53 protein-coding genes (1 of these 53 only partly in view) are annotated in these 57309 nt (G+C 72.6%); 16 read left to right on the forward strand and 37 right to left on the reverse strand.

Annotated features, from left to right (window positions below; genetic code table 11):
• Positions 1-80: 80 nt before the first annotated feature.
• From AC060K_RS09235 to AC060K_RS09280, 10 genes are all read right to left on the reverse strand, one after another.
• A complete protein-coding gene (locus AC060K_RS09235) occupies positions 81-329 on the reverse strand; it encodes a hypothetical protein (protein WP_483765140.1) in 249 nt (82 codons plus the stop codon).
• A gap of 81 nt (positions 330-410) precedes the next feature.
• Complete coding sequence (locus AC060K_RS09240; protein ID WP_483765141.1) at positions 411-1337, reverse strand: hypothetical protein; 927 nt, start codon at positions 1335-1337, stop codon at positions 411-413.
• A 37-nt stretch (positions 1338-1374) separates the two neighbouring features.
• Positions 1375-2673 (reverse strand): thymidine phosphorylase, encoded by a 1299-nt coding sequence (locus AC060K_RS09245; RefSeq protein ID WP_483765142.1) that lies wholly within the window; start codon positions 2671-2673, stop codon positions 1375-1377.
• Between the two features lie 4 nt (positions 2674-2677).
• Positions 2678-3085: a cytidine deaminase gene (locus AC060K_RS09250; protein ID WP_483765143.1), complete on the reverse strand. Its 408-nt coding sequence runs from the start codon at positions 3083-3085 to the stop codon at positions 2678-2680.
• The gene (locus tag AC060K_RS09255) at positions 3082-4374 is read right to left on the reverse strand and encodes an ABC transporter permease (protein ID WP_483765144.1); all 1293 of its coding nucleotides are present in this window, start codon (positions 4372-4374) and stop codon (positions 3082-3084) included. Before AC060K_RS09255 ends, AC060K_RS09250 begins: the two co-directional genes overlap by 4 nt.
• Complete coding sequence (locus tag AC060K_RS09260) at positions 4371-5630, reverse strand: ABC transporter permease (protein WP_483765145.1); 1260 nt, start codon at positions 5628-5630, stop codon at positions 4371-4373. Before AC060K_RS09260 ends, AC060K_RS09255 begins: the two co-directional genes overlap by 4 nt.
• Positions 5627-7150 carry an ABC transporter ATP-binding protein gene (locus AC060K_RS09265; protein ID WP_483765146.1) on the reverse strand — a complete coding sequence of 508 codons (1524 nt, stop codon included), beginning with the start codon at positions 7148-7150 and terminating at the stop codon, positions 5627-5629. Before AC060K_RS09265 ends, AC060K_RS09260 begins: the two co-directional genes overlap by 4 nt.
• A 129-nt stretch (positions 7151-7279) precedes the next feature.
• Positions 7280-8362 (reverse strand): BMP family lipoprotein, encoded by a 1083-nt coding sequence (locus tag AC060K_RS09270; protein WP_483765147.1) that lies wholly within the window; start codon positions 8360-8362, stop codon positions 7280-7282.
• A 170-nt stretch (positions 8363-8532) separates the two neighbouring features.
• Positions 8533-9726 carry an amidohydrolase gene (locus AC060K_RS09275; protein WP_483765225.1) on the reverse strand — a complete coding sequence of 398 codons (1194 nt, stop codon included), beginning with the start codon at positions 9724-9726 and terminating at the stop codon, positions 8533-8535.
• Between the two features lie 247 nt (positions 9727-9973).
• Positions 9974-11113 (reverse strand): mannose-1-phosphate guanylyltransferase, encoded by a 1140-nt coding sequence (locus AC060K_RS09280; RefSeq protein ID WP_483765148.1) that lies wholly within the window; start codon positions 11111-11113, stop codon positions 9974-9976.
• A gap of 166 nt (positions 11114-11279) precedes the next feature.
• Between AC060K_RS09280 and sdhC the strand changes: the two genes are divergently transcribed.
• The 4 genes from sdhC to AC060K_RS09300 are packed head-to-tail and all read left to right on the forward strand — an operon-like array spanning position 11280 to position 14787.
• A complete protein-coding gene (gene sdhC / locus AC060K_RS09285; protein WP_483765149.1) occupies positions 11280-11663 on the forward strand; it encodes a succinate dehydrogenase, cytochrome b556 subunit in 384 nt (127 codons plus the stop codon).
• Positions 11663-12130 (forward strand): succinate dehydrogenase hydrophobic membrane anchor subunit, encoded by a 468-nt coding sequence (locus AC060K_RS09290; protein ID WP_483765150.1) that lies wholly within the window; start codon positions 11663-11665, stop codon positions 12128-12130. The genes sdhC and AC060K_RS09290 overlap by 1 nt, the downstream gene beginning before the upstream one ends.
• Positions 12131-12178: 48 nt before the next feature.
• Positions 12179-14011 (forward strand): succinate dehydrogenase flavoprotein subunit, encoded by a 1833-nt coding sequence (gene sdhA / locus AC060K_RS09295; RefSeq protein WP_483765151.1) that lies wholly within the window; start codon positions 12179-12181, stop codon positions 14009-14011.
• Positions 14011-14787: a succinate dehydrogenase iron-sulfur subunit gene (locus AC060K_RS09300; protein ID WP_483765152.1), complete on the forward strand. Its 777-nt coding sequence runs from the start codon at positions 14011-14013 to the stop codon at positions 14785-14787. Before sdhA ends, AC060K_RS09300 begins: the two co-directional genes overlap by 1 nt.
• Here AC060K_RS09300 and AC060K_RS09305 read toward each other — a convergent pair.
• The 7 genes from AC060K_RS09305 to sigE all read right to left on the reverse strand — a co-directional run bounded on the left by AC060K_RS09305 (position 14771) and on the right by sigE (position 21081).
• Positions 14771-15685, reverse strand: coding sequence for a YihY/virulence factor BrkB family protein (locus AC060K_RS09305; protein WP_483765153.1), 915 nt, complete (start codon positions 15683-15685; stop codon positions 14771-14773). The two genes, AC060K_RS09300 and AC060K_RS09305, sit on opposite strands and share 17 nt — an antisense overlap.
• Before the next feature lie 15 nt (positions 15686-15700).
• A complete protein-coding gene (locus AC060K_RS09310; RefSeq protein ID WP_483765154.1) occupies positions 15701-16327 on the reverse strand; it encodes a 2'-5' RNA ligase family protein in 627 nt (208 codons plus the stop codon).
• Positions 16324-17406: a tryptophan--tRNA ligase gene (gene trpS / locus AC060K_RS09315; protein WP_483765155.1), complete on the reverse strand. Its 1083-nt coding sequence runs from the start codon at positions 17404-17406 to the stop codon at positions 16324-16326. The genes AC060K_RS09310 and trpS overlap by 4 nt, the downstream gene beginning before the upstream one ends.
• A gap of 64 nt (positions 17407-17470) precedes the next feature.
• Positions 17471-17878, reverse strand: coding sequence for a twin-arginine translocase TatA/TatE family subunit (locus tag AC060K_RS09320; protein ID WP_483765156.1), 408 nt, complete (start codon positions 17876-17878; stop codon positions 17471-17473).
• A gap of 160 nt (positions 17879-18038) precedes the next feature.
• Positions 18039-19532: a S1C family serine protease gene (locus AC060K_RS09325; RefSeq protein WP_483765157.1), complete on the reverse strand. Its 1494-nt coding sequence runs from the start codon at positions 19530-19532 to the stop codon at positions 18039-18041.
• The gene (locus AC060K_RS09330) at positions 19529-20476 is read right to left on the reverse strand and encodes an anti-sigma factor family protein (protein WP_483765158.1); all 948 of its coding nucleotides are present in this window, start codon (positions 20474-20476) and stop codon (positions 19529-19531) included. The genes AC060K_RS09325 and AC060K_RS09330 overlap by 4 nt, the downstream gene beginning before the upstream one ends.
• Entirely contained in the window at positions 20473-21081 is a 609-nt protein-coding gene (gene sigE, locus AC060K_RS09335) for an RNA polymerase sigma factor SigE (RefSeq protein WP_483765159.1), read from the reverse strand. The genes AC060K_RS09330 and sigE overlap by 4 nt, the downstream gene beginning before the upstream one ends.
• Positions 21082-21245: 164 nt before the next feature.
• Here sigE and AC060K_RS09340 point away from each other — a divergent pair, with 164 nt between their 5' ends.
• A complete protein-coding gene (locus AC060K_RS09340) occupies positions 21246-21818 on the forward strand; it encodes an O-methyltransferase (RefSeq protein WP_483765160.1) in 573 nt (190 codons plus the stop codon).
• A gap of 56 nt (positions 21819-21874) precedes the next feature.
• Here AC060K_RS09340 and AC060K_RS09345 read toward each other — a convergent pair whose 3' ends face one another.
• The 4 genes from AC060K_RS09345 to dapE all read right to left on the reverse strand — a co-directional run bounded on the left by AC060K_RS09345 (position 21875) and on the right by dapE (position 25208).
• Positions 21875-22042, reverse strand: a complete 168-nt coding sequence (locus tag AC060K_RS09345; protein WP_125774222.1) for a DUF3117 domain-containing protein — start codon at positions 22040-22042, stop codon at positions 21875-21877.
• Between the two features lie 121 nt (positions 22043-22163).
• Positions 22164-23099, reverse strand: coding sequence for a dihydropteroate synthase (gene folP / locus AC060K_RS09350; protein WP_483765161.1), 936 nt, complete (start codon positions 23097-23099; stop codon positions 22164-22166).
• Positions 23096-23917: an LOG family protein gene (locus tag AC060K_RS09355; protein WP_483765162.1), complete on the reverse strand. Its 822-nt coding sequence runs from the start codon at positions 23915-23917 to the stop codon at positions 23096-23098. Before AC060K_RS09355 ends, folP begins: the two co-directional genes overlap by 4 nt.
• A 154-nt stretch (positions 23918-24071) precedes the next feature.
• Positions 24072-25208, reverse strand: coding sequence for a succinyl-diaminopimelate desuccinylase (dapE, locus tag AC060K_RS09360; protein ID WP_483765163.1), 1137 nt, complete (start codon positions 25206-25208; stop codon positions 24072-24074).
• A gap of 50 nt (positions 25209-25258) precedes the next feature.
• Between dapE and dapD the strand changes: the two genes are divergently transcribed.
• Complete coding sequence (dapD, locus tag AC060K_RS09365) at positions 25259-26206, forward strand: 2,3,4,5-tetrahydropyridine-2,6-dicarboxylate N-succinyltransferase (RefSeq protein WP_483765164.1); 948 nt, start codon at positions 25259-25261, stop codon at positions 26204-26206.
• 126 nt (positions 26207-26332) lie between these two features.
• On the forward strand, positions 26333-27301 hold the full coding sequence (locus AC060K_RS09370; RefSeq protein WP_483765165.1) for a hypothetical protein: 969 nt from the start codon (positions 26333-26335) through the stop codon (positions 27299-27301).
• 44 nt (positions 27302-27345) lie between these two features.
• Here the strand turns inward: AC060K_RS09370 and AC060K_RS09375 are convergent, their stop codons facing one another.
• From AC060K_RS09375 to fdxA, 3 genes are all read right to left on the reverse strand, one after another.
• The gene (locus AC060K_RS09375) at positions 27346-28659 is read right to left on the reverse strand and encodes a citrate synthase (protein ID WP_483765166.1); all 1314 of its coding nucleotides are present in this window, start codon (positions 28657-28659) and stop codon (positions 27346-27348) included.
• 113 nt (positions 28660-28772) lie between these two features.
• Positions 28773-29915, reverse strand: coding sequence for a succinyldiaminopimelate transaminase (dapC, locus tag AC060K_RS09380; protein ID WP_483765167.1), 1143 nt, complete (start codon positions 29913-29915; stop codon positions 28773-28775).
• Between the two features lie 7 nt (positions 29916-29922).
• Entirely contained in the window at positions 29923-30240 is a 318-nt protein-coding gene (fdxA, locus tag AC060K_RS09385) for a ferredoxin (protein WP_483765168.1), read from the reverse strand.
• A gap of 113 nt (positions 30241-30353) precedes the next feature.
• Here fdxA and AC060K_RS09390 point away from each other — a divergent pair, with 113 nt between their 5' ends.
• Positions 30354-30629, forward strand: coding sequence for a DUF6725 family protein (locus tag AC060K_RS09390; protein ID WP_483765169.1), 276 nt, complete (start codon positions 30354-30356; stop codon positions 30627-30629).
• On the opposite strand, the gene AC060K_RS09395 is transcribed toward AC060K_RS09390, so the two are convergent.
• The 4 genes from AC060K_RS09395 to glgP all read right to left on the reverse strand — a co-directional run bounded on the left by AC060K_RS09395 (position 30604) and on the right by glgP (position 35679).
• Entirely contained in the window at positions 30604-30801 is a 198-nt protein-coding gene (locus AC060K_RS09395) for a ferredoxin (RefSeq protein ID WP_483765170.1), read from the reverse strand. The two genes, AC060K_RS09390 and AC060K_RS09395, sit on opposite strands and share 26 nt — an antisense overlap.
• A 2-nt stretch (positions 30802-30803) precedes the next feature.
• On the reverse strand, positions 30804-31988 hold the full coding sequence (locus AC060K_RS09400) for a cytochrome P450 (RefSeq protein ID WP_483765171.1): 1185 nt from the start codon (positions 31986-31988) through the stop codon (positions 30804-30806).
• Positions 31989-32123: 135 nt separating this feature from the next.
• Entirely contained in the window at positions 32124-32942 is an 819-nt protein-coding gene (locus tag AC060K_RS09405) for an MHYT domain-containing protein (RefSeq protein WP_483765172.1), read from the reverse strand.
• A gap of 151 nt (positions 32943-33093) precedes the next feature.
• Positions 33094-35679: an alpha-glucan family phosphorylase gene (gene glgP, locus AC060K_RS09410; RefSeq protein ID WP_483765173.1), complete on the reverse strand. Its 2586-nt coding sequence runs from the start codon at positions 35677-35679 to the stop codon at positions 33094-33096.
• Between the two features lie 101 nt (positions 35680-35780).
• Between glgP and AC060K_RS09415 the strand changes: the two genes are divergently transcribed.
• From AC060K_RS09415 to glgB, 4 genes are all read left to right on the forward strand, one after another.
• The gene (locus tag AC060K_RS09415; RefSeq protein WP_483765174.1) at positions 35781-37892 is read left to right on the forward strand and encodes an alpha-1,4-glucan--maltose-1-phosphate maltosyltransferase; all 2112 of its coding nucleotides are present in this window, start codon (positions 35781-35783) and stop codon (positions 37890-37892) included.
• On the forward strand, positions 37889-39817 hold the full coding sequence (gene treS / locus AC060K_RS09420; protein ID WP_483765175.1) for a maltose alpha-D-glucosyltransferase: 1929 nt from the start codon (positions 37889-37891) through the stop codon (positions 39815-39817). The genes AC060K_RS09415 and treS overlap by 4 nt, the downstream gene beginning before the upstream one ends.
• A complete protein-coding gene (locus AC060K_RS09425) occupies positions 39814-41196 on the forward strand; it encodes a maltokinase N-terminal cap-like domain-containing protein (RefSeq protein ID WP_483765176.1) in 1383 nt (460 codons plus the stop codon). Before treS ends, AC060K_RS09425 begins: the two co-directional genes overlap by 4 nt.
• Before the next feature lie 145 nt (positions 41197-41341).
• Positions 41342-43534: a 1,4-alpha-glucan branching protein GlgB gene (gene glgB, locus AC060K_RS09430; protein ID WP_483765177.1), complete on the forward strand. Its 2193-nt coding sequence runs from the start codon at positions 41342-41344 to the stop codon at positions 43532-43534.
• A 69-nt stretch (positions 43535-43603) separates the two neighbouring features.
• Here glgB and AC060K_RS09435 read toward each other — a convergent pair whose 3' ends face one another.
• The 3 genes from AC060K_RS09435 to AC060K_RS09445 all read right to left on the reverse strand — a co-directional run bounded on the left by AC060K_RS09435 (position 43604) and on the right by AC060K_RS09445 (position 47361).
• Positions 43604-44548 carry a co-chaperone YbbN gene (locus AC060K_RS09435; protein WP_483765178.1) on the reverse strand — a complete coding sequence of 315 codons (945 nt, stop codon included), beginning with the start codon at positions 44546-44548 and terminating at the stop codon, positions 43604-43606.
• Between the two features lie 84 nt (positions 44549-44632).
• Positions 44633-45646: a DUF8094 domain-containing protein gene (locus tag AC060K_RS09440; RefSeq protein ID WP_483765179.1), complete on the reverse strand. Its 1014-nt coding sequence runs from the start codon at positions 45644-45646 to the stop codon at positions 44633-44635.
• The gene (locus AC060K_RS09445; RefSeq protein ID WP_483765180.1) at positions 45643-47361 is read right to left on the reverse strand and encodes a hypothetical protein; all 1719 of its coding nucleotides are present in this window, start codon (positions 47359-47361) and stop codon (positions 45643-45645) included. Before AC060K_RS09445 ends, AC060K_RS09440 begins: the two co-directional genes overlap by 4 nt.
• A 265-nt stretch (positions 47362-47626) precedes the next feature.
• Here AC060K_RS09445 and AC060K_RS09450 point away from each other — a divergent pair, with 265 nt between their 5' ends.
• Complete coding sequence (locus AC060K_RS09450; RefSeq protein ID WP_483765181.1) at positions 47627-49183, forward strand: DivIVA domain-containing protein; 1557 nt, start codon at positions 47627-47629, stop codon at positions 49181-49183.
• Between the two features lie 120 nt (positions 49184-49303).
• Here AC060K_RS09450 and AC060K_RS09455 read toward each other — a convergent pair whose 3' ends face one another.
• The 3 genes from AC060K_RS09455 to AC060K_RS09465 are packed head-to-tail and all read right to left on the reverse strand — an operon-like array spanning position 49304 to position 51192.
• Positions 49304-50098, reverse strand: a complete 795-nt coding sequence (locus tag AC060K_RS09455; RefSeq protein WP_483765182.1) for an alpha/beta fold hydrolase — start codon at positions 50096-50098, stop codon at positions 49304-49306.
• Positions 50099-50135: 37 nt separating this feature from the next.
• A complete protein-coding gene (locus tag AC060K_RS09460; protein WP_483765183.1) occupies positions 50136-50888 on the reverse strand; it encodes an alpha/beta hydrolase in 753 nt (250 codons plus the stop codon).
• Between the two features lie 4 nt (positions 50889-50892).
• On the reverse strand, positions 50893-51192 hold the full coding sequence (locus AC060K_RS09465; RefSeq protein ID WP_483765184.1) for a hypothetical protein: 300 nt from the start codon (positions 51190-51192) through the stop codon (positions 50893-50895).
• Between the two features lie 137 nt (positions 51193-51329).
• Between AC060K_RS09465 and AC060K_RS09470 the strand changes: the two genes are divergently transcribed.
• The 3 genes from AC060K_RS09470 (at position 51330) to AC060K_RS09480 (ending at position 53573) form a co-directional block, all read left to right on the forward strand.
• Positions 51330-52322, forward strand: coding sequence for an FKBP-type peptidyl-prolyl cis-trans isomerase (locus AC060K_RS09470; protein ID WP_483765185.1), 993 nt, complete (start codon positions 51330-51332; stop codon positions 52320-52322).
• A 94-nt stretch (positions 52323-52416) separates the two neighbouring features.
• The gene (locus tag AC060K_RS09475) at positions 52417-52938 is read left to right on the forward strand and encodes a phosphoribosyltransferase (RefSeq protein ID WP_483765186.1); all 522 of its coding nucleotides are present in this window, start codon (positions 52417-52419) and stop codon (positions 52936-52938) included.
• Complete coding sequence (locus AC060K_RS09480) at positions 52875-53573, forward strand: phosphotransferase (RefSeq protein WP_483765187.1); 699 nt, start codon at positions 52875-52877, stop codon at positions 53571-53573. Before AC060K_RS09475 ends, AC060K_RS09480 begins: the two co-directional genes overlap by 64 nt.
• A gap of 29 nt (positions 53574-53602) precedes the next feature.
• On the opposite strand, the gene AC060K_RS09485 is transcribed toward AC060K_RS09480, so the two are convergent.
• The 3 genes from AC060K_RS09485 to AC060K_RS09495 form a co-directional block, all read right to left on the reverse strand.
• Positions 53603-54028, reverse strand: coding sequence for a DUF4259 domain-containing protein (locus AC060K_RS09485; protein WP_483765188.1), 426 nt, complete (start codon positions 54026-54028; stop codon positions 53603-53605).
• A gap of 62 nt (positions 54029-54090) precedes the next feature.
• Complete coding sequence (locus AC060K_RS09490) at positions 54091-55281, reverse strand: McrC family protein (protein WP_483765189.1); 1191 nt, start codon at positions 55279-55281, stop codon at positions 54091-54093.
• Between the two features lie 74 nt (positions 55282-55355).
• Positions 55356-57309, reverse strand: the 3' portion of a protein-coding gene (locus tag AC060K_RS09495; RefSeq protein ID WP_483765190.1) for an AAA family ATPase. The gene runs 1529 nt beyond the window's last position; the window shows 1954 of its 3483 coding nt (coding positions 1530-3483); its start codon lies off the right edge, out of view — the gene reads right to left on this strand; the stop codon is at positions 55356-55358.

A 57309-nucleotide genomic window follows, 5' to 3' on the forward strand; every position in this document is an offset into this window, starting at 1 on the left:
TGGTCATGCGACCAACCTACCCGGCGCCGGTCGCCCGCGCCCCCGGCTCGGGGCTCGGGCGACCGGCGTCACACCGACGGTCAGGCCTGTTCCGGGTCGGAGCGCCCCTCGTCGTCGTCGGGGACCTCCAGCGCCTGCTCGACGACGTCCGCCTCGTCGGCCGCGCCCGTGCGGTCCGGGCGCGGGACGGGCGGCTTGTACTCGTCGGCCTCGTGCTCGTCGGGCTCCTCGACCGTCTCGCCGAGGGTCTCGTCCAGCGCGCCGGGCGTCTCCTCGGGAGCGTCCAGGCCCGCGTCGCGCCAGGCGTCGTGTCCGGGGACCGTGCTCATGGTGCCTCCTCGCAGGTCGGTGGGGTGCGTCCCCATCGTGTCCCGCCCCCCGCGGGTTCGCCACCCGCCGGCCGCCCCGGCTCAGCGCCCCGTCGGCGCAGTCGGCAGCAGCGCCCACGCCACGTGCGGCCAGCCGCCCAGCGCGGCGGTCAGCGCGTCCCGGACCTCGCCCGCCTCGGGCGGGTCGAGCAGCGCCCGGACGGGCACGGTGTGCAGCGCGGCGCTCCCCGGCTCGTAGACCACCGCGTCGCCCTCCTCGCCCGCGCCGTCGGCCCACGTCAGCAGCACCACGTGGCGCGGGATCGCCGTGTCGAGGCCGCGTCCGACGTCGCCGCCGGTGAACAGCGGGACGGGCACGCCCGCCCGGGCCGAGTCCACCGCCGTCGCGAGGACCTCCCGGCTCGACGGCCGACGGCGGCCCCGGCGCGCCGGCTCGTCCCGGACCGGACGCGGTGCAGGCCCCGGCTCCGGCCGCCCGACCACGCGGTGCGTGTACCGGACGTCGCCGAACCGGGCCGTGGCCGCGGCGCCCCAGGGCGGCGTGCCGAACCTCTCGGGCCAGCTGGTCACGAGAAGCCCTCGCCGGTTGGTGGCCCTCCTGGTCGCCCGCTGGAGCGCGGCCCAGCCCTCCTCCACGTCCCCGGCGGCGAGGCGCGCGGCCAGCCGCGGGTCGCCCGCGAGCGCCAGCATCGAGAGCACGGCGGAACCGCACGTGGTCCCGTCGACCTGCCGCGCGGGGACGCTGGTCCCCTCGAACGAGGGCAGGGTCAGGCGGCGCGGCTTCCCGACCACGCCGGCCCCCCGCTCCCGCGCGAGCGGGTCCAGGACGGCCTTGCGCCGCGCGGGCGGCACGCCGTCGTGGAGGGGAGCGACGTCGTCGGGCAGCGCACGGCCGACGACGCCCGCGAGGCCCTCCGCGAGGGCCGCCACGGGCGGGATCGCGGGCAGCGCGCCCGAGAAGGCGCCGAGGGCGCGCAGGACGGACGAAAGGCGCAGGCTGGACTTCACGGCGAGACCATATCCGTCGCCGAGGGAGTGCGCCCGGTCAGGCGATCCGGTCCAGGATCAGCGGCGAGGTCTCGACGGCGGTGCCCTCCGGAACCACCGACCACGCACCGTCGAGCGCCTCGAGGGCGCGGCCGAAGCGCTCGGGGGTGTCGGTGTGCAGGGTCAGCAGCGGCTGCCCGGCCACGACGGCGTCACCCGGGCGGGCGTGCCACTCCACGCCGGCCCCCGCCTGCACCGGGTCCTCCTTGCGGGCGCGGCCCGCGCCGAGACGCCAGGCCGCCACGCCGACCCCGTAGGCGTCGAGGGTGGCGAGCACGCCCGACGACGGCGCCACGACCGTCTCGGTCTCCTTCGCGACGGGGAGCGGAGCGTCGACGTCGCCACCCTGGGCCGCGATCATGGCCCGCCACGCGTCCATGGCGCGCCCGTCGGAGAGGGCGGCGCGGACGTCGTCGGCCCCCGCGGGCCGGCCGGCGGCCGCGAGCATCTCGACGGCGAGGGCGACGGTCAGCTCGACCACGTCGGCCGGGCCTCCCCCGGCGAGCACCTCGACCGACTCGCGCACCTCGAGGGCGTTCCCCGCGGTGAGGCCCAGCGGCACCGACATGTCGGTGAGCAGGGCGACGGTGCGCACGCCGGCGTCCGTGCCGAGGTCGACCATGGTGCGGGCGAGCTCGCGCGCGTCCTCCACGGTCTTCATGAAGGCGCCGGAGCCCACCTTGACGTCGAGCACGAGCGCGCCCGTGCCCTCGGCGATCTTCTTCGACATGATCGACGACGCGATGAGCGGGATCGCCTCGACAGTCCCGGTCACGTCGCGCAGGGCGTACAGCTTGCGGTCGGCGGGGGCGAGGCCCGAGCCCGCGGCGCAGATGACCGCGCCCACGGAGTCGAGCTGCGCCATGAGCTCGTCGTTCGACAGCGCCGCCCGCCAGCCCGGGATGGACTCGAGCTTGTCGAGCGTGCCACCCGTGTGGCCGAGCCCGCGGCCGGAGAGCTGCGGCACCGCCACGTCGAACGCCGCGACGAGCGGCGCGAGCGGCAGCGTGATCTTGTCGCCCACGCCGCCGGTGGAGTGCTTGTCGGCCGTGGGGCGCGAGAGCCCGGCGAACGACATCCGCTCGCCGGTCGCGATCATCGCGGCCGTCCAGCCGGCCACCTCGGCACGCGTCATCCCGTTGAGGAGGATCGCCATCGCGAGGGCGCTCATCTGCTCCTCGGCCACCACGCCCCGGGTGTAGGCGTCCACCACCCAGTCGATCTGCTCCGGGGCGAGGACGCCCCCGTCGCGCTTGGTGCGGATGACGTCGACGGCGTCGAACTGCTCGGTACCCATAGCCTTACTCTCCCTCACGGACCGCGAGGTCCTCCGGTCCGAACGCCTGCGGCAGCACCTCGGACATCGGCAGGACGCCGCGCGGCGTGTCCACGAGCAGCTCGGGGCCGCCGTGCTCCCAGAGCAGCTGGCGGCAGCGGCCGCACGGCATGATCGCCGTGCCGTCGCGGTTCACGCAGGCGAAGGCGACGAGCCGGCCGCCCCCGCCCGTGATCAGGGCGGAGACGAGCGAGCACTCGGCACACAGCGTCACGCCGTAGGCGGCGTTCTCGACGTTGCAGCCCACCAGGAGCCGCCCGTCGTCCGCGTAGGCCGCGGCCCCCACGGGGAAACCGGAGTAGGGGGCGTAGGCACGCAGCATGACGTCCCGGGCGGCCTCCCGCAGAGACTCCCAGTCGATGGTCACGGTCATCCCTTCACGTAGGGGATGCCCTCGGCGGCCGGCGGGCGGGACCGGCCCACGAGCCCCGCGACGGCGAGGATGGTGACGACGTACGGCACCATGAGCATGAACTGGCTCGGCACGGGCGAGCCCACGACGGACAGCACGCTCTGCAGGTTCGACGCGAAGCCGAAGAGCAGGCCGGCCAGGGCGGCACGCACCGGGTGCCACTTGCCGAAGATGACCGCCGCGAGCGCGATGAAGCCCGCGCCCGCCGTCATCTCGCGGTTGAACTGGCTGAGCGACACCACCGTGTAGAAGGAGCCGCCCAGGCCCGCGACGGCACCGGCCCAGAGCAGCGCGTTGTAGCGCGTGCGGACCACGTCGATGCCCACGGTGTCGGCGGCGAGGGGGTGCTCCCCCACGGCACGGACGCGCAGACCCCAGCGTGTGCGGAACAGCGCGAACCACACGAGGCCGACGGCCAGGAACATGAGGTACACGATGATCGTCTGGTCGAACAGCACCGGGCCGATCACGGGGATGCGCTCCAGCAGCGGGATGCCGACCCGCGGGAAGCGCGTGGTCGCATTGAGCGTCTCGGTGGCCGGCTGGAGCACCTGCGAGTACAGGAAGCTCGTGAGGCCGATGACCAGCACGTTGAGCACCACGCCGACGATGACCTGGTTGACGTGGTACGTGATGGTGAACAGGCCGAGCACCAGCGAGACGAGCATTCCGGCCAGCACCGCGGCGAGCGCGCCCGCGTAGGGCGAGTCGGTCAGCGAGCCCACGATCGCGGCGGTGAACGCCCCCGCGAGCAGCTGGCCCTCGATGGCGATGTTGACGATGCCGACGCGCTCGCTCAGCACGCCGCCGAGGGCGCCGTAGACGAGCGGCACGGAGAGGAGCACGGCACCGCTGAGCAGGCCCACGATCGACAGGTCGCGCGGGCTGCCCGCGGCGGCCCAGGCGAGGAAGCCGAGCAGGATCGCGAACGCGGCCGCTCCCGGGAGCCAGGCCGGCGTGCGGCGGCCGCGGGCGGTGAGGAGCGCAGACCCGGCCGACGCGAGCGCGGCCACCACGAAGCACACCCAGGCGGTGGCCGCGGCGGGCACCACGATCACGGGGATGGTGAAGAAGTCGCCCGACGTCGACAGCGCGAACCGAGCGTCCCCCGCGTGCGGCGCGAGGAGCAGCAGCACGGCGAACAGCACCGTCACGACGCCGAGCGTCACGGCGGTCTTCCAGGAGACCTGGGCGACCTGGCGCGCCTCGGTCTCGGGCGCCTGCGGCGCCTCCACGGTCGCGGCGGTCACGCCGTCACCTCCTTCTTCTTCGCTGCCCGACGACGGTCTGCCGCACCCGGGCGCTTCCGCGCGCCCGGGACGGGGAGCCGGAAGATGGCACGGACGAGGGGCGGGGCGGCGATGAACAGCACGATGAGCGACTGGACGACGAGCACGATCTCGTCCGGGACGCCCTCCGAGACCTGCATGGTGGAACCGCCGGCCTTGAACGCGCCGAACAGGATGCCGGCCGCGAGGACACCCCAGGGGCCGGAGCCGCCCAGGAGCGCCACGGTGATGGCGTCGAAGCCGATGCCGGCGTCGATGTCGGAGCTGAAGCCCGTGGTCACCGAGCCGAGCACCTGGCTCGCACCGGCCAGGCCGACGAGCCCGCCCGCGAGCAGCATGGCTGTGGTGGTCGCACGCGGCACGTCGATGCCGGCGACGCGGGCCGCCCGCGGGTTCTCGCCCACCGCCCGGAACTCGAAGCCCATGCTGGACCGGTTGAGCAGCCACCACACGCCCACGACGGCGAGCAGCGCGAGGACGAAGCCCCAGTGCAGGTTGAACCGCTCCCCCAGGAGGCCCGGCAGCTGCGCCGACTCCGCCGTCGGCGGCGTCTTCGGGTTGGCCGAGCCGGGGGCCTGCAGCAGGCCGGGCGTCGACAGCAGGTAGAAGACGAGGTAGAAGCCCACGTAGTTGAGCATGATCGTGACGATCACTTCGTGGGCGCCGGTGCGCGCCTTGAGGAGGCCGGCGATACCGGCCCAGAGGGCGCCCGCGGCGATGCCGGCGACGAGCGCCAGCAGCAGGTGCAGCGGGAACGGCAGGCCCTTCACACCGAAGCCGATCCAGCCCGCGGCTGCCGCGGCCAGCAGCATCTGCCCCTGCCCGCCGATGTTGAACAGGCCGGCCCGGAACGCGACGGCGACGCCGAGGCCCGCGGCGATCAGCGGCGTCGCATAGTTCAGCGTCTCGGTCAGCGGCCGGATCGCCTGGACGAACGACTCCGCGCGCGAGTTGTAGACGGCGCCGCGGAACAGCGCCGAGTAGGCACCGCCGATGGCGTCGCCCAGCGCGGCGAACGTGTCGCTCGGACGGCTGAAGAAGTAGACGGAGGCCTCCTGGACGCCCTCGTCGGTGAACGCGATCATCACGGAGCCCACCAGGACGGCGAGGACGACGGCGCCGACAGCCACCGTCCAGCGCGCCGAGGCGATCTCCTGGAGCGCGGTGGCCCAGCGGTCCTGGGTCGGCTCGTGCTCGGTGTCCGGACCCGCGGTCATGCGGCGCCCCCTTCTGCGTCCTGGGGCACGATGCCCGCCATCATCATGCCGAGGACGTCGCGCGGCGTGGTGCCGGGGACGATCCCCACGACCCGGCCCCGGTACATGACCATGATCCGGTCGGCGAGCGCGACGGCCTCGTCGAGCTCGGTGGACACGACGACCACGGGTACCCCGGCGTCGCGCGTGGCGACGATGCGCTTGTGGATGAACTCGATGGACCCGACGTCGACGCCGCGGGTGGGCTGGGCCGCCACGAACAGGCGCAGGTCGCGGGACAGCTCGCGGGCGAGGACCACCTTCTGCTGGTTGCCGCCCGAGAGGCGGCCTACGGCGGTGTCGATCCCCTGGGTGCGCACGTCGAACTCGGCGACCTTCTCGCGCGCGAACCGGTCGCGCTCCGCGAGCTGCAGGGCTCCGTTGCGCACGAACGGCGGGCCGTCGGCCCGGTCGAGCATGAGGTTCTCGGCGATGGTGAACTCGCCGACGAGCCCGTCGTGGGTGCGGTCCTCGGGGACGAACCCGACGCCGGCGTCGAGGACGGAGCGCACGGAGCGCCCGGCCAGCTCGGCGCCGTCGAGCCGGATGCTGCCGGTGACGTTCTGCTGGAGGCCGATGAGGGCCTCGGTGAGCTCCGTCTGGCCGTTGCCCTGTACACCCGCCACGACGAGGATCTCGCCGCCGCGCACGTCGAAGGAGACGTCGTCCACCAGGACAGCGCCCGTCTCGCTCGTGACCACGAGGTTCTCGACGGTGAGGCCTGTGTCGGCGACCACCGGCGCGTCCTTCTGCACGGTGAGCGACACGGCACGGCCCACCATGAGCGACGCCAGCTCGGCGTCGGTGGCCGTGGGGCTGGCCTCGCCGACGATCTTGCCGAGGCGCACCACGGTGATCTTGTCGGCCACCTCGCGGACCTCGCGGAGCTTGTGGGTGATGAAGACGATGGCCGCGCCGTCGTCGCGCAGCTGGCGCATGATCCCCATGAGCTCGTCCGTCTCCTGGGGGGTGAGCACGGCGGTGGGCTCGTCGAACACGAGCACGTCCGCGTCGCGCGACAGCGCCTTGATGATCTCGACGCGCTGCTGCACGCCCACGGGGAGGTCCTCGACCACGGCGTCGGGGTCCACGTGGAAGCCGAAGCGGGCGGAGATCTCGCGGACCCGGGCCCGCGCGGCCTCGAGGTCGAGCACGCCCGCGCCCTTGGTCTGCTCGTGTCCCAGCATGACGTTCTCCGCCACGGTGAACACGGGGACCAGCATGAAGTGCTGGTGCACCATGCCGATGCCGGCCGCCATCGCGTCGCCGGGCCCGGAGAAGCTCTGGACCTCGTCGTCCAGGAGGATCTGGCCCTCGTCGGCGGTGTACAGGCCGTACAGCACGTTCATCAGCGTCGACTTGCCGGCGCCGTTCTCACCCAGGAGACAGTGGATCTCTCCCGGCTCGACCACCAGGTCGATGTGGTCGTTGGCGACGAGCGCACCGAAGCGCTTGGTGATGCCACGCAGCTCGAGCCGCATTCTCTCGTCCTTCCCTGCTCGTCCTCGTGGGAGAGCCCGGTCAACAAAGCAGGACCCGGGGGGATCCGGCCCAGGACAAGCCTAGGCTGGTCCCCCCGGGACCCGTGGTGCACTAGCGGGCGACGAACGTCACTCGCCGAGGTAGGACTTGACCTCGACCTCGCCGGCGATGATGGCCTCCTTGAGAGCGGCCACCTCGTCGACGAGCGCCGGGTCGACCTTGTCCTCGAAGTTGTGCAGCGGCGCGATGTCCACGCCACCGTTCTCCAGCGTGCCGACGTACGCCTCGGGGTCGAAGTTGCCCTCGCCCGCGGCCACGACAGCCTCCGTCGTGGAGACGTCCATCTTCTTGAGGATCGACGTCAGGACGATGTCCTGGGTGGTCGGGTCCGTCTCGTAGAAGTCGGCGTCGACGCCCACGAGGGCGATCTCGCGACCCGAGTCCTGGATCGCGGCGATCGCGGACTGGTAGATGGGGCCACCGACCGGCAGGATCACGTCGACGCCCTGGTCGATGATGTTCTTGGCGGTGGTCTTGGCCGTCTCGTTGGCCTCGAAGCCGCCGGTGAAGGAGCCGTCGGTGCCGTCCCAGCCGATGACCTCGACCGCGGCGCCCTTCTCGGCGTTGTAGTGGTCGACGCCCTGCTTGAAGCCGTCCATGAAGATGCTCACGGTCGGGAAGTTCTGACCGCCGAAGGTGCCGACCTTGCCGGCCTCCGAGTAGCCCGCGGCGAGGTAGCCGGCGAGGAACGCCGCCTCGGCCGTGTTGTACAGGAGCGGCTTGATGTTCTCCGCGTCCTTGGTGCCGTCGAAGTCGTTGTCCGCGGCGTCGTCGATGAGGATGTACTCGAGCTCCGGGTTCGCGGTCGCCGACTCGACGGTCGCGGCCGACAGCGCGAAGCCGACGGTCACGATCGTGTCGCAGCCCTCGCCCACGAGGGACTCGAGGTTGCCCTTGTAGTCGCTCTCGGAGGCCGACTCGACGTCACGAAGCTCGGTGCCGAGCTGCTCCGCAGCGGCCTCCACGCCCTCGAAGCTGAGCTGGTTGAAGCTCTTGTCGTCGAAACCGCCGGCGTCGGAGACGATGCAGGGCAGGTAGTCGGCAGCAGCCGACGTCTCCCCACCGGTCGACTCCTCGGGGGCGGCGCCGCACGCGGCGAGCGTGAGAGCGGCCGCACCGGCCAGCGCGGTGAGCGCAACAGCCTTCTTCACCTGATGCTCCTGTCGATGAGGTTCAGCAGGGCCACGGACGGGCCCCATACCGCACCGAGCCTAGCCAGCACATCGGGCGTCTCGCGTTTCGGGACGGTAACGGGGACGAGTCGTTACCGAAGCGTCACCACGGAGGTGGGCGAATTCGGGCAGAGGTCAGGGACAGACCCTCAGCGGGCCGCGAGCTGGGCCAGCATCCGCACGCCCACGCCGATCGCCCGCTCGTCCACCACGAGGTCGCCCCGGTGGAGGTCGTGCGTGGCCCCGCCGGGCGTCCGGGTGCCGAGCCGCGCCATCGTCCCGGGGATCTTGGTGAGGTACCAGGCGAAGTCCTCGCCACCCATGGACTGCTCGGTCAGCACGACGGCGGCCGGGTCCACGGCCTCGCGCACGGCGGCCTCGAGGTCGCCCGTCACGTCGGCGTCGTTCTCCACCGGCGGCACGCCGCGCGTGTGGTGAACCGTGACGTCCACCTCGTAGGGCCGCACCACCTGCTCGACGACGTCGCGCAGCAGGCGGCCCGCCTGCTCCCACGCCCGCACGTCCAGGCAGCGGAGGGTGCCCTTGACGGTGCCCGTGGACGGGATCGCGTTGGGCGAGCTGCCCGCCCGGACGGCGCCCCAGGTGAGGTTGACGCCGGAGCGCGGGTCGAGGCGACGACCGAGCACCGCCGGGACCTGGGTGATGACCTGGCCCAGCGCGTAGACGACGTCGCCCGTCAGGTGGGGGCGCGACGTGTGCCCGCCGGTCGACGACACCGTCACGGAGACGGAGTCGGACGCCGACGTGATGGGGCCGATCCGCGTGCCGACCTGGCCCACGTCGAGCTTGGGCTCGCAGTGCACGGCGGCGATGCGGTCGACGCCGTCGAGCTCGCCCGAGGCGAGGACGTCGAGCGCACCCCCGGGGAACACCTCCTCGGCGGGCTGGAAGAACAGCCGGACCCCGCGGGTGAGCAGCCCCTCCTCGTGGAGGCGGGCGAGCACCAGGCCGGCGCCCAGGACCACGGTCGTGTGCACGTCGTGGCCGCAGGCGTGGGTCACGCCCGGGGTGGTCGACGCCCACGCGACCCCCGACGTCTCCTGCAGCGGCAGGGCGTCGAGGTCGGCGCGCAGGCCGAACCTGCCGGGCCCTGCCGGACCGAGGTCGCAGACGAGTCCCGTCCCGTCGAGCAGGCGGGGCTCCAGCCCGGCCGCGCGCAGCCGGTCGGCCAGCACCGCGGTGGTCCGCACCTCGGACCGCGAGACCTCGGGGTGGGCGTGCACGTCCCGGCGGAAGGCGATCAGCTCGTCCTCGAGACCAGGAGCCAGCGCGCGCACGCGATCTGCCAGCGCGCCGCGTGCCTCTCGCGCGATGGCTGCCAAGGTGCTGTCGTCGGCCTGTGCCGACCGGTCGCTCGAAACGATCTGATCCAGTTCCGCGAGGGTCACAGGGTTCACCCGGACGAGGGTACTCCGGGCCGCGGTGACTCGCGTCACAACGTTCCGCATCGTGGGACGCGGCGGTGGACAGGGCGTTGCGGGCAGCGCCGCGCCGCGATCAGGCGATCATGCAGCGGATCCGGCCGGATCTGCTGCACGATCGCCTGATCGCGGGCGATCACGACCAGGTTCAGAGCAGCTCGTCGAGCCCTCGCGCCCGGACGGCGTCCACGACGGACTTGACCTGCTGGGCGCGGGCCCGGGTCGTCACCAGGAGCGCGTCCGGGGTGTCCACGACCACCACGTCGTCCAGCCCGAGCACCGCGACGAGCCGCCCGGCCGCGGGCACCACGACGGAGCCGGCGCTGTCGATCCGGATCACGTCCGAGGGGTCGCCGAGCACCTTCGAGCCGGCGTCGTCGGCCGAGGGCAGCAGGGCCGCGAGGGAGTTGAAGTCGCCCACGTCGTCCCAGCCGAACGTCCCCGGGACCACGGCGACCCCGCCGACCGCGGCGACGGGCTCGGCCACCGCGTGGTCGATGGCGATGCGCTCCAGCCCGGGCCAGACGTCGGCCACCACCTTGGCCCGGTGGTCCGTGTCCCAGGCCGCGGCGATCTCCCGCAGCCCGTCGTGAAGCGCCGGGCGCTGCTCCGCCAGGTGCCCGAGCAGCACCGAGGTGCGGACGATGAACATCCCGGCGTTCCAGCGGTACTCGCCCGACCCGAGGTACTGGCGCGCCGTCTCGGCGTCCGGCTTCTCGGTGAAGCCCCGCGCGTGCATCGCCGTCGGCGCACCCTCCACTCCCAGGAGCGCCCCGCTGCGGACATAGCCGAAGGCCGTGGACGGCCGCGAGGCCGCGATCCCGATCGTGACCACGTAACCCGCCCGCGCGGCAGCGATCCCCTCACGGACCGCCTGCTCGAACGCCGACTGCCCCGACAGCACCTGGTCCGCGGCGAACGAGCCGATCACCACGTCGCCGTGGCGACGTTCCAGCACGGCCGCCGCCAGCCCGATGGCCGCCATGGAGTCACGCGGCGACGGCTCGGCCAGGACCGCGTCGTCCGCCAGGCCAGGGACCTGGGTCCGCGCAGCGGCGACGTGGTGCTCACCGGTCACCAGCACCACGCCGTCCGCGCCTGCGAGCGGGGTGAGCCGGTCCACCGTGGCCTGGAGCAGCGTGCGGCCCGAGCCGGTGAGGTCGTGCAGGAACTTTGGCGACCGGTTCCGCGAGACGGGCCACAGCCGCGTCCCGGCGCCGCCGGCCGGGATCACGGCGTAGAAGCCGTCGATGGGCGCATCGGAGGTCCCGCGGGCGTCGATGGTCATGGCGGCATCATAATGACGAGCGTTTTTGCTCCGACATCTCCCCTGTGGATTAGGTCACAGAAGCGACGCGGTATCGCCCGAGAACGGCCTCCGGCGACCATTGACAGGACCGGATGTCATTACAGTGGGATCGCCCGCTCGAACGAAGCCATTGGAGGCTTTCACAGTGCCTACCGCACCAGCAGGCACGCTCTACCGCGGCCGCGAAGGCATGTGGTCGTGGGTCGCGCACCGCGTGACAGGCGTGCTGATCTTCTTCTTCTTGCTCGTGCACGTGCTCGACACCGCGCTGGTGCGCGTGTCGCCCGAGGCGTACAACGCCGTCATCGGCACGTACCAGACCCCGATCATGGGGCTGGGCGAGGCCGGCCTCGTGGCCGCCATCGTGTTCCACGCCTTCAACGGCCTGCGCGTCATCCTCGTGGACTTCTGGGCCAAGGGGCCCAAGTACCAGCGGGTCATGCTCTGGGTCGTCCTGGGCCTCTTCGTCGTGACGATGGCGGGCTTCCTGCCGCGTCACCTCATGAACGTGTTCGGAGGTGGCCACTGATGGCCTACGGGACCTCTGCGGTGGCCAAGGTCGACTCGCCCCGCTCCCCCTACGTCCGTCGCAGGACGACGCGCGGCAACTACGAGCTGTACTCCTGGGTCTTCATGCGGGCGTCCGGCGTGGTGCTCATCGTGCTGATCTTCGGGCACCTCTTCGTCAACCTCATGGTGGGCGAGGGCGTGCACGCCATCGACTTCGGCTTCGTCGCCGGCAAGTGGGCCAACCCGATGTGGCAGGTCTGGGACCTGCTGATGCTGTGGCTCGCCATGATCCACGGCACCAACGGCGTCCGCACCATCATCAACGACTACGCGCAGAAGGACCTCACGCGCGGCGTCCTCAAGAGCCTGCTCTACCTCGCGTTCGTCATCGTGGTGGTGCTCGGCACGCTCGTCATCTTCACGTTCGACCCGTGCCCGCCGAACGCCCCGGAACACCTCATCGCCTCGTTCTGCCCTGCGCGCTGAGCACCACTCCCCAGCCCCACTCTTCACTAGCAGGAGGCATCGAGCCCGATGCAGACCCATCAGTACGACGTCGTGATCGTCGGCGCAGGCGGCGCCGGGATGCGCGCCGCCCTCGAGGCGTCCAAGGACGCCCGCACCGCTGTGATCTCCAAGCTCTACCCCACCCGGTCCCACACCGGTGCCGCCCAGGGCGGCATGGCTGCGGCCCTCGCGAACGTCGAGGAGGACAACTGGGAGTGGCACACCTTCGACACCGTCAAGGGCGGTGACTACCTCGTCGACCAGGACGCGGCCGAGATCCTCGCCAAGGAGGCCATCGAGTCCGTCCTCGACCTGGAGAAGATGGGCCTGCCGTTCAACCGCACGCCCGAGGGCAAGATCGACCAGCGCCGGTTCGGCGGCCACACGCGCGACCACGGCCAGTCCGCCGTGCGCCGCGCCTGCTACGCCGCGGACCGCACCGGCCACATGATCCTGCAGACGCTGTACCAGAACTGCGTCAAGCAGGAGGTGGAGTTCTTCAACGAGTTCTACGTGCTGGACCTCATCACGGACCACGACCTGGCGGCAGAGGACGTGCCCGAGGGCGTGGAGGTGAACGCGACCGGCGTGGTCGCCTACGACCTCGCCACGGGCGAGATCCACGTGTTCCAGGCCAAGGCGATCATCTTCGCCACCGGCGGCGCGGGCAAGATCTTCAAGACCACCTCGAACGCCCACACCCTCACCGGTGACGGCATGGCCCTGGCCTACCGTCGCGGCCTGCCGCTCGAGGACATGGAGTTCTTCCAGTTCCACCCGACGGGCCTCGCCGGCCTCGGCATCCTCCTCTCGGAGGCGGCGCGCGGCGAGGGCGGCATCCTCCGCAACGCGGACGGCGAGCGCTTCATGGAGCGCTACGCCCCCACCATCAAGGACCTGGCGCCGCGCGACATCGTCGCCCGCTCCATGGCCAACGAGGTGCGCGAGGGCCGCGGCGCCGGACCGAACAAGGACTACGTCCTGCTCGACCTCACGCACCTCGAGCCGGCGCACATCGACGCCAAGCTCCCGGACATCACCGAGTTCGCACGGACGTACCTGGGCATCGAGCCGTACACGGAGCCCGTGCCGGTCTACCCCACCGCCCACTACGCCATGGGCGGCGTCCCGACCAACGTCCAGGGCGAGGTCCTGCGCAACGGCAAGGACGTCGTCAAGGGCCTGTACGCGGCCGGCGAGGTCGCATGCGTGTCGGTGCACGGTTCCAACCGGCTGGGCACCAACTCGCTGCTCGACATCAACGTCTTCGGCAAGCGCGCCGGCCGGTCGGCCGCCGCGTACGCGAAGACGGCGTCGTTCCGCGAGCTGCCCGAGGACCCCACCGTGTCCGTCGTGGCGCAGCTCGACGAGATGCGCAACCGTCCCGACGGGGACCGCGTGGCGGACGTCCGCAAGGCGCTCCAGGAGACCATGGACGCCAACGCGCAGGTGTTCCGCACCGGCGAGTCGCTCAACCAGGCGCTGGCCGACATCCGCGACCTGCGCAAGCGCTATCAGAACGTGTCGGTCCAGGACAAGGGCCGCCTGTTCAACACGGACCTCCTCGAGGCGATCGAGCTGGGCTTCCTGCTCGACATCGCCGAGGTGACGGTCGTCGCGGCGATCAACCGCAAGGAGTCCCGCGGCGGCCACTACCGCGAGGACTTCCCGGACCGTGACGACACGAACTACATGCTGCACACGATGGCCTACCGTCGCCCCACGGCGGCGGCGGACCAGGCCGAAGGGCACGTCAAGGGCTACTTCGACCACGTCGAGGAGTTCGACGGCTACAAGGTCGTCCTGGGCTCCAAGCCAGTGACCCAGACCCGGTACGAGCCGATGGAGCGTAAGTACTGATGACTGCCACCCTGGAGAGCACGGCGGCGGCCCCGGAGACCGCAAAGGCCGGAGCCATCCCCTCCTTCGAGGTCACGCTCCGCGTGCGCCGCTACAACCCCGAGTCGGAGCACGGTGAGGAGTCCTTCTGGGACGAGTACACCGTCACGGCGCACGGGACGGACCGCGTCCTGGACGCGCTCCACAAGATCAAGTGGGAGCACGACGGCTCGCTGACGTTCCGCCGCTCGTGCGCGCACGGCGTGTGCGGCTCGGACGCGATGCGCATCAACGGCCGCAACCGCCTGGCGTGCAAGACGCTCCTCAAGGACGTCAACCCCGACAAGCCGATCACCGTCGAGCCGATCAAGGGCCTGCCGGTCGTCAAGGACCTCGTGGTCGACATGGAGCCGTTCTTCGCCTCCTACCGCGAGATCATGCCGTTCCTCATCACCAACGGGAACGAGCCCACGAAGGAGCGCATCCAGTCCCCCGAGGACCGCGCGCGCTTCGACGACACGACCAAGTGCATCCTGTGCGCGGCGTGCACGTCGTCCTGCCCGGTGTTCTGGACCGACGGACAGTACTTCGGCCCCGCGGCGATCGTGAACGCCCACCGGTTCATCTTCGACAGCCGTGACGAGGGCGGCCAGCAGCGGCTGGAGATCCTCAACGACAAGGAGGGCGTGTGGCGCTGCCGCACCACCTTCAACTGCACCGAGGCGTGCCCCCGCGGCATCGAGGTCACCAAGGCGATCCAGGAGGTCAAGCGCGCGATGATCACCCGCGCGTTCTGATCGTCCTGGCCGAGGCCCGGCCGGACTCCTCCGGCCGGGCCTCTGCCATCCAGGCACACGCCAGCAGCAGCACGCGCCCCAGGAAGTTGACCAGCACCAGGACGGTCACCACGACGGCGAAGGACCCGAGCAGAGCGTTGCGCGACGCCCCGCCGACGATCACGGCCGTCCCGAGGTAGCGCAGCCCTCCGGCCACCACGGCGACCGCCAGCGAGCCCAGGAGCAGGTCCTGCGCCGGAGGCCGGACCCCGGCCACGAGGTGGAGCACACCCACCACCACGAGCGCGTCGAGCGCCAGCCCCACGAGCAGGCCCAGCACGCGCACCGTCGCCGTGGACACGGAGCCCGTGACCCCTACGGCCTCCAGCAACTGCGGGGTCAGGCTCGAGATCGCGACGCTGAGGCCCGCGGCGGTGAGCACCGCCACCCCGAGCAGCACGAAGCCTCCGAGCTGGACGAGGCGCGTGATCACGGGGTTGGGCTGGTCGTCGCCGAGGTCGAACATGGCCCGGACCGCGGTCCGCAGCGCCCCCATGAAGCCGGTGGCCGAGAAGAGCAGCACCAGGACGGCCACGACGGACGTGACGCTCAGAGCCGTCGACACCATCAGGTCCTGCGGCTCGAGGGCTCCGCCGCCGCCCCTGTCGACGAGGCCCGGGACCCACAGGTCCACCTCGTCCAGCACGGCGTCGCGGACGGTCGGGTTGCCGCCCAGGACGCGCATGAGGATCGTGTAGCCGATGGCGAGCGCCGCGAAGAGCGAGAAGAGCGCCGCGTAGGCCATGCCGCCGCACAGCAGGGACCCGTTGCGGTCGTCGTACCGCGTGATCGCCCGGCCCGGCCGCGACGCCTGCCAGCGTTCCCACAGGTCCTTGCCACGATCGACGAGTCGGTTCACCCTCCCGACCCTAGGTCAGCCGCGGCGACGGCTCCAGGCGTCGAGGGCACGCCCGACGAGGCCGGCACCCTGCCGCCCGGGGTGCGCGACGGCGTCGTCGGGCAGGCCGCGCAGGTCGAAGCGGCGCTGCGGACGCCACACGCCGTCGTCGCCGTGCTCGTACTGCCAGAACGCCGTGACGTCGAAGTCGGCCTCGTAGCCGGCCATGGCGTCGAAGGCGTCGTCGAGCTGGTCGTCGGGCACCTCGTGCGCGATGGTCACGTGCGGGTGGTAGTTGAACCGCAGCTCCTGGGCGAGGACGCCGGAGCGCACCGCCGTCTCGAGCCGCTCGCACTCCGCGATGCCCTGAGCCACCGCCACGAACACCACCGGCGACACCGGGCGGAACGTCGCCGTCCCCCGCAGGCGCATCCGGAACGGGGCCGCCTGCGCGGCGACCTCTTCCAGGTGTGCCCACGCCGCGGGCAGGTCCGCCTCGTCGAGGACCGTGGGCGGCAGCAGGGTGATGTGCGGGGGGACCGTCGCCGCGAGCGGGTCGCCGCAGGCGAAGCGCGCCGCGGAGAGCTGGGACGAGTACGGCTCGGGGATCTCGACGGCGATCCCGATCCGGACCTGGCCCGCCCCACGGTCCGGGATGTTCACCGCCGGCCCCTGGCGACACCTGCCGGCAGCAGCCCGAACCGTTCATAGACCCGGTCGATCACCGGCCGCGCGATCTCTCGCGCGCGCTCCGCGCCGTCCGCGAGGACGGCGTCGAGCTGGGCCGGGTCGGCGAGGTACGTGTCGGCACGCTTCTGGAACGGCTCGAGGAAGGAGACGACGGCGTCCGCGAGGTCCACCTTGAGGTAGCCGTAACCCCGCCCGTCGTACTCGGCGGCGATCGAGTCCACGTCGCGGCCCGTGACCGCGGAGAAGATCGTGAGGAGGTTCGAGATGCCGGGCTTGGCCGCCGGGTCGTACCGCACGCCGTAGGTCTCGTCCGCGTCGGTCACCGCGGACTTGATGGCCTTGGCAGCCTTCTTGGGGTCGTCCAGCAGCCAGACGACGCCCTTGCCGCCGCTGTTGGACTTGCTCATCTTGGCGGTGGGCTCCTGCAGGTCGTAGATCTTGGCCACGGCCTTCACGATGTGCGGCTCCGGCACCACCGCGGTCCCCTCGCCGAACCGCACGTTGAGACGCTCGGCGAGGTTGCGGGTCAGCTCCAGGTGCTGGCGCTGGTCCTCGCCCACGGGGACCAGCGCGGCGTCGTACAGGAGGATGTCGGCAGCCATGAGGACCGGATACGTGAAAAGGCCCACAGTGGTGCCCTCGGCGCCCTGCTTGGCCGACTTGTCCTTGAACTGCGTCATGCGCCCGGCCTCGCCGAAGCCGGTCTGGCACGACAGCAGCCAGGCCAGCTCCGCATGCTCCGCCACGTGGGACTGCACGAACAGGATGGACCGCTCCGGGTCGATCCCGCCGGCCAGGTACTGGGCGGCGGTGCGCCGCGTGCGCTCGCGCAGCTGCGACGGGTCCGGGTTCACGGTCAGCGCGTGCAGGTCGACCACGCAGTACAGCGCGTCATAGGCGTCCTGCAGAGCCACCCACTGCGAGAGCGCCCCGATGTAGTTGCCGAGGTGCAAGGAGCCGTCGGTGGGCTGCATGCCCGAGAAGATGCGCTGCTTCACGGGGTGCTCTGCGACCGCCGTCGGTGCAGGAGCGGTCGAGGGTTCAGACGACATGCCCCTCATTCTGGCAGGTCGTCCCTGCAGCACCGAATCCGCAGGGCGCCGGTGCCGGTCGTCGTCAGGTCGCCTCGTCGTCGAAGGGCGTGCGCACGCCGGCAGCCCCTGCGGCGGTGCCCGTGCCCGACGACGCCGCTGCCGCGGACCCGGCGGCCGCAGCCGTGCGGGACACCGTTCCGGAGCTCCAGGCGGGTGCGCCGGCCGAACCCAGCGGCGTGTCCTCGAGCAGGGCGTCGCGGACGATGCGCCGCGGGTCGTACTGCCTCGGGTCGAGCTTGGACCAGTCCACGTCGTGGAACTCGGGACCCAGCTCCTCGTCCACCCGCGACTTCGCGTCCTGCATCAGGACCTTGGCCCGGCGCACCCCGCGGGCGAGCTGCTCCGCGTAGGCGGGGAGCCGCTCGGGACCCACGACGAGGACCGCGACCACGAGGATCACGACGAATTCCCAGCCGTTGATGCCGAACACGGGCTACTCCTTCTCGACTCTGCACCCGGCCACGATCTGCTTGGACCCTGCGGGAGGCGCCACTAGAGCCTACCCGGCGTGCGCAGGGCCTCCGGTGCACGCGAGATGTCCTGAAGGTGTCGTCCCGGCGACACCTCGGCGACACGCCAGGCGGGCGGCGTCAGCCGCTCGTCCGCTCGTCGAGCACCACGCGCACGTCGCGCTCGTCGTCCCCGGACCGGACCCGGAGCGTCACCGGGTCGCCCGGCGCCTTGGCGCGGATGGCGACGATGAGCTCGTCGGACACCGAGACGGGCCGGCCGTCGATCGACAGGATGATGTCGCCCGCCCGGACGCCCGCCTGGTCGGCGGGGCCACCCGGCGAGACCGGTGGCTGCCCCTGGACCGTCTCCGTGCTGACCTGCACGCCCTCACCCTGGTACGTGGGATCGAGGAGCACGCCGATCACGGGGAAGGTCGCCTTGCCGGTCTCGATGAGCTGCTCCGCGGTGTGCCGCGCCTGGTTGGACGGGATCGCGAAGCCGAGGCCGATGTTGCCCGTGGCCGCGGACGTGCCCGGCGGCTGCGCGATCGCCGAGTTGATACCGATCACCTCGCCCGCCGCGTTCACGAGGGGGCCGCCGGAGTTGCCGGGGTTGATCGCGGCGTCGGTCTGGATCGCGTCGATGAACGCCGCCTCCGCGTCCTCGCCCGCCTTGACCGGGCGGTGCAGCGCGCTGACGATCCCCGTCGTGACGGTGGCGTCGAGGCCCAGCGGGGAGCCGACAGCCAGCACCGAGTCGCCCACGACCACCTGGTCGGAGTCGCCCAGGACCAGCGGGACGAGCCCCGACTCGTCGACCTTGATGACCGCCAGGTCGTAGTCGGCGGTGGCGCCCACCAGCGTGGCGGGCAGCTCGTGCCCGTCGGAGAAGCCGACGACGATCTGCGCGCCGCTCGCCGCCTCCGCGACCACGTGGTTGTTCGTGAGGATGTAACCGTCCTCCTTGAGCACCATGCCCGAGCCTGTCGCGACGCCCTGCGCCGCCTGCACCTGGATCGACACCACGCTCGGCAGCACCTGCTCGGCGATCGCGGCGACGGTGCCCGCCGGCCGGTCCACCACCGTGCCTCCGCCCACGGCGACCGGGAGGTCGGCGTCGGCGGGGCGTGAACCGTCACGCCAGTCGAGGAACGAGTACGCGCCCGTCCCGCCGAGGGCACCGGCCAGGAGGCCGAGCACCACCACGGCGGCCGCGCCCCGGGCACCCAGGCCGGGGCGGGGCGGGTCTGCGGGCCGTCCGGGCGCCCCAGGCGCCGCGAGCGGCGCAACGGGGGCTGTGGCGTACGACGAGGCGTCGCCGGCCCCGGCCGGGGCCTCGGCGGCGAGGACCGGCGGAGCGGGCGAGGACGGCGCCGGCACGGTCCACAGGCCGCTGCCGCGCGAGCCGCCCGGCACTCCGCCGTCGGGCACGTCGCTACCGCGAGCGTCGTCGCCCGGAGCATCAGTGCCCCGGGCCTCCGTGCGCTCGGCGTCCGTGCGCTCGGCGTCCGAGGTAGGGACCGCGGGCCCCGGCACCCCCGTCGGCGGCGCCTCCGCCTCGAGAGGGTCCGCGGCGTGCGGAGCCTGGGGTCGTGGGGGCGTGGGGGGCGCGAACGGGGTGTGCTCGGTCATGGACTCGCGATGGCTCCTGTCACGGTGGTCCACCCGCGGGCGATGCGAGGCAGGACCCCGGCATCGTAGCCGTGACCGGGAAACGCTGCCACGAGATCCTCGAGGACGTGGTCCGGGACCTGCGCCACCACGTCGACCACGAGGTCCTCCGACTGCCACGCGACGTGCGGCGGCTCGGTCGCCAGCAGGACGGCGTCCCGCCCGGCGACGTCGTACTCCTCCGCGCTCTCGGCGAGGCGCCCCACCTGCTCCCGCACGACGGCCTCGCCCTGCGGCCCGGCGAGGTCGATCTCCAGCACCTGGGCCTCTGCGCCGACCAGCCGCAGCGCGGTGATCTCGAACCCGTGCGGCAGGGACTCCGGGGCTGCCCAGCCGTTCTGCTCGATCCAGCCGAGCGCGCCGCTCGTCGGGTCGTCGGACGCGGAGGAGCTGAGTCGCGCGAGCACGTCCTCGCCGGCCGCGTTCTCGTGCGGGCCCACCCGGCCGAGGAGCGTCATCGACGCCTGCACCGACATGTCGGGGTCGACCACAGGAGCGTCGCCGAGCGTGAAGAGCGCCATGCCGAGCACCCCGATGCCACCCGCCCCGAGCGCCGTGATGCGCGCCGTACGCCGGCGGCGGTCCGAGCGGGGCAGGTTGCCGGAGAAGTCACCCTCGCCCGGATACGCGGGCGTCCACACCGCCGCGTACCGCTCGGGGCTGCGCAGCGGGTCGGCGTCGGCCGGAGGAATGCTGGCCTGCAGGGCCATGAGCCGCGCCATGAGGGCCGGGTCGGGCACCACGTCCCTGACCGACAGCAAGGCCCGCCGGGCGGAGCGTTCCGCGTCCAGCTCCCGGGCGCAGGCCCGGCAGACCGCCACGTGGGCGAGCGCCCGCTCGGTCTCGGCCGGGCTGAGCTGGCCGTCGGCCAGCGCGCTGAGCCAGGCCCCCAGGTGGCCGTTCATGACCGCCGCCCCACGTCGTGGGACTCCGCGCCGGGCGCGCGGTGCTCCAGGGACGCCCGCAGCTGCGCGCGGGCCCGGTGGATGCGCGACCGCACGGTGCCGAGCTTGACGCCGAGGGTGACGGCGATCTCCTCGTAGCTGAGACCCTCGATGTCGCACAGCACGACCGCGGCGCGGTACTCGGGCCGGAGCGCGTCGAGGGCCCTCTGCACGTCGTGGTCGAGGTTGGCATGCTCGAACCCGCGCTCCGGGCGGCCGAGGTCACCGGTGTCGGCGACCGCGCCGTCGTCGTCCCCCATGGCCTCCATGCGGATGCGGCGCTTACGGCGCGTGGAGTCCAGGAAGAGGTTGGTCGTGATGCGGTGCAGCCAGCCCTCGAACGTACCGGGGGTGTAGCTGGAGAGGGAGCGGAACACCCGGATGAACGTCTCCTGGGTGAGGTCCTCCGCGTCCTGCTTGTTGCCGGTGAGGCGGAAGGCGAGCCGGTACACGCGCGCCGAGTGCTCCCGGACGATCGCCTCCCACGAGGGAGGCTCCCAGGGGACGGGCGCGACGACCGGGCCTGCCTCGGCCAGGGGTCGCTCGGGGATGCTCACGGGGTTCATCGTCTCCCACAACGCGTCACTCGCTCCAGTGGTTCCCGCCCGGCGGTAGCCTGGCGACACACATCGACGCCACCCGGAGGATCCCCATCACCACGGACCTCGAGACCGCCCACGGCAAGGCCGCGGGCTGGGTCTACAGCGAGTCCTTCGTCCCGGAGGACGACGTGCTGCTCCGTGCCCGCGAACGGGCCGCCGAGCTGGGCTGCGCGGCGGTGCTGCCCGGCGCCGGCGCGCTGCTGCGCGTGATGGCGGCGGCGCTCGGAGCGCGGGCGGTCGTCGAGGTGGGCACCGGGGCCGGCGTCGCCGCCCTCTGGCTGCTGCGCGGCATGCCCGAGGACGGTCAGCTCACCACCATCGACCTGGAGGTGGAGCACCAGCGCGCGGCACGCGCGGCGTTCGCGGAGGCCGGCATCCGGCCGGGGCGTACCCGCATCATCCCGGGGCGGGCGAGCGAGGTGCTGCCGCGGCTGACCGACGGCGCGTACGACCTCGTGCTGGTGGCCTCGGACCCGCACGGCTACCCCGAGCACGTGGAGGAGGCGCTGCGCCTGCTGCGCCCCGGCGGGGTGCTGGCCGTGGACGGCGCCCTCCACCACGACCGGGTGGCGGACCCCGCCCGGCGGGACGAGCTCACCACGATCGTGCGGGAGGTCGGCCGCTCGCTGCGCAGCGACGAGCGGGTGCTGCCTGCTCTGGTCCCGAGCGGCGACGGGCTGCTCCTGGCCGTCCGCCGCTGAGCTCTCCGGGACACGGAGCGACGGGGACGGCCAGGGCTGGTTGAACGGCTCGTCCGTCAGGAGACGACGGCCTGGAGAGCCTCGCCGAGCTCGCTGGCCTCGGTCGCGTTGAGCTCGACGACCAGGCGACCCCCGCCCTCGAGCGGGACCCGCATGACGATGCCGCGCCCCTCCTTGGTGACCTCCAGCGGCCCGTCACCCGTTCGCGGCTTCATCGCAGCCATCTGTGGCTCTCCCATTCCGTTGTCCGGTAACTCACGGCGTGCTGTGCCCCCGAATGAGTGACCGGGCGCACCGCCTCATTCTAGTTCACACCACGCACGGTCCCGGGCCGGGGCAGGCGCGTCACGCGAGTCCCCGGAGCGCGACGAGCGGCGGCGCGTCGTCGCGGATCGCCGCGACGAGGTCGAGCACGCGGCGGGAGGCCCGCACGTCGTGCGCCCGGAAGACCCGGGCACCCAGCCACGCCGCGACCGCCGTGGCCGCCAGGGTGCCCTCCAGACGCTCCTCCGGCGGCAGGCCGAGCGTCTCCCCCACGAAGTCCTTGCGGCTCAGCGCCATGAGGAGAGGGAAGCCCAGGCCCGCGAGCGCGTCCGTGCGGCGCAGCAGGTGCAGCGAGTGCCAGGTGTTCTTGCCGAAGTCGTGGGTGGGGTCCACCAGCACCGACTCCCGCGGCACCCCGCACGCGACGGCCCGCTCGGCCGCGGCACGCAGCCTGGACAGCACGTCCAGCACGACGCCGTCCCGCGGGTCCTCGCCCGCGCCGCCGGGCACGGACGGGTACTCGACGCGGTACGGGTCCGTGCGGGGCACCGCCCCGCCCGTGTGCGAGCACACCACGCCCACTCCCGCCGCACCGGCCACCTGCACGAGCGCGGGGTCGTGCCCGGCCCAGGTGTCGTTGACCAGGTCCGCCCCGGCGTCGATCGCCGCGCGCGCCACCCCCGACCGCCACGTGTCCACCGAGACGAGCAGGTCAGGCACCTCGGCACGGACGAGCTCGACCACGGGGATCACGCGCCGCAGCTCCTCCGCCTCGTCGACCTCGGGCCCGGTCCCGGCCCGGACCCCGCCCACGTCGACGATCTCGGCCCCCTCCGCGAAGGCGACCTCGGCCGCCCGGGCCGCGCGCCCGGCGTCGGGCATCCGGGCCGGGGCGTAGAACGAGTCGGTGGTGCGGTTGAGGACCGCCATCACGACGGGACGGAGCGCGCCGTCGGCGCCCCGGCCCACCTCCCGGCCGCGCAGCACGAACCGCGCTCCGGCCGGCGGGAGGGTCACGCCCCGGCCGCCGCGGCCTCGTTCTGGTCCTCGACGAGCTCCTCCACGGCCTCGCGCTCCTTCGCCGCGAGCGCCTCGCCACGACGCAGCACGTAGTCGACAGCCTCGGCGGGGTCGTCGGTGAGGTGCAGGAGCTCCAGGTCGGCCGGGCTGATCATGCCGCGGTCGGCGACCGCGGTGCGGATCCAGTGCAGGAGCCCGCCCCAGTACTCGGTGCCCACCAGGACCAGCGGGAACTCGGTGACCTTGTGGGTCTGCACCAGCGTGATGGCCTCGAACAGCTCGTCGAACGTGCCGAACCCGCCCGGGAGCACCACGAAGCCCTGGGCGTACTTGACGAACATGGTCTTGCGGGCGAAGAAGTACCGGAAGTTGATGCCGAGGTTCACGTACTCGTTCATGCCCTGCTCGAAGGGCAGCTCGATCCCGAGGCCCACGGACGTGCCGTGCGCCTCGGAGGCCCCCTTGTTCGCGGCCTCCATGATGCCGGGGCCGCCACCCGTGATCACCGCGAAGCCGGCCTCCACGAAGAGCCTGCCGACCTCCTGCGCCAGGGCGTAGTCGGGGTGGTCGGGCTTGGTGCGGGCGCTGCCGAAGACGGACACCGCCGGCCCCACCTCGGCCAGCGCGCCGAAGCCCTCCACGAACTCGCTCTGGATACGCATCACCCGCCACGGGTCGGAGTGCACCCAGTCGGCGCCCTCGCCCGGGGCCAGCAGCCGCTGGTCGGTGGTGGTCGCGGGAATCTTGGAGCCGCGCAGCAGCACGGGCCCCTTGCGGTAGCCCCGGCCTGTCTGCGGGATGCCGTCGTCGCTCATGCGCCCAACCTATCGCCGCTCGCGGGCCGCTCGCCGTCCGTGCGGTGACGCCCGGGTGAACCTCTCAGCCGACACCTTCGTCCGGCCGAGCCTGCGGTTCCGCTCCGGGCGCGTGCCTCGTCCCTCGGCCCCCACCCTGCGCTGCACCTCCGGCTCAGCCGAGGAGCCACGCGCGCAGCGCCCGGTGGCACAGCTCGAGCTGCGCCACCGGTACCCGCTCGTCGTCCTTGTGGGCGAGGAGCGGGTCGCCGGGGCCGAAGTTCACGGCGGGGACGCCCAGCTCGGAGAAGCGCGCCACGTCGGTCCAGCCGTACTTGGGCGCGGGGGCGCCACCCGTCGTGGCCAGCACGGACGCCGCGAACTCGGCGGCCAGCGGGTCGTCGAGGCCGGGGCGTGCACCGCCCGCGGCGTCGGTCACGACCACGTCGAAGCCGTGGAAGACCTCGCGCAGGTGCGCCTCGGCGTCGGCCACCGTGCTGGACGGGGCGAACCGGTAGTTGACCGTCACGGTGCACGCGTCCGGGATCACGTTCGTGGCGATCCCGCCGGAGATGCCCACGGCGTTGAGGCTCTCGCGGTAGACGAGCCCGTCGACCTCGACGTCGCGGGTCTCGTAGGCCGCGAGCCGGGACAGCACCTCGGCCGCGGCATGGATCGCGTTGGAGCCCATCCAGGCGCGCGCCGAGTGCGCGGCGACGCCGTGGGTGCGCACCTCGACGCGCAGCGTGCCGTTGCAGCCGCCCTCGATGCCCGCGTTGCTCGGCTCGCCCAGGATGGCGAAGTCGCCCGCGAGAAGGTCCGGGTGGTTGCGCACGAGGCGTCCGAGGCCGTTCAGGGCCGAGTCGACCTCCTCGTGGTCGTAGAAGACCCAGGTGAGGTCCTGCGCCGGCTCGCGACCGGGCGCGCCCAGCTCCACGGCGAGCGCGAGCGCGACGGCGACGCCGCCCAGCATGTCGACTGTCCCGCGACCCCAGAGCACGGCCTCCTCGCCCGACCCGACGAGGCGGGTGGGCAGGTTGTCCGCGATCGGCACCGTGTCGATGTGCCCCGCGACCACGACCCGGCGGGCCCGCCCGAACGAGGTGCGGGCCACGAGCGCGTCGCCGTCGCGCAGCACGTCGAGGTGCGGCTGGGCGCGAAGGACCGCCTCGATCGCGTCGGCGAGCGCCTTCTCGTCGCCGCTCACGGAAGGGATGTCGCAGATGGCGGCGGTCAGCGCCACGAGCTGGTCGGCGGTGGCCCCGGCCGGGTCGAGGAGGGTGGGGTCGAGGAGGGTCGCAGCGGTGTCCACGCTCCGATGCTAGGCGCTGCCCGCCCGCCGTCCTCGATAGGGTGGGACGCATGACGACGAGCGCCTGGGGCTTCGGCCTCGCCACGATCGCCGGCGACGGCACCACCCTCGACACCTGGTACCCGAGCCCCGCCCTCGGCCCGGCCCCGGACGGGGCGACGCCCCCCGCCTCCCTCGAGGCGCTCGCCGAGCGGGACGAGGCCCGCGGGGTCGAGGTGGTCGTGGTCCGCACCGAGATCGAGCTGGACGCGCCCCCGGGGGACGCCGCCGACGCCTACCTGCGCCTCCACCTGCTGTCGCACCGCCTGGTCCGGCCGCACGGGCTCAACCTGGACGGCATCTTCGGCGTGCTCGCCAACGTGGTCTGGACGAGCGCCGGGCCGTGCGCCGTCGAGGGCTTCGAGGAGACCCGCATGCGCCTGCGCGCCACCGGCGTGCCCGTCACGGTCTACGGCGTGGACAAGTTCCCGCGCATGGTCGACTACGTCGTCCCGGCGGGTGTGCGGGTGGCCGACGCCGACCGCGTCCGCCTGGGCGCCCACCTCGCCGCCGGGACCACCGTGATGCACGAGGGCTTCGTCAACTTCAACGCGGGCACCCTCGGCACCTCGATGGTGGAGGGCCGGATCTCCTCGGGCGTGACCGTCGGTGACGGGTCCGACGTGGGCGGCGGCGCCTCGATCATGGGCACCCTCTCGGGCGGCGGCAAGGAGGTCGTCAGCCTGGGCGAGCGGAGCCTCCTGGGCGCCAACTCCGGCCTGGGCATCCCCCTCGGCGACGACTGCGTGGTCGAGGCCGGCCTGTATGTCACGGCGGGCACCAAGGTGGTCGTGCTCGGGGCGGCGGGCACCGGGGAGGGCCCCGTGGTCGTGAAGGCTCGTGAGCTCGCCGGCCGCGACGGTCTGCTCTTCCGCCGCAACTCCACGACCGGTGCCGTCGAGGTGCTGGCACGGGGCGGGGTCGGCGTCGAGCTGAACGCCGCCCTGCACGCGAACTGACTGCTCCTCGGAACCATCACCCGAGCCTCCACAGGCTTCCCACCGGTTCCCCGTGAAAGCCCAGGTGGGTGCCCTAGACTCTCGTGTCCTCGAACACACCGACCCACCGAGAGCGACGGAGCCCGCATGGTCCTCCTGGCCGAGCACGACACGGCCTCGCCCTACCCGTCGCGCCCCACGCGGGGGCCGCGCCGCGGTCGGCGCGTGCGCCGCGCCGTGGGCTGGACCGTCGGCGTGGCGGTGCTGGGCGCCGCCGGCTCCGGCCTGGTGCTGGCCGCGCTCAACCACTTCGACACCGCGAACCCGGTGGCGGAGCGGTGCGGGTCCGTCCTCGAGGGCACGGAGTGGTACCTCTCCCCTGCGCAGGCCGACAACGCGGCGCTCATCACCGGCGTCAGCCTCCAGCGTGCCCTCCCCGCGCGGGCCGCGACGATCGGCCTGGCCACGTCGTTGCAGGAGTCCAAGCTCATCAACATCACGTACGGCGACCGGGACTCCGTCGGCCTGTTCCAGCAGCGGCCGTCGCAGGGCTGGGGCAGCGTGGAGCAGATCATGGACCCCGTGTACTCGACGAACGCCTTCTACGACGGGCTCGTGAAGGTGGCCGGGTACGAGGACATGGAGATCACGGTCGCGGCCCAGGCGGTGCAGCGGTCCGGGTACCCGGACGCGTACGCGCAGCACGAGACGCGGTCCCGGGCCTGGGCGTCGGCCCTGACCGGCAACTCCGCTGCGGCGCTGAGCTGCGAGCTGGCCGAGGTGCCCGAGGAGGCCGCCCTGCCCGCCACCGAGGCCGGAGACCTGCTGGCCGGGCGGCTCGGCCGCGACCTGGGCCTCGCGCCTGCGCCGGGCGGCGGGGCGGACGGTACTCCTGGCCGGGTCGCCGTCGACGCCTCGCCCCTGGCGCCCGACGACCCCGCCCGCGGCGCATGGGCGACCGGCCAGTGGGCGGTGGCCACCGCGGCCGCCACGCACGTGGTCGAGGTCCGGGTCGCCGACCAGGTCTGGACGCGCGAGGCGGCGGCGTGGGCACCCGCCGACGCGGCGCTCCCTGCGGGCCACGTCACCATCACGCAGGCCGTCGCGACCCCGTAGCCGAGAACGGCCGAGGCCGGCCGAGGCCGGGCGGACCCAGCGGGTCAGCGCGCCGCGACCGGCACGTAGTCGCGCTCGGTGGCGCCCGTGTAGACCTGGCGCGGACGACCGATCTTGGTCTGCGGGTCCTTCATCATCTCGCGCCACTGGGCGATCCAGCCCGGCATCCGGCCCAGCGCGAACAGCGGCGTGAACATGGCGGGCTCGAAGCCCATCGCCTTGTAGATGAGGCCGGTGTAGAAGTCGACGTTCGGGTAGAGCTTGCGCTCCACGAAGTAGTCGTCGGAGAGCGCGATCTCCTCGAGGCCGCGCGCGATCTCCAGGAGCTCGTCCTTGGCGCCGAGCTTGTCGAGCACCTCGTCGGCGCTCTTCTTCACGATGGCCGCGCGCGGGTCGTACGACTTGTACACCCGGTGGCCGAAGCCCATGAGGCGCACGCCGTCCTGCTTGTTCTTGACCTTCTCCATGAAGGTCCCGACGGTCTCGCCACCGGAGCGGATCTTCTCGAGCATGTCGAGCACCGCCTCGTTCGCCCCGCCGTGCGAGGGGCCCGACAGGGCGTTCACGCCCGCCGCGACGGAGGCGTAGAGGTTCGCGTTGGACGAGCCCACCACGCGGACCGTGGAGGTGGAGCAGTTCTGCTCGTGGTCGGCGTGCAGGATGAGGAGCTTCTCGAGGGCGTCCACCACGACCGGGTCGGCCTCGTACGCCTCGTACGGGGTCGCGAACGTCATGCGGAGGAAGTCCTCGACGTAGCCGCGGGAGTAGTCCGGGTACAGCAGCGGCTCGCCCACGCGGCGGCGGTGGAGGTACGACGTGATGGTGCGCGTCTTGGCGAGCAGCAGGACCGTCGCCAGGTCGACCTGGTCGTCGTCGTGCGGGTCGAGCGACTCGGGGTAGAACGTGGACAGCGCGTTCACGGCCGACGCCAGCACCGCCATGGGGTGCCCGGCGCGCGGGAAGGTACCCATGAACGTGCGGAAGTCCTCGTGGACGAGGGTGTGCCGGTTGACCCGCTCCACGAACGACTCGAGCGTCGGGGCGTCGGGGAGGCCGCCGTAGATCAGGAGGTACGCCACCTCGAGGAAGGACGATCCCTCCGCGAGCTGGTCGATCGGGTACCCGCGGTATCGCAGAATGCCCTGGTCGCCGTCGATGTAGGTGATCGACGACTCGCACGAGGCGGTGTTCATGAACCCGGGGTCGACGGTGACCAGGCCCGTGTCCTTGAGCAGAGACGAGACCACGATCCCGTCGTTGCCCTCGCTCGACGGGACGACGGGGAGTGTCCGGGAGGTTCCGTCGACGACGAGCTCGACGGTGTGCCGGTTGCTGTCTGCCTGCGTGGTGGACGTCATGGCTTCCTTCCAAGGGCGCGCGGGGTACGGGGCGCTACCCAGGGGAGGTCGCGGGCAGCGTCGACCAGGGATCGACAGTACCCCGAGATGGCATTGTCATTCCAACTTGCGGGTCAAGGACGTGTGATGCGTGACACAGCGTCGCTGATCGCGGCGTCGCTCGCCGTCAGGGCCACCCGGGTGTGGCCTGCCCCGCCGGGCCCGTACAGCGCGCCCGGCGCGGTCAGAATCCCGTGCGTCGCGAGCGCTGCGGCGACCCGCTGACCGACCCCGCCCAGGGCGTCCGACGGCGGTGTGGCGATCGTCACCCACAGGTACAGGCCCGCCTCGGACCGGTCCACCACGAAACCTGCCTGCTCGAGCGCGGGGGCGAGCGCCCGGCGTCGGGCACCGTAGGCGTCACGCTGGGCGGCGACGTGCGCGTCGTCGTCGAGCGCCGCGACCATCGCGGCCTGCACGGGCGCGGGGACGATGAGCCCCAGGTGCTTGCGGGTTCCGAGCAGGTCGGCCACGAGGGCGGTGTCGCCCGCGAGGAACGCGGCGCGGTAGCCGGCGAGGTTGGACTGCTTGGAGAGCGAGTACGCGGCCAGGAGGCCCTCGTGCGACCCGCCGCACACCCGCGGGTCGAGGATGCTCGGCACGCCGTCCTCGGACCAGGGCGACTCCCAGGCGAGCTCGGCGTAGCACTCGTCGCTCACCACCACCGCGCCGATGGCGCGGGCCGCCTCCACCACCCGGCGCAGGGCGTCCGCGCCCAGCACGCGGCCCGTGGGGTTGCTCGGGCTGTTGACCCAGACCAGCCGCACGTCGTCGCGCCCGGCCCACGCGTCGACGTCGTCGGTCGCGAGCGCCGTGGCCCCCGCCGCGCGGATGCCCGCGAGGTAGGTGGGGTACGCGATCTCGGGGTGCACCACCACGTCGCCCGGCCCCAGGCGCAGCAGCGACGGGAGCAGGCCCACCAGCTCCTTCGAGCCGATGGTGGGCAGCACGCCGTCGGGCGAGAGGTCGGGCACGCCCCGGCGGCGCGCGAACCACGCGGCCACGGACTCCCGCAGCGCCGGCGTGCCCGCCGTGAGCGGATACCCCGGGGCGTCCGACGCCGCGGCGAGGGCCTCGCGGACGACCGCCGGGGTGGGGTCCACCGGGGTGCCCATCGACAGGTCGATCAGGCCACCGGGGTGGGCGCGGGCTGTCGCCGTGATGGCGTCCAGCGTGTCCCAGGGGTACGGCAGGTCGCGGAGGTCTGCGAGGCCCATCGCTGGGTCAGGCCTGCGGCGGCAGAACGGAGATCAGCGGGTGGTCCTTCTCGATGAGGCCCATCTTCGCGGCGCCGCCCGGCGAGCCCAGGTCGTCGAAGAAGTGGACGTTCGCGTCGTAGTAGCCCTTCCACTCGTCGGGGACGTCGTCCTCGTAGTAGATGGCCTCGACGGGGCAGACCGGCTCGCAGGCACCGCAGTCCACGCACTCGTCCGGGTGGATGTACAGGGAGCGCTGGCCCTCGTAGATGCAGTCCACGGGACACTCCTCGATGCACGCCTTGTCCTTGACATCGACGCACGGCTGAGCGATCACGTAGGTCACTTGGAGGGTGTCCCTTCCACCTCTGGGCGCAGAGTCCCTGCGCGCGTGACTCTAGTATCGCAAAGCCCGTGCGCACGAGTGCGCACCGTCTCACCTCACGACGGGAGCAGAGTGTGACCTCCACGACACCCGGAGCCTTTCCCGGCTGGCGTGACCTGCCGGTCGGCGCCCGGGCGGTGGTCCGGCGCCGCCTCGCGGCGGGTGCCGGCCACGTGTGGACGGACGTGATCGGGTATGTCGTCGAGGTGTCCGACGACGGTCTCCTCCTCCGCACGGACCCGCGCCCCGGGCGTGGGTCCCCCGAGGAGGTCCGGGTCCGTGCGGAGGAGATCGAGACGGCGAAGCCGGTGCCGCCGCGGCCGGTCAGGCGTTCCGGTCCACCCAGATGACACCTGTCGGGCACATGCTCACGGCTTCCTGCACGGCGTGCTCCTGGTCCTCGCCAGGGCGCTCGTCGAGAAGGACGACGATCCCCTCGTCGTCCTGGTCGAACACGTCGGGCGCGAGCATGACGCACTGACCCGCTCCGCAGCAGGCATGGCGGTCAACGTTGATCTTCATGGTCACCACCTCACCGGAAGCTCGACGAGTCCGCCAACCAGCATGTCCTGACGGGTCTGCAGCGACTCGGGCGCGACCGCCAGCTCGAGCGTCGGCAGCCTGTCCAGCAGCACCTCGAGGACCACCTGCAGCTCCGTGCGGGCCAGCGCCTGGCCCATGCAGGAGTGCGGACCCGCGCCGAACGCCAGGTGCGGGTTGGGCGACCGGGTGAGGTCCATCGTGTCGGCAGCGGCGAACGCCTTCTCGTCCCGGTTGGCGGACGCCATGCTGACCACCACCGTGGTCCCGGCCGGGATGGTGGTGCTGTCCGGGAGCTCGAGGTCCTCGGAGATGAACCGCGGCAGGCCGAAACCGGCGTTCGCGTCGAAGCGCAGGACCTCCTCGACGGCGTTCCGCACGAGGGACGGGTCGGCGACGAGCGCCTCCCACCGGGAGCGGTCGGACAGGAGCATCGCGAGCATCTTGCCGATCATGTTGGCCGTGGTCTCGTGGCCCGCGACGAGCAGCCCGCGCGCCGTCGCGATCACCATCTGCTCGGTGACGCGCGGGTCGGCGGCGTCGACGAGGGCGATGAGGGCAGAGATCAGGTCGTCGCCGGGTGTCTCGCGCTTCGAGGCGACGAGCCCGTTCAGGTAGCCGGCGAACTCGGCCTGGGCCTCGTCGATCTCGGCCTGGGTGAACCGGGACAGGCTCATCATCGTGTCCGACCAGTGGCCGAAGCTGCCACGGTCGGACTCGGGGACCCCGAGCAGCTCGCAGATCACCCAGATCGGCAGCGGGAAGTTGAACGCGGAGACCAGGTCCACGGGCCCCTCCCCCGCCACGATCTGGTCGAGCAGCTCCTCCGCCTTGGCCCGCATCCCCGGCGCGAGGGCCTGGACCCGCTTCGCCGTGAACGTGGCGCCGACGAGGCGGCGCCACTGCTGGTGCCCCTCCCGGCTGTCGAGGACGCTCATCCGGTCCTCGCTCGAGGCGAACACGCCGCCCGACTCGTTGGCCGTGACGCGCGCGGCACCCGCCGCGGCGTCGAGCTCGCGGGTGAACCGCGCGTCGGAGAGGACCGCACGCACGTCGTCGTACCGCGTGAGCAGCGTCGCCGTGTCACCCGAGGCGAGCCGCACCTCCGCGACAGGACACTGGGCGCGGAGCTCGGCCCACTCCTCGGGTGGTTCGAGCGCGGTGCGCATCGGGAAGGGATAAGGGGGCAGCGTTTCAGTCGACACCGTGACCTCCATGTGGGGAAAACCACGGCAATCCAAGCGGTAGCGGAGCATCACCGTCAATACGGTGCAAAATACGCAGCCGCTACCGCTCGGACCGGGTCAGAGGAGCTTGCTCCGCGCCGGCTGCTGGACCGTCGCCCGGTTGCGCTCGCGCCACTGGTCGAACTTCGCCTGCGCGGCGATCTCCCGGGCGCTCGGCAGCGCCATGAGCACGACCATCAGCACGAGCGTGGCGGCACCGAGGCCGACCGCGATCGGCAGCACCAGCTCCTCGGGGGCCAGCCCCCGGGTCGACGGCGGGATGGGGCCCGTACCGACGCGGTGGAGGCTCATCGACGACATCACGATGTAGTGCACGCCCGACAGGGCCGCTGCGACGAGCACCATCGCACCCGCCCCCGCCGACACGCTGCGCAGGTTGTTCGCGAACCAGACCACCAGGACGGCGGCGAGGACGGCGGCGGCGTAGGACAGGAAACCGAGGACCGGCGCGTACTCGAGGCTCACACCGAGGCCCACCTGGATGGCGCCCGTCCCGAGGTGGACGGAGGCGGCGAGCCCCAGCCCGGCCACCGCGCTGCCGACGAGGAGCCGGGGGGTCCAGCCCTTCTGCCCGTCGGCCACGATCACACCGGCCACGAGGGCGGCGAGGGCGACCACCGCGGACAGGATCGTGCCCGTCAGGTCGTACCGGATGCGGGCACCTTCCAGCCCGAGGCCGAACAGCGCGACGAAGTGCATGGCCCAGACGCCGGTGGCGCCGATCGCAGAGCCGCCGAGCACGAGCCAGAGCACGCGGTAGCGGCTGCTGGGGATGTGCGCCCGGGCGATCGCTGCCAGGCCGACACCGCAGCCGAGGCAGGACAGGACGAAGGAGATGACAGGCATGAGGTAGCCGGTCGAAAAGTGGTCGATCATATCGGGGTCCCCTGATGAGCGCATGTGGAGGCGTGAAGACGCGCGTCATCGTACGACCGGAGCAACTACTTTCAGATCGGCGGACCTGCGACATCCCGGGGAAAACGGTTAAATAGCCAGATCTCCGTCAGGTGAGAGACGCACGTCACACTCAGGCGTTCGCCACCAGCCCCAGCTCTGCGACGCTCGCGAGCCCTCGGTGCCTCGGCACGATCCGCACCGTGTAGCCGAACGGGCCCGACGACTCCAGCCGCAGGTCGCCGGCGAAGGCGTGCCGTCCCGCCTCGTACGACTCCGCCAGCGCGAGCGAGTCCACCGTGAACTCCTCGATGAGGTCGTTCTCCGTGACGCGGCCGTGGACCACCTGCACGTCGACGTCCTCGGGCGCGAGGGACCCCAGCGAGACGTACGCCCGCACGCCGAGGTGGTCACCCACCTGGACCGCGTCGCCGATGCCGCCCGACTCCACGTGGTCCACGCGGACCCCCGGCCAGCCGGAGCGCACGCTCTCCTTCCAGCCCGCGAGCTCCCGTGCGGCGGTGTACCCGTCGGCCGCGAGCGCGCGGCCCGCCTGCGCGGCCGGTGCGTACAGACCCTGCACGTACTCGGTGACCATGCGCGTGGCCTGCACCTTGGGCCCGAGGGTCGCGAGCGTGTGCCGCACCATCTCGAGCCAGCGGCGCGGTACGCCGTCGCCGTTGCGCTCGTAGAACCGGGGGGCGACCTGCGTCTCGACAAGGTCGTAGAGCGCCGCCGCCTCCAGGTCGTCACGCCGGTCTGGGTCGTCCACGCCGTCCGCCGTGGGGATGCCCCAGCCGTTCTCGCCGTCGTACCACTCGGCCCACCAGCCGTCCTCGATGGACAGGTTGAGGCCGCCGTTGAGCGCGGACTTCATGCCCGACGTGCCGGACGCCTCGAGCGGCCGCAGCGGGTTGTTGAGCCACACGTCGCAGCCCGGGTACAGGGACAGGGCCATGCCGATGTCGTAGTTCGGCAGGAAGACGATGCGGTGCCGCACCGCGGGGTCGTCGGCGAAGCGCACGAGCTGCTGGATGAGCCGCTTCCCGGAGTCGTCCGCCGGGTGCGACTTGCCGGCCACCACGAGCTGCACGGGCCGCTCCGGGTGCAGGAGCAGCTCCTTCAGGCGCTCAGGGTCGCGGAGCATGAGCGTGAGCCGCTTGTACGTGGGGACGCGCCGCGCGAACCCGATGGTCAGCACGTCCGGCGAGAGCACCTCGTCGACCCAGCCCAGCTCGGCGGGCGACGCGCCCCGCTCCCGCCAGGACGAGTAGACGCGGCGGCGCGCCTCGTCGACCAGCTCGCCGCGCAGGTCGCGCCGCATCTTCCACAGCTCGGCGTCACTGACCTTCGCGGGGTCGAGCCAGGCCGACGACGCCGTCGCCGCCGTCAGCTCGTCCAGGCCCAGCCGCTCGGACTGGAGCTCCGCGAGCCGCGGCGCCACCCAGGTGGGCGAGTGCACGCCGTTGGTGACCGAGGTGATGGGCACCTCGCGGGCGTCGAACCCGGGCCAGAGTCCCTCGAACATCTCCCGCGAGACCTGGCCGTGGAGCAGGGAGACGCCGTTCGCGCGGCCCCCGAGCCGGAGCCCCATCACCGCCATGTTGAAGACGGTGGGGTCGCCCCCCTCGTAGTCCTCGGCGCCCAGCGCGAGCACCCGCTCGAGCGGCACGCCCGGCATGGTGTTGTCGCCGCCGAAGTACTGGGAGACCAGGTCGCGGGGGAACCTGTCGATGCCGGCGGGAACCGGCGTGTGCGTGGTGAAGACCGTGGCGGCGCGGACGGCCTCGGCGGCCTCGTCGACGCTCAGGCCGCCGGCCACCAGCTCGCGGATGCGCTCCACCCCGAGGAACCCGGCGTGGCCCTCGTTCGTGTGGTAGACCTCGGGCTCCGGCGCCCCGGTGAGGCGCGACCAGGCGCGGAGCGCCCGCACGCCGCCCACACCGAGCAGGAGCTCCTGCTGGAGCCGGTGCTCCCCGCCGCCGCCGTAGAGGCGGTCCGTGACCTTGCGCGCCTGCTCGTCGTTCTCGGGCACGTTGGAGTCGAGGAGGAGCAGCGGCACGCGGCCCACGGCCGCGACCCAGATGTGCGCGACGAGGCGGCGCCCGCCCGGCAGGCCGAGCGAGACCGTGGCCGGCGTGCCGTCGTCCTCCCGCAGGATCGCCAGCGGCAGACCGTCCGGGTCGAGCAGCGGGTACGTCTCGACCTGCCACCCGTCACGGGTGAGAGCCTGACGGAAGTAGCCCGCACCGTAGAGGAGGCCCACACCGACGATCGGGACGCCGAGGTCGGAGGCGCTCTTCAGGTGGTCGCCCGCGAGGATCCCCAGGCCGCCCGAGTACTGGGGCAGCACCGAGGTGATGCCGAACTCCGGCGAGAAGTAGGCGACCGCCTGCGGCAGCGGCTCCCCGGACGCCGACACCTGGGTCTGGTACCAGAGCGGGTCGTGCAGGTAGCGGTGGAGGTCGTCGGAGGCGGCGCGCACCCTGCCCACGAAGGCCTCGTCGCGGGCGAGGGCGGCGAGGCGCTCGCCGCCGAGGGCGGCCACGAGGGCCACCGGGTCGCCCTTCACGTCGGCCCACAGCTCCGGGTCGATGCTCGCGAACAGCTCGCGCGTGGGCGCGTGCCACGACCAGCGGAGGTTCTGGGCGAGCTCGTCCAGTGCGGCGAGCGGAGCCGGCAGGACCGTGCGGACGGTGAATCGTCGGATCGCTCTCACGGACGGAAGACTACGCACTCCGGCCGCCTGACACACCTGGTGTCCTCTGTTGTGGCACGTCGGCGCGCGATCGGGGCCGCACTCTCGCTAGCGTGGGCGACGTGAGCGCGAAAACGCCTGTCGGGCGCATCCCGGTCCTCGAGGTCTCCCCCGTCGTCGAGGGCGGACGGTGGCCGGCAAAGGCCTCCGTCGGCGAGGTGGTGCCGATCGAGGCCACCGTCTTCCGCGAGGGTCACGACGCCGTCGGGGCCACCGCGGTCCTTGTCGGGCCTGACGGCCGCGACCACTCCTGGGCGCCGATGGTCGACGTCGCCCCGGGCCTCGACCGCTTCCGGGGCTTCCTCCAGCCCGACGCGGAGGGCGACTGGTCCTTCCGCGTCGAGGGCTGGTCCGACCCGTACGCCACCTGGGTCCACGACGCGACGATCAAGATCGGCGCCGGGATCGACGTCGACCTGATGCTCGCGGAGGGCGTGCGGCTCTTCGACCGTCTCTGCGCGCAGCCGCCGGACGGGATCGTCGCCCCGCGGCGCAAGCCCCGTGACGCCCGCGCACTGACCGACGCCCGCCGTGCCCTCGCCGACGCCGGCCGCCCGGCCGAAGCCCGGCTCGCGGCCGCCACGTCGCCCGAGGTCCGCGCGGCCCTGGAGCGGGCCCCGTTCCGGGAGCTGGTGTCCGCGTCCGAGCCGTACCCGCTCCGGGTGCACCGCCGCCTCGCCCTCGCCGGCGCCTGGTACGAGATGTTCCCCCGGTCGGAGGGCGCCTACCGCCGGCCCGACGGCACCTGGGTCTCGGGGACCTTCGCCACCGCCGCGAAGCGCCTGCCCGCGATCGCCGCCATGGGGTTCGACGTGGTGTACCTGACCCCCGTCTCGCCCATCGGCACCACGTTCCGCAAGGGGCGCAACAACACGCTCGAGGCGCAGCCGGGCGACCCGGGCAGCCCGTATGCCATCGGGTCGGCCGACGGCGGGCACGACGCCATCCACCCGGACCTGGGCACCGAGGCCGACTTCCGTGACTTCGTCGCACGAGCGCGCGAGGCGGGCCTCGAGGTGGCGCTCGACATCGCCCTGCAGTGCTCGCCCGACCACCCGTGGGTCACCGAGCACCCCGAGTGGTTCGTGGTGCGCGCCGACGGCAGCATCGCGTACGCGGAGAACCCGCCCAAGAAGTACCAGGACATCTACCCGCTGAGCTTCGACACGGACCCGGACGGCCTCTACCAGGCGGTCCTGGACGTGCTGCTGACGTGGATCGACCGCGGAGTGACGCTGTTCCGCGTCGACAACCCGCACACCAAGCCCCTCAACTTCTGGGAGTGGGCGCTGGCCCAGGTGCACGCCGAGCACCCCGAGGTGATCTTCCTGTCCGAGGCGTTCACCAAGCCGGCGATGATGCAGACGCTGGCCCGGATCGGTTTTCACCAGTCGTACACGTACTTCACCTGGCGCAACACCAAGGAGGAGCTCGCCGAGTACCTCCAGGAGGTGAGCGGGCCGCAGGGCTCCGTGATGCGGCCGTCGTTCTGGCCCACCACGCACGACATCCTGCCGCCCTACCTGCAGCACGGCGGGGTCGCCGGCTTCGCGGTGCGCGCGGTGCTCGCCGCCACCGGCTCCCCCACGTGGGGCGTCTACTCGGGCTACGAGCTCGTGGAGAACGTGCCCCGGCCGGGGGTCGAGGAGCAGATCGACAACGAGAAGTACGAGTACAAGCCGCGCGACTGGGCCCTCGCCGACGAGATCGGCATCGCGACCCTGCTCACCCGGCTCAACGAGATCCGGCGGGCGCACCCGGCGCTGCGGCAGCTGCGCAACCTGACGGTGCACGGCACCACGAACGGCCAGATCCTGGCCTACTCCCGCCGGGTCGCCGGCGACTACCTGCCCCTGGCCTCGGGGGATGTCCATCACAGCGCGCGAAACGGTTCGTCCGGCCCCACCATGAGACCTGGGGGCATGCGACGGCCCCGTCACGACGACGTGATAGTGGTCGTGGTCAACCTTGATCCCTGGAACACACAGGAGTCGGTAGTGCACCTGGACCTTGACGCCCTGGGCCTCGCTGCCCCCGCGGACGACGACGGCTCGCCCTTCTTCGTCGCCCACGACCTGCTGTCGGGCGAGACCTACGGCTGGGGGGCGCAACCGTTCGTGCGCCTCGACCCGCGCGCGCAGGTGGCGCACGTGCTCCAGGTGGGCCTGGCATGACGACCCCCACCGGCCCGCTCTACGGGCCCGGCGGCCCCGCCACCCAGGGCGTGCCGCCCAGCGTCGGCGAGCGGGCGTCGTCGGCCCCCGCGCCCGCTCCCGTGCGGCCCCACGTGCCGCGCCCGCAGACCGCACCCATCCCCGTCCAGGCGCTGCCGCCGCGGCGCCAGCCGCAGCCGCCGGAGCGGCTGCGGCGTGGGCTGCCGCACGATCCCGAGTGGTACAAGAAGGCGGTCTTCTACGAGGTGATGATCCGGTCCTTCTCCGACTCCAACGACACGGGGACGGGCGACCTGCGCGGGCTCATCGACCGGCTGGACTACCTGGAGTGGCTGGGCATCGACTGCCTGTGGCTGCCCCCGTTCTTCCCGTCGCCGCTGCGGGACGGCGGGTACGACGTCGCCGACTTCACGGCCGTGGCGCCGCAGTACGGCACCATCGCCGACTTCGGCGACCTCGTGGCCGCGGCGCACGAGCGGGGCATCCGCGTGGTCATCGACCTCGTCATGAACCACACGAGCGACCAGCACCCCTGGTTCCAGGCGTCGCGCGCCGACCCCGAGGGCCCGTACGGCGACTTCTACGTGTGGAGCGACGACGCGACGCGGTACCAGGACGCGCGCATCATCTTCGTCGACACGGAGACGTCCAACTGGACGTTCGACCCGGTGCGGCGGCAGTTCTTCTGGCACCGGTTCTTCTCGCACCAGCCCGACCTCAACTTCGAGAACCCGCGCGTCCAGGACGCCATGCTGGACGTCGCGCGGTTCTGGCTGCAGCTCGGGGTGGACGGCTTCCGGCTCGACGCGGTGCCGTACCTCTTCGAGGCCGAGGGCACCAACTGCGAGAACCTGCCCGAGACGCACGGGTTCCTGCGGCGCGTGCGGCGCATGGTGGACACCGAGTTCCCGGGCCGGATCCTGCTGGCCGAGGCGAACCAGTGGCCGCAGGACGTGGTGGAGTACTTCGGCACCGAGCAGGACCCCGAGTGCCACATGTGCTTCCACTTCCCGGTGATGCCCCGCATCTTCTACGCGATCCGCGACCAGCGGTCGCGCCAGCTGCTCGAGATCCTCGCCGACACCCCGGCGATCCCGGCGAACGGCCAGTGGAGCACGTTCCTGCGCAACCACGACGAGCTCACCCTCGAGATGGTCTCCACCGAGGAGCGCGCCAGCATGTACGGCTGGTACGCCCCCGACCCCCGCATGCGGGCGAACGTCGGGATCCGCCGCCGCCTCGCACCGCTGCTCGACAACTCGCGCAAGGAGATGGAGCTCGCGCACGCGCTCCTCCTGTCGCTGCCCGGCTCCCCCTGCCTCTACTACGGCGACGAGATCGGCATGGGTGACAACATCTGGCTGCCCGACCGCGACGCCGTCCGCACCCCGATGCAGTGGACCCCCGACCGCAACGCCGGCTTCTCGACCGCCGACCCCGGCAAGCTGTACCTGCCGCTCATCCAGTCGCTGGTGCACCATTACAACCACGTCAACGTGGAGGCACAGCTGGCGCAGCCCACGTCTCTGCTGCACTGGGTCCACGGGATGCTCGCGGTGCGCCGCCTCCACCCCACCTTCGGCACGGGCGACTTCACGATCCGCGACTGCGACGACGAGGGCGTCGTCGCGTTCACCCGGTCGTCGCGGGAGGAGACGCTGCTCGTGGCGGTGAACCTGGGCGCCACCGCCCGGTCGGCCACGCTCAAGCTGCCGGGCTTCGCCGGCTGGACCCTCACCGACGTGTTCGGCGGCGCCGGGTTCCCCACGGTCGGCGAGGACGGCACGGTGACGCTCACCTGGGGCGCCCGGGACTTCTACTGGCTCGTGCTCGCGCCGCCGGTCGCCGGACCGCGCGCCGAGGCGGCGGCCGGGGCGGCGGCGGCCGACGCGGCCCTCCGGGCGAACGCGCTGGGAGGGGCGTGAGCGGCCCCGTCGAGGTCCGGCCCGGAGCCGGGCACCTCCCGCCGGAGGTGCTCCGGCTCCTCGACGGGTGGCTGCCCGGCCGGCGCTGGTACCCGGTCCCGGGCGCGGGCGTGGTGCACGTGCCCTGGCTCACCGTGACCTTCCCCCACACGCCCGACGTGGTGGTGCCGCTGCTGCGGCTCGAGGGCCCCGGGCTGCCGGGTGGCGAGGAGTCGCTGGTGGTCCAGGTGCCCCTCGTCCTGACGCCGACGGCGGAGCCGGGCGAGGGCCCGGACGTGATCGGCACCGTGGGCACGGCGTCGGGCACCGTCACGGTGTCCGACGGCGGCGCCCACCCGGTCTGCTGGCTCGCCTTCCTGCGTGCCTCGGGGGTGGTGGCCACCGGTGAGGGCGGCGGCTTCGGCGCCGGGACCGCGCTGCTCGACGGCGCGCGGCCGCTGGGCGGCGAGCAGTCGAACACGTCGGTCGTGGTGCCGGGCGTGGCGGGCGGGGCGATGCTCAAGATCCTCCGGACCGTCGCGCTCGGGCCGCACCCCGACGTGGCGATCCCCGAGGCGCTGACGCGCGCCGGCTGGCACGGGGTGCCGGAGTTCCTCGGCGCGGTGCCGGTGTCGTGGGGCGACGAGACCGCGGCCGGCCCCACCATGGCCCACCTGGCCGTGGTGTCCCGGCTGGTCACCGACGCGCACGACGGGTTCCGCCTGGCCTGCGACCACGCGTCGCGGGGCGAGGACTTCGGCGAGCGAGCGCACGAGCTGGGCGCGGTCGTGGCCGGGTTGCACGCCGCCCTGCGGGCCGCGCTGCCCGACGGCCACACCACGCTCGACCCGGCGGCCTTCGTCGGGGTGCTGCGGCGCCGCGCGGCGGAGGCGATCGCCGACGTGCGGGAGCTCGCACCTTTCCGGGGGCCGGTCACCGCCCTCTACGACGACGTCCGCGAGCGCCTGGCGGCCCTGCCCGACGGGGTGCGGCTGCAGGCTATCCACGGCGACCTGCACCTGGGGCAGGCCCTGTACTCGGGTGACGGCTGGAAGCTGCTCGACTTCGAGGGCGAGCCGCAGCGGCCGGTGGCGGAGCGGACGGCGCCGGACCTGCCGCTCCGCGACGTCGCCGGCCTGCTGCGGTCGTTCGACTACGCGGCGGCGGTGGGCGGGGCGCAGGACCGGCGGTGGACGGAGAACGCGCAGCTGTCCTTCCTGGAGGGGTACCGGGAGGCGGTGGGCGGCGAGGTGAGCGGCCTCGACGTCGCGACTGCGGAGGCGGTGCTGCGCGCGCTCGTCGTCGACAAGGCGCTCTACGAGGTGGTCTATGAGACGCGCCACCGCCCCACGTGGACGCACATCCCCCTGGCTGCGGTGTCGCGCGCGCTGAGCGCGTAAGAAGCCGCCCCCCCTGTGGAAGGCCGGCGATGTCCAAGCGGTGACGGGCCGGTCACCCGCGGCTGACCGGACGTCGTCGGGCACCGGAGGGCTCGGTGCGCGCGCCGTGGGAGCGAGAGGTCGCCGTCCGTGGAAAGGTGATCCCATGGCTGACCTGCCCCATGTCGACCTCGAGGCCCTGACTGCGGTTGCCCAGGGTCACCACTCCGATCCCCACTCGGTGCTGGGCCCGCACCTGCTGGACGGCCCGTGGGCCGCCGTGCGGACGCTGCGCCCGCTCGCCGACGAGGTGGTGGTGGTGACGCCCGACGGCGACCACCCCGCGGAGCACCTGGGCGCCGGCGTCTGGGCCGCGCTCGTGCCGGCCGACGGCGAGCGTGCCCCGGACTATCGCGTCCGAGCGCGCTACGGCGAGGTCGAGAGCACGTCCGACGACCCGTACCGCTTCCTGCCCACGCTGGGCGAGGTCGACCTGCACCTGGTGGCCGAGGGCCGGCACGAGGAGCTGTGGCGCGTCCTGGGCGCCAACCCGCGGCGGTACCCGAGCGTGCTGGGCGAGGTGACCGGTACGTCGTTCGCGGTGTGGGCGCCGAACGCCCGCGGGGTCCGCGTCATCGGCGACCACAACCACTGGGGTCCGGTGCACCCCATGCGGTCGCTGGGGTCGTCGGGCGTGTGGGAGCTGTTCGTGCCGGGCGTGGGCCCGGGCAGCCGGTACAAGTTCGAGATCCTGGGCGCCGACGGCGTCTGGCGCGCCAAGGCGGACCCGCTCGCCAAGGGCACGGAGATCCCTCCGGCGACGGCGAGCGTCGTCGTCGAGTCCCGTTACGCGTGGGGCGACGGCGAATGGCTCGCCGCCCGGGCGTCGGGCGACCCGCACAGCGGGCCCATGAGCGTGTACGAGGTGCACCTGGGTTCCTGGCGACCGGGCCTGTCGTACCGGGAGCTGGCCGACCAGCTCACCGCCTACGTGGTGGAGCAGGGCTTCACCCACGTGGAGTTCCTCCCCGTGGCCGAGCACCCGTTCGGCGGCTCCTGGGGCTACCAGGTGACGAGCTACTACGCGCCGACGTCGCGGTTCGGCCACCCCGACGACTTCCGGCTCCTCGTGGACCGGCTCCACCAGGCGGGGGTCGGCGTCATCGTCGACTGGGTCCCGGCCCACTTCCCCCGCGACGAGTTCGCGCTCGCCCGGTTCGACGGGACGCCGCTGTACGAGCACGCGGACCCGAAGCGCGGCGAGCAGCCGGACTGGGGCACGTACGTCTTCGACTTCGGTCGTCGCGAGGTGCGCAACTTCCTCGTCGCGAACGCCACGTACTGGTTCGAGGAGTTCCACGCGGACGCGCTGCGCGTCGACGCGGTGGCGTCGATGCTCTACCTCGACTACTCGCGAGGGCCCGGCGAGTGGCACCCCAACGTGCACGGGGGGCGCGAGAACCTCGAGGCGATCGCCTTCCTCCAGGAGGCCAACGCCACGGCGTACCGCCGCACGCCGGGCGTCATGATGATCGCCGAGGAGTCGACGGCGTTCCCCGGCGTCACGCGTCCCACGTCGGGCGGGGGCCTCGGCTTCGGGCTGAAGTGGAACATGGGCTGGATGAACGACACCCTCCGGTACCTGGCGGAGGACCCCATGTACCGCCGGTACCACCACCACGAGGTGACGTTCTCGCTCGTCTACGCGTTCTCGGAGCAGTTCGTGCTGCCCATCAGCCACGACGAGGTGGTGCACGGCAAGGGTTCGCTGCTCGGCAAGATGCCGGGCGACCGCTGGAAGCAGCTCGCGGGTGTGCGCTCGTTCCTGGCCTACCAGTGGACCCACCCGGGCAAGCAGCTGCTGTTCATGGGCTGCGAGTTCGCGCAGGACACGGAGTGGTCGGAGGGCGAGGGGCTGCGCTGGCACCTGCTCGCCGACGGGGGCCACTCGGGCGTGCAGCGTCTCGTGCGCGACCTGAACGCCCTCTACCGCCGTACGCCCGCGCTCTGGGAGGTCGACTTCGACCCGGCGGGCTTCGAGTGGCTCGACGCCGACGACGCCGACCACGACGTGCTGGCCTACGTGCGCCGGTCCCGCTCGGGCGACCCCGTGGTGGTCGTCGTGAACTTCGCCGGCGTGCCGCACGAGGGGTACCGCGTGGCCCTGCCCGACGCTCCGGGCGGTACCGGGGGGTGGATCGAGGCTCTCAACACGGACGCCGCGGACTACGGGGGCTCCGGGGTCGGCAACCTCGGGCGGGTCGAGGCACAGGACGTGCCGTACAAGGGCCGGGGCCGGTCCGTGACGCTCCGCGTCCCACCGCTCGGGGCGCTGATCCTGGTGCCGGAGACCGCCTGACACCGAGGCCGGGCCGGGGTGGGGCGTCCGTACGCCCTGCCCCGGCCCGTGGCGCGCCAGGCCTCCCGCTCAGTACAGGCTGATCGCCAGGCGCTGGCGGGCCTTCGTCACGCGCGGGTCGGTGGGCCCGGCCACCTCGAAGAACTCGAGCAGGCGGACGCGCAGCTTCTCCTTGTCGTCGGCCGAGGCGCCGGGCAGCAGGTCGAGCAGGCGGCCCAGGGCGTCCTCGACCTTGCCGCCCAGGAGGTCCAGGTCGGCGACCGCCAGCTGCGCGTCGACGTCGTCCGGCGCCTGGGCCGCGGCCGCACGGACCGCCGCCAGGTCGGCACCGCGGGTGCGCTGGAGCAGGTGCACCTGGGCGAGCCCGGCGGACGCCATGGAGTCGCGCGGGTCCTGCTTGAGCGCCTTCTCGTAGGCGGCGACGGCCGACTCCAGGTCGTCGCGCTCGATCGCGTCGTACGCCTCCTGGTGCAGCGGCGGGAGCGGTGCCTCCTGCTCCTCGGCAGGCTCGTCCGCGGGGGCCTCCCCGCCCTGTGCGGGCGCGCGGCCCGTCACGCCGTTCTGCTCGGCGGCGCCCAGCACCTGGTCGATCACGCCACGCACCTGCTCGGCCGGTGCGTTCCCCGCGAACAGCGGGAGGGGCTGGCCCTGGATCACCGCGACGACCGTGGGGACGCCCTGCACCTGGAAGGCGGCGGCGATCTGCGGGTACTTCTCGGCGTCGAGGCGGCCGAGCAGGAACCGGCCGGCGTACTCGTCCGCCAAGGTGCCGAGCGTGGTGGCGAGCTCGGCGTTGGCCTGGTCGGTGGGGATCCACAGGACCACGACGACGGGGTACTGCGTCGAGTCGCGGACCACCTGCTCGAAGTTCGCGTCCGTGACGTCGACCACGTATCCCCCGGCGACGGGGGCGCCGCCCGGCTCTCCGGGCGGCGGGGCCTGCGGGCGGGTCAGCGCTGACAGGTCGACGGCGCCACGGGCGGTGAAGCTCGGCTGCGGGGTCGGGTTGCTCATGGGCTCATCCTACGAAGTCCCGGGTACGGCGGAGGCCCGCCCGGGCGACACGGGAGCGTGTCGTCCGGGCGGGCCTCGTGTGGGTCACTGGTTGCTGGCGCCGACCACGACCTGCTCGTAGCCCAGGAGCGAGACCTGCTCCGTGGACCCCGCCGGCGGCACGTAGAGCGCCACCGTGTCGAGGTACGTGGTGCGCAGCGTGTTGGTCACCGGCTGGGACCCGAAGTGCACCTTCTGCGAGGCGAACGCGTCCGTGGGGTGCGCCTGGCCCTCGCCCTCCACCGTGACGAGGGCGGTCGCGTCGAGCACACCGATCACCACGGCCCCGCCGTCGAGGGTGCGGACGGCGTGCACCGGGGCGTCACCCCGCGGGGCGAAGGTGAACGTGTACTTGCCGCCCGCCTCCGCGAACTTGTCGGCGTTCACCTGGGCGGCCACGTTGTCCACGACGAACTTCCGGAACGGGTCCTGGGCGAAGGTGGGGGCGAACGCGGACGTGTCACCCGTGGTGAGCACGTCGGCGTACTGCGACACCGCGTCCGCCGGCGTCATCAGCAGGCTCGCGTCGTCGGCGGCCAGCGCGTCGCTGCCGATGTCCGGCGGGGCGAACTGCGGCAGCGTGGTGCCCGGGATGAGCCGCACCCAGGCCCACAGCTTGTACGGGTCCCGCGCGGTGGCCTGCTCCATGACCATGAGCGCAGGGGCCTGGGTGCCCTCCTGCTTGCTCACGCCGTAGGTGGTGCGCGGCCACGTCTCGGTGGTGGGAACCACGATCTGCACCATCTGGGAGGGCAGCGGTGTGACGAACTTCGCGTCGCCGATCGCCGCCGCCACCGTGAGCTGGCTCGTCCGGGCGGTGAGGGCCGGGCCCGCGAGCCGCTCGGCCAGCACGCCCGGGTTGTTCTCCGCGCTGGCCCGCTCGAGGACCGTGCTGACCGACGTGACCACCTCGGCCTCCTGCTCGACCGACATGGCCGGGCCGGTCGCCGCAGGGTCCGGCTGGGGGACGGGCAGCTCCGCGGCACAGCCGGCGAGCACTCCCGCCATCAGGACCGTCGCAGCCCCGGTCAGGGCCCTCTTCCGCATCGTGCGCGTCATCGCTCGCCTCCTTCGTCGCCCGAGAATCCCCACGTCTGCCGCCACGCCGAGGCGCGGCTCGACGGCTGCTCCTGCGGCGCTTCCTGCGGTTCCGGCGTGTCCTGCGCCTCGGGGACCGCGGGCATCGCGCCGGTGGCCGCGCGGCGCTCGGCCTGCTCGCGCAGGCGGAGCTCACGTCGGGTGAGCGTCCTGCCCGACGGCGCCTCACCGCCCGGGGCGTCGTACCCGCCCGGGGCGGCCGCGTGCGTCGCAGGCGATCCCGGGACGGGGGCGCCCTGCACCGGCTGCCCGGCGACCGGGCCACCGAACGGGGCCGCACCGGCCGCCCCGGACGGCTCGGCGGCAGGTGCCGGACCCGGCGGCGCGGCCTGCGGCGCCACCGGGGCGGCACCTGCTCCGGTCAGCCGGCGCCGGCTGCGGCGCAGACCGGTCGCCGGTGCTCCCGGCAGCAGCGGCTCCTCCGCCGGTGCGACGGGGGCCGGGGGAACCCCCGGCTGGTGTCCCTGAGAGGCCCCGTGATCCGGGGCGGAGGCCGCCGGCCCGAGACCCTGCGCACCGGCGTACGGGTCGCCTGCGGGACCCGCCTGCGCGGTCGCGGGCGCCTCGGAGCGGAACCGTCGGAGAGCGCCCTGGGACGTCGGGTCGGGCTGCGGTGCGGCGCCCCAGGGATTGCCGTGGTCGTCCTGGCCAGGAGCGGCGGCACCGGCTGCGGGCACCGGGTCGGCGGCGAACGGCGCCGCGACGAACGGGTTCTGACGCTCGCCGGGGGCCCCGCCGTCGGCCTGCTCGGCACCCGGACCAGCCGGCGGCACAGCCGCCGACGGCGGGTCCTGCGGACCCGTGTCCCGGTCGCCGCGCCGCGACGTGCCTGACCCGCGAGAGACCTGGGACCGGGCGGCCGACGCCACGGAGCTCACGGCGCGACCGGGCCGCGAGGCGGCGACGCGCCGCTTCACCCGACGGGCACCGAGCAGCACCACAAGTCCCAGCAGCACGAGGAACGCGCCGCCGAGCACACCGGGCCAGAGATAGGGGGTCGGTGCCACGCGCGGCCACGTGAGCTCGATCGTCGGCGGCGTCACGCCGTCACCGACGCCTGCCGCGAGGAGCACCCACCGGCCGGGCTGGTCGCTCCAGCGGAGCGTCACGGCGGACTCGCCCGAGGCCTCCGCGATCCACATGTCGTTGCCCGCGGGCTCGGGGCCCACCAGCGTGGACGGTGCCTCGGCGGCCCCGGTACCCGTGGGCTCGCCCTCCGCGGCGGGTGCGGAGGCTCCGTCGGACGCGGCGGCCGAGGGATCGGCCGCCGGGGCGGAGGCGTCAGCGGGCGCGGAGGGGTCGGCGGAGGCGGACGGGTCGGTCGCCGCGGGCTCCTCCGCCGGCGTCCCGCCGGGCGTCACCGACAGCGTCTCCCAGTCGGACAGACCGGTCACCCGGTCGTACGGGTCTTCTCCCACCCAGCCGAGCACGTCGACCTCACGGCCGATCGCGAGCGTGACCTTTTGGCCGTCGGGCACCGTCGCGCGCACCGACACGTCGCCGTCGACCAGGTCGAGGACCCCCGGGTCGGTGACGACGAGCGCGGACCCGCCGGTAGGCACGGCCTGGGCGACGACGGTGTCGTCCCCTCGCCACACCGTCGCCGACGCGACCCCCAGACCGATGCCGGCGATGCCGAGCACGATGAGGAGGGTCGCAAGTATGCGTTGAACCACCGAGCATTCCCTTCGACGTGGACGTTCCAGCATAGGGACGCGCCCGTACCTCCTGTCCACGTGGGCCGTCTGGCGAGGATCAACACGAATCTCTCACATCCCAGGTGCATCAACCGCCCTTACGGTCAGGGGTGAGAGATTGGTCCGCGAGTATCCAGGTGAGTGGTTGCAACGTATCCTGGGCGCCGGACAATCGCCCTTTCCGGGTGCCCGGGAAAACCTTGACCCGGGAGACAAATCGGTCCCGACAGCGGAGGTCTGCAACGTGTCCGACCAGGGCTCGCTCTTCCCGACAGCCATGCGCGGCTACGACCGCGAGCAGGTCGACAGCCACATGGCTCGCCTGAACCACGCCCTGGAGGAGGCCCGCCGCCAGGTCGAGGCCGCCGACGGACGGGTTGCCCAGCTCCAGCAGGACCTCACCGACGCCAAGCGGATGATCCGCGAGAACGACCGGCCGTCGTACTCGGGTCTCGGTTCACGCATCGAGCAGCTGCTCCGTTCCGCCGAGGAGCAGTCGGCCGACATCCTTGCGCAGGCCAACCAGCAGGCCGCCGACGTGATGGCCCGTGCCAAGCTCTCCGCCGGGCAGGTCCGCTCGCGAGCCGAGTCCGAGGTCGCCGAGCTGCTGTCGAGCGCGCGCCGCGAGGCCGAGGAGATCCGCACCACCACCACCGCCGAGGCGGAGGGGCACCTTCTCGCCGCTCAGCGTCGCGCCGAGGAGCTCGTCGGGTCCGCCGAGCGCGAGGCGGCCCTGATCACGAGCGGTCTGGCGACCGAGGAGAGCGAGCGCCGGGCGAGCCTGGAGCGCGAGCTGGGCACGCTCCGCGCCACCGTCGAGCGCGAGACCACCGAGCTGCGTGTCACCACGGAGCGCGAGGCCGCCCAGCTGCGCGCCCAGGTCGCCGCGGAGACCGCCGCCCAGCGCGAGGCCGCCGAGCGGGAGACCGCCGAGCTCCGCGAGCGCACGCGCCGGGACGTCGAGCAGCAGGTCGCCGAGGCGCGCCGCCAGGCGGCCGAGGCCGCGAACGCCGTCACGACCGAGCTCGAGCAGCTGCGCGAGCAGGCCCGTGCGGCGCTGGCCGAGGCCGACCTCGAGGTCGCGACGCGCCGGGAGGCCGTCGAGAACGAGCTCGCGGAGCGGCACGAGACGGCCCGCGCCGAGACGGAGCGCCTCGTCCGCGCGGCGGAGGAGCACGCCGCGGAGGCCGAGAAGCGCGTGGCCGTCGCCCTGGAGCAGTCGGAGAAGGTCCGCGCGGAGTCCGACCAGTACGTCAAGGACCTCGTGGCCGACGCCCGTCGCACCGCCGACCGCATCGTCGCCGAGGCCCGGGAGTTCGCCGACCAGACGATCGCGGACGCGCGCGCCGAGGCCGAGATGCAGCGGAGCGCGGCGTCCCGCCAGCTGGAGGACCTCACGCGCCAGCACGACTCGATCAACTCCTACCTGGACGAGCTGCGCGGCCTGCTCGGCACCCCGGCAGCCGAGGGCGCCAAGCCCGCTGCGGCCGCGGCGCCGGCGAGCACGTCGTCGCTCACGCCCGCCCAGCAGGCCCGGTTCGCGGTCGTGGGCGAGGGTTCGCAGGCCGAGCCGGCGCACGACGACTCCGACGCCCCCAAGCCGGTCGCCATCCCGCCGGTCAACCCGGCGCCGGTTCCGGTGGGCACTGCCACGATCGTCATCCCGGCCGTGAAGGCGGGCCAGCTGGCCGACGACGAGGACGCCGACGTGGCTGAGGCGGGCGAGTCCGCAGACGCCGCCGACACGGCGAAGGCCGAGAGCGAGGACGGCGTCGTCGAGGAGGCGCCCGCCTCCCGCTGACCCCGCCTCTCTCGCTGTGGGTATGGCTACGGCGTGAACTCCGAAAGGAATTCACGCCGTAGCCATACCCGCACGCGGAGAGCGGGTCAGTGCCGGGAGCGGGTCAGTGCCGGGAGCGGGTCAGTGCCGGCCCGCGGCCCGGCCGTGCAGCAGGGCGAGTGCGTCGGCGACGGCCTGCGGGTCCTCGACCGCGCTGAGGTGGCCGGCCTCCGGGACCAGGCTCAGGGCAGAGTCCGGAGCCGCCTGCGCCATGTGCTCGGCGTCGGGCACAGGGGTGATGCCGTCCTCCGCGCCCACCACCACCGCGACGGGGTGCGTGAAGCCGCGCAGCACCTCGGTGCGGTCCGGCCGCGCGGCCATCGCCCGCTGGGCCCAGGCGATGCCCGCCGGGGACTGGGCCCGGATCCAGGCCTCCAGGACGGGGAACAGGCGGCGCCGGTCCTTCAGCGACGTCTCCCCCAGCAGCTTCGCGGGCATTCCGAGGACGGCGTCGATCGACTGGGTCGACTCCGCCTCGGCGGCGATCCGCAGCCTGTTCTCCCGGGCCTCGTCCGTGTCGGCGGTCGATCGCGTGTCCACCAGGCCGAGCCCGCGGACGCTCGCCGGGTGTCGCTCCGCGAGCGCCAGCGCGACATAGCCGCCCAGCGAGATGCCGACCACGACCGCGTGGCCCTCCCCCTGCGCGGTGAGCGTGGCGTGGACCGCGTCGGCGGCGGCCTCGATGGTCGGGGCCCGGCCTGCCAGGTCGCTGTGACCCTGGCCCGGCAGGTCGACGGCGAGCACCCGGATCCCTGGGGGCAGCGCCTGCGCGCACTCGGTCCACATGCGGTGGTCGAGCGGGTAGGCGTGGAGCAGCACGAGCGGCAGGCCGCCGCCCTCCCGCAGCGTGTAGGTCGCGAGGTGGGGAGTCGTCATCGTCGTCCTCCAGGGTTGGGTGGGCGGGGCGGGCTGCTCAGCCGTCGAGCGGTCCGTCCCAGTGGGTCGGCAGAGGAAGCGGGTGGCCGGGCAGGACGTGCCCGACGATCTCGTCGAGGACCCGGCGCACGGCCGGCTCCCCCACCCACAGGTGCTTGGCGCCGTCGACGCCGATGATCTCGGCCTGCGGGACGCGCGCGAACCGGCGCCGCGCCTCGTCGGGCTGCAGGTAGTCGTCGTGCTCGGGCACGAGGACGACGAGCGGCTTGCCGGTCGCGGCCCACCGGTCGAGGTCCTCGTCCGTGGCGCGGTGCAGCGGCGGCGACAGCAGGATGGCGCCCTCGACGGCCGGGTCGGCGCCGTGCATGAGGACGAGCTCCGTGCCGAACGACCAGCCCACGAGCCAGGGTCGCGGCAGCCCGCGGAACTCGGCGAGCTCGATCGCGGCCGCGACGTCGTACCGCTCGCCCCGGCCCTCGTCGAAGGCTCCCTCGCTCGTGCCCCGGGGGGACGAGGTGCCCCGGGTGTTGAAGCGCAGCACCGCGAGGTCTGCGAGCGCCGGCAGGCGCCACGCGGCCTTGCGGTAGACGTGGGAGTCCATGAAGCCGCCGTGCGTCGGCAGCGGATGGAACGTGAGCAGCGTCGCTGCGGGGTCGGCGTCCGCGGGCAGGGCGAGCTCGCCCACGAGGGTCAGCCCGTCGGCCGTGTGCAGCTCGATGTCCTCCCGCCGGGCGGGGAGCACGGTGAGGGAACGGATCTGGTGGGCGGTCTCGGCAGTCATCGGTTCCATCTTCTCAGCGAAGGCGGGAACGGCGCTGCCAGCACGAGCTGTGCCAGTGCCGCCGGTAGTCGAGCCCGACGTCGGGCCCGCCGATCGCGTCCGACTGCCAGGCGACGACGTGGGCGGTGCCCGGCGGGATGGTCTGCCGGCAGGCCGGGCAGACGTACGGCTTGTCGGAGGAGCGGATCGCCTGGACCACCCACTCGCCGTCCGCGGCGGACTCGCTGCGGCGCCCTCCTGTGGCGCGGTCGACGTCGAGCGGTCGGTGCTCGGCCCCGTAGGGCCGGCGCTTGGAGGGGCGCTTCGGCGGCATGGGCCCATTCTCCCGCACGCGCCTGGGCGGCCGCGGTGCGTCGTCAGGCAAACCTGTGAAAGCCTGGGAGTGCCTCTCATGACCTGCCGCTAGAGTGTGGCGGTCCGCGCACTGCGCCCCGACCGAAGGACTTTCCCGTGAAGCACCGCACCACTGCAGGCCTGGCGGCCCTCGCCCTCGGCTCTGCCCTCGCCCTCGCCGGTTGTGCGAGCGACGACGCGCCCGACGCCGAGGCCTCGTCCGGTCCCGCCGTGTGCGCCCCGGAGGTGGCCCCTGCCGCCGACGAGTCCGCGGCCACCACCCCGTCGCCGACCCCCGAGGACATCGCCGCCCTCGAGGCCATCCAGGTCACCGGTGAGCCGGGCGCCGAGCCCGCGTTCGAGTTCACCGCGCCGCTCACGGTCACCGCGCCGACGGTCCGCCCCCTCAACGAGGGCACGGGCGTCGAGCTGGCCGAGGGCCAGCAGGTGTCGATCCGCTACGTCATGAAGTCCGGCGCCGACGGCTCGGTCGTCGGGTCGCAGTGGACCGAGGGCCAGGAGCCGGAATCGTTCACGCTGGGTGACGCGTCGTACCAGCTGCTCAACGACCCGCTCGTGGGCCAGAAGGTCGGCGCGCGCATCCTGCTGGCCAGCCCGGGCCAGGACGGCGCCATCTACGTGAGCGTCATCGAGGTCGTCGACGCCAAGGACGTGCCGCAGCGCGCCGAGGGCGAGCCGGTGGAGCCCGAGGAGGGCCTGCCCACCGTCGAGCTCGCCGACGACGGCATGCCGACCGTCACCATCCCCGAGGGCTACGAGGCTCCCTCGGAGCTCGTGGTGCAGCCCCTCATCGAGGGCACCGGCCCCGAGGTGACCGAGACGCAGACCCTCACCGTGCAGTACTCGGGCTGCCTCCTCGACGGCACGTCGTTCGACTCCTCGTGGAGCCGCGGCACGTCCACCTCGTTCCCGCTGAACCAGGTCATCGCCGGCTGGACCCAGGGCCTCGCCGGTCAGAAGGTCGGCAGCCAGGTGCTGCTGGTCATCCCCGCCGAGCTCGCGTACGGCGACCAGGAGAGCGGCGCCATCCCGCCGAACTCCCCGCTCGTCTTCGTGGTCGACATCCTCGACGCCACCGGCGGCGCGTGACCTTCGGCACGTCCTGACACATCGCCCCTGCTCAGAGGCCTATCGACGGCGGGTTCCCGGTCCCGGGGGCCCGCCGTCGCCGTATCGTCGTGCCATGACTTCACCCGAGGCACCGGCGCCCGACGCTCCTCCCCTGCGGGAGGTCCTCACCTGGGAGACCTTCCCCGTCGCTGTCCGCGAGCTGGCCGTGCAGGTCGTGTCGAGCGGCTTCGTCCCCGACGTGGTCGTCGCCGTGGCGCGCGGCGGCCTGGTCCCCGGCGGCGCCATGGCGTACGCGCTGGGCACCAAGGGCGTGGGCACGCTGAACATCGAGTTCTACACGGACATCGGCCAGACGCTGGACGACCCCCGCGTGCTGCCGCCGCTCATGGACACCTCCGAGCTCCCTGGCGCGAAGGTGCTCGTGGTCGACGACGTCGCCGACTCGGGTCGCACGCTCGCGCTCGTCATGGACATGCTGGCGAAGCACGGCGCCGACGCCCGCTCTGCCGTGCTCTACACCAAGCCGCGGACGATCATCCAGCCCGACTTCTCGTGGCGCGACACCGACCTGTGGATCACGTTCCCCTGGTCGGCGGAGCCGCCCGTGACCGGTGCGCGGTCGATCGACGCGTAGGTGCTCGGCTCCGGGCGCCGGCCGGTGCCGGGCTGCATGGGCTCCGCGGGCTCCGCGGTCCGGTTCGAGAACGTCATGGGGTATCGCCTCCCGCCCCGAAGCATCACCTGATGACGTTCTCGAACCTGAAAAGGTTGAGGCGTGACGAGCACGATGCACAACAACGAGGTCGCCGTCTCCGCCGACGACGTCCGGCGGACGGAACCCGGGCCGACGCCCGACAGGTGACCGCCGCCTGGGAGCGGGCGCTGTCCGCGCCGCCGTCGGTCACCCTCGCGTGGATCCACGGCGACCTGCTGCCGGGGAACCTGCTGACGACTGGCGGGGCGTTCTCGGCCGTCATCGACTGGGGCGCCATGGGCGTCGGGGACCCGGCCGCGGACCTGATCCCGGCCTGGACCCAGTTCGGTCGCCCCGACCAGACGGCGGCCCGGGCGGCGTTCCGCGAGGCGGCGCTCCCCCGGTCGGGGCCCGGCGTGGTGGACGACGCCGACGCCGCCTGGGAGCGGGGTCACGGCTGGACGCTCGTGCAGGCCGTGATCGCCGTGCCGTACTACTGGGACCGCTGGCGCGAGTTCGCCGTGGCGTGCCAGGAGCGCATCGCCGCCGTGCTCGACGACGTCCGGGCGGCCTGAGGTCGGTCGCTGCGGCGCGTCAGCCTCGCTCAGGCCGGGTCAGGACGGCCCGTCCCGGAGCCGATCAGCGGACGCAGGTCGGCAACGGCGGCGTTGACATGTCCCATCCATTCGCCGAACGTCGCAGGTCCTGTCTCGTGCCAGAGCTCGTACACCTCTGACTCGGGTGCAGCCACACGCGGGACCTGGGCGAGGAGCCACGCCGCCTTGTCGTCGGAGACCGTCTGGCGGATCAGCTCGACCGTCATGCCCTCCGTGACCGGCATCTCCCGAAGCCCGCGACCGACGAGCGCAAGCTCGAGGAGCGCGAGCACCGCCGCGCCGGCGTCGCCGTCGATGTACGACTCGCCCAGCTCGTCGGCGAGGTCGTCGAACGAGAACTCGCCGTCCACAACCTCGCCCAGCGCGTCCAGCGCCGCGTCATTCTCAAAGAGTCCAGTAGCCCATGCGCTCATGGTTCCGGACGGTACACGTGGTCACTGACACGGTCTTGAGGATCTGTCCGGGGAGAACCGCCTCACTGGCGAGCCGCCCCAACACCTTTCGGCTCGATAAACTGGAGTGCCTGCGTTGCGACCTGACGGACCCGCGCAAGTACGGCTTCAGGCGGCTGTCGCAGGTTGAGCGGCGCAGCGACGATCTCCACGCCGACGTTCTTGATTCTTCGCCGGACATCCCCACCACCGCCTGCGTAGATGAGCCAGGCGGCGGGAACTTCGAGCGCGGTGCAGTAGGCGAGCATCTGATAGTGGTCGGCGTTGGCGTACCGGCCCGTGCTTGATGCGAGCTTGTACTTCGCGTCGAACACCACGTCCGGTATCCCGTGCCCGTCGACGTGCACGACGTCGACGTTCATGAGGACGTCGCCGTGCGCGTCCTCCGGGCCCCGCCCCGTCCTGCCCTCGTTCCACGCGCCAGCGCCGGTGAGGTAGACGGGCAGTTGCCGTGCCGAGTAACCGGGGTGCTGGGCGAGAGCCTCGGTGAGTGCGGTGGCGACGAAATCCTCGAACACCTTCCACATCACGACGACGAAGGCCGACATCGTGACGCCGGTGGCGCTTGTTCGCGTCGAGCTGTGGCGCAGCAGCACCTCGGCCAAGCCCAGCGCGCCGTGGTACCGGTCGTTGAGGCGAGTGGGCTCCCATCGCGGTGTGGGTGTTCCCAAGATGAGCCGCTTCACGCCCGCGAATCGTGCGGCGAGGTGCAGCAGGCGCCGTCGGACCTCGTCGTCCAGCCGTGGCACGCCAAGCATGAGATGGACAGCCGCCAGCAGGATCTGGTTCTCGGCGATGTCCTGGCTGAAGTCGTCGTACCGCACCTCGATGGGCACGGTGTTGCCCGGTCGGCGACGGATCTGCTCGTTGAAAGCGATGCGCCCGCGCACTGTGAGAAGGGCCTCCTGTTCGGAGGTGTACCCCTGCAGGAGGCCCATCCTCAGCGCGCGCTCCACCGACGCGGCGAGGGACTGGGCCATGGCCGGCCACAGGTCTGCGTGCGCCTCGCCTACCACGGCGTCCGGGCGGAAGCCGGGGTCCTTCGCGTAGCCCAGTAGGAACATCAGGTGCGTGACGTCGAGCTTGTGGTTCGGCGTCACGTCCACCTGGAGGTCGTCAAACCGCACCGCTCCGACTCGGCCGTTCGGCATCAGCCAGTGTCGGTCGCCGCCGAGCGCGCGGACGTCGACCAGCTTCGACTCGTGGAGCAGCATCGCCTGCTCCGCTGTCAGCACGAGCTCTCGACCCTCAGAGTCGAGCTCGTCGATGGTGACGTGTCGAAATTCCATCAGCGCTCCGGCTCTGCTGAGTCCTCGCTCGCGGTGACGCGCCGCTCGATCCTCGCGCGCAATGACGACAGCCCAAACTCCTGATCGACGACGCCCGGCGACTTGGTGCCGTAGAAGTGCTCATGGAGCAGCGGCAGGATGTCGTACCGCCACACCAGGTCGAGCGCGCCGGGTTGGTCGAGGCCCTCCCGCATGAGGTATGACGGCCCGATATGCAGGTCATGTCCTCGGTGGCCTATCGCCGCGTTGAGCTCGTCGAGCAGCTCAACCCGGTCGTCGGCCAGCTGCCGGCGCCGGACGAACTCGGCGAGGACCCCCTTCACGGGTTCCCGTTGCGGGTGCATCTCGTAGAACGGAAACCGGCGCCGTATGGCCGCGTCGACGAGCGCGATCGAACGATCCGCCGTGTTCATCGTGCCGATGATCAGCAAGTTGTCCGGGATGCTGAAGGGCTTGTCCGGCTGGTACTGGAGCCGGACAGTCTCTTCCCGGTACTCGAGCAGGAAGTACAGCTCGCCGAACACCTTGGCGAGGTTCGCGCGGTTGAGCTCGTCGATGATGAGCACGTAGGGCTTCTCGCGGTTCTCTGCCTTCGCGGCCTCAGCTGCCATCAGCTTGAGCGGCCCGTCCTGCAGGGCGAAGTGCGCTTGGCCGTCCTTCTCTACCGGCCGGAACCCCTCGAAGAAGTCCTCGTACGCGTATGAAGGGTGGAACTGAACCAGCCTGACCCTGCTCGGGTCCTGCGCGCCGGCCAGCCGCTCCGCGAGCTTCTTGGCGACGAACGTCTTGCCCGTCCCGGGTGGCCCGTAGATGACGACCTGCCGCCGCTGGTTGAGCAGGTCGACCAGTTCCTGGAGCGGCGCCACCGGCATGAACAACTCGTCGGCCAGTGTCTGGGAAACGGCCGGTAGCATCGCGAGCTCGGTCTCTTGAGGCGCCTCTCCTGCGTGGTGGATATCGGCTGCTGCGTCGTCGTCAGCCATATCTACCAGCAGTTCGAACACCGCTGTCAGGTCGACGACATGGCCCTCCTGTTCCAGGGCGGCGCTGAGCTTTGTGGGGAGCGCGTCGAGCGGCGTCCGCGATTCCGCCCACAGCACTGGACGGGTCAAGAGAGGCGACTGCGCAGCCTGCGGCGGGGCGTCCGCCAGTGTCCCGGTGATGAGTCGCTGCTCGGCCAAGGCTACGACCAGGTCGCCCTCCTGCATCCTCTCGCGGAACGTGTGGAGGGCGGCTGCCATCTCGTCGCGCTGCGACGGCGGAAGGTGCGCATAGCCGCCCGCGACCAGGGTCGAGACCTCGGCCAGGGTCAACCCCGGCTCGAGCGTGAGCCTGGCTTCATCACGGAGGGTGACGCACCCCGTCTCCAGCCATCGTGCGACGTCGTCGGGAACGTCGGAGCGCACCAACCAGGCACGCGGACCGGACCAGGGACCGGACCGCCAGCGGTTCACGAAGGGCGGCTCGTACCAGGAGACAGCGCCCCCCTTCTTGCGCTCGTGCAGGGCGCGGAGTGCGACCAGGTCGCGCGTCACGTGCTTATCATCGTCACCACTCGGCGCACCGATGTCGGAGATGAGAGAGTCACGGATCTTGCGGCGATGAGCGGCGCTGACGATCGATGGGAAGACGCCGGGCCATGCCAGGTATTCAAGGTCGTAGCGGATCGACGGCGAGTCCTCGGGGACGCTCGTCGTCACCTCGCGGAAGGCGAACGGGTCCCGCAAGGCCCTGTTGGCAACGTCCGTGGGCTGGTCGAGCCAGTGGAGCACGAACCGGCACAGCCACTGCAGATGCTCGGGGGCGCGGGCGTGATAGCCCTGGCCGCCCACGAAGGCGCGCCCGTCGTCCAACCCCGCGCGCAATGCGTCCGGCAGCGACGGCGCCCCCGACATGGCGGTGAGGACGCCGTCTATGCGGTCGGCCTTGGTCGCGCCCTTCATGTCGTGCACC

It is taken from the genome of Antribacter sp. NEAU-D49, from assembly GCF_057158775.1.

Bases quoted from the DNA above. Each gene is read 5' to 3' on its own strand.
- AC060K_RS09370 (WP_483765165.1), top strand. From the start codon at position 26,333: ATGGTCCTCCTGGCCGAGCACGACACGGCCTCGCCCTACCCGTCGCGC.
- AC060K_RS09440 (WP_483765179.1), bottom strand. From the start codon at position 45,646: ATGACGCGCACGATGCGGAAGAGGGCCCTGACCGGGGCTGCGACGGTC.
- sigE (WP_483765159.1), bottom strand. From the start codon at position 21,081: ATGAACCCCGTGAGCATCCCCGAGCGACCCCTGGCCGAGGCAGGCCCG.
- dapC (WP_483765167.1), bottom strand. From the start codon at position 29,915: ATGGGCCTCGCAGACCTCCGCGACCTGCCGTACCCCTGGGACACGCTG.
- AC060K_RS09460 (WP_483765183.1), bottom strand. From the start codon at position 50,888: ATGGAACCGATGACTGCCGAGACCGCCCACCAGATCCGTTCCCTCACC.
- AC060K_RS09405 (WP_483765172.1), bottom strand. From the start codon at position 32,942: ATGATCGACCACTTTTCGACCGGCTACCTCATGCCTGTCATCTCCTTC.
- AC060K_RS09300 (WP_483765152.1), top strand. From the start codon at position 14,011: ATGACTGCCACCCTGGAGAGCACGGCGGCGGCCCCGGAGACCGCAAAG.
- AC060K_RS09235 (WP_483765140.1), bottom strand. From the start codon at position 329: ATGAGCACGGTCCCCGGACACGACGCCTGGCGCGACGCGGGCCTGGAC.
- treS (WP_483765175.1), top strand. From the start codon at position 37,889: ATGACGACCCCCACCGGCCCGCTCTACGGGCCCGGCGGCCCCGCCACC.
- AC060K_RS09290 (WP_483765150.1), top strand. From the start codon at position 11,663: ATGGCCTACGGGACCTCTGCGGTGGCCAAGGTCGACTCGCCCCGCTCC.
- AC060K_RS09280 (WP_483765148.1), bottom strand. From the start codon at position 11,113: ATGACCATCGACGCCCGCGGGACCTCCGATGCGCCCATCGACGGCTTC.
- AC060K_RS09250 (WP_483765143.1), bottom strand. From the start codon at position 3,085: ATGACCGTGACCATCGACTGGGAGTCTCTGCGGGAGGCCGCCCGGGAC.
- AC060K_RS09475 (WP_483765186.1), top strand. From the start codon at position 52,417: ATGACTTCACCCGAGGCACCGGCGCCCGACGCTCCTCCCCTGCGGGAG.
- AC060K_RS09375 (WP_483765166.1), bottom strand. From the start codon at position 28,659: ATGACGTCCACCACGCAGGCAGACAGCAACCGGCACACCGTCGAGCTC.
- AC060K_RS09490 (WP_483765189.1), bottom strand. From the start codon at position 55,281: ATGCTGCTCCACGAGTCGAAGCTGGTCGACGTCCGCGCGCTCGGCGGC.
- AC060K_RS09455 (WP_483765182.1), bottom strand. From the start codon at position 50,098: ATGACGACTCCCCACCTCGCGACCTACACGCTGCGGGAGGGCGGCGGC.
- AC060K_RS09325 (WP_483765157.1), bottom strand. From the start codon at position 19,532: ATGACCGAGCACACCCCGTTCGCGCCCCCCACGCCCCCACGACCCCAG.
- AC060K_RS09435 (WP_483765178.1), bottom strand. From the start codon at position 44,548: ATGAGCAACCCGACCCCGCAGCCGAGCTTCACCGCCCGTGGCGCCGTC.
- AC060K_RS09330 (WP_483765158.1), bottom strand. From the start codon at position 20,476: ATGAACGGCCACCTGGGGGCCTGGCTCAGCGCGCTGGCCGACGGCCAG.
- AC060K_RS09400 (WP_483765171.1), bottom strand. From the start codon at position 31,988: ATGCGCACCGCGCTCGAACCACCCGAGGAGTGGGCCGAGCTCCGCGCC.
- glgB (WP_483765177.1), top strand. From the start codon at position 41,342: ATGGCTGACCTGCCCCATGTCGACCTCGAGGCCCTGACTGCGGTTGCC.
- AC060K_RS09465 (WP_483765184.1), bottom strand. From the start codon at position 51,192: ATGCCGCCGAAGCGCCCCTCCAAGCGCCGGCCCTACGGGGCCGAGCAC.
- trpS (WP_483765155.1), bottom strand. From the start codon at position 17,406: ATGTCGTCTGAACCCTCGACCGCTCCTGCACCGACGGCGGTCGCAGAG.
- AC060K_RS09265 (WP_483765146.1), bottom strand. From the start codon at position 7,150: ATGCGGCTCGAGCTGCGTGGCATCACCAAGCGCTTCGGTGCGCTCGTC.
- AC060K_RS09485 (WP_483765188.1), bottom strand. From the start codon at position 54,028: ATGAGCGCATGGGCTACTGGACTCTTTGAGAATGACGCGGCGCTGGAC.
- AC060K_RS09345 (WP_125774222.1), bottom strand. From the start codon at position 22,042: ATGGCTGCGATGAAGCCGCGAACGGGTGACGGGCCGCTGGAGGTCACC.
- AC060K_RS09245 (WP_483765142.1), bottom strand. From the start codon at position 2,673: ATGGGTACCGAGCAGTTCGACGCCGTCGACGTCATCCGCACCAAGCGC.
- AC060K_RS09355 (WP_483765162.1), bottom strand. From the start codon at position 23,917: ATGAGCGACGACGGCATCCCGCAGACAGGCCGGGGCTACCGCAAGGGG.
- sdhA (WP_483765151.1), top strand. From the start codon at position 12,179: ATGCAGACCCATCAGTACGACGTCGTGATCGTCGGCGCAGGCGGCGCC.
- AC060K_RS09260 (WP_483765145.1), bottom strand. From the start codon at position 5,630: ATGACCGCGGGTCCGGACACCGAGCACGAGCCGACCCAGGACCGCTGG.
- dapD (WP_483765164.1), top strand. From the start codon at position 25,259: ATGACGACGAGCGCCTGGGGCTTCGGCCTCGCCACGATCGCCGGCGAC.
- AC060K_RS09395 (WP_483765170.1), bottom strand. From the start codon at position 30,801: ATGAAGATCAACGTTGACCGCCATGCCTGCTGCGGAGCGGGTCAGTGC.